The organism is Streptomyces beigongshangae (genome assembly GCF_019710745.1).
In the GTDB taxonomy this organism is placed as follows: Bacteria; Actinomycetota; Actinomycetes; order Streptomycetales; family Streptomycetaceae; genus Streptomyces; species Streptomyces beigongshangae.
In genome coordinates, this window is record NZ_JAHKJW010000062.1 from 1 (window position 1) to 43,861 (window position 43,861).

37 protein-coding genes and 2 pseudogenes are annotated in these 43,861 nt (G+C 73.1%); 22 read left to right on the top strand and 17 right to left on the bottom strand.

The genetic code is table 11. The features are described 5' to 3' along the window. Together KM933_RS32470 and rho are read right to left on the bottom strand one after the other, a co-directional pair. A partial coding sequence (locus KM933_RS32470) for a D-alanyl-D-alanine carboxypeptidase family protein (protein ID WP_221359044.1) occupies positions 1–1,138 on the bottom strand: 1,138 nt, incomplete at its 3' end. Positions 1,139–1,349: 211 nt separating this feature from the next. Beyond that, complete coding sequence (rho, locus tag KM933_RS32475) at positions 1,350–2,492, bottom strand: transcription termination factor Rho (protein ID WP_221359046.1); 1,143 nt, start codon at positions 2,490–2,492, stop codon at positions 1,350–1,352. A 387-nt stretch (positions 2,493–2,879) separates the two neighbouring features. Here rho and KM933_RS32480 point away from each other — a divergent pair, with 387 nt between their 5' ends. Continuing rightward, complete coding sequence (locus KM933_RS32480; protein ID WP_221359048.1) at positions 2,880–4,091, top strand: flavin-dependent monooxygenase; 1,212 nt, start codon at positions 2,880–2,882, stop codon at positions 4,089–4,091. Between the two features lie 22 nt (positions 4,092–4,113). Here KM933_RS32480 and KM933_RS32485 read toward each other — a convergent pair whose 3' ends face one another. Next, a complete protein-coding gene (locus KM933_RS32485) occupies positions 4,114–5,697 on the bottom strand; it encodes an alpha-amylase family glycosyl hydrolase (protein WP_221359050.1) in 1,584 nt (527 codons plus the stop codon). 140 nt (positions 5,698–5,837) lie between these two features. On the opposite strand from KM933_RS32485, the gene KM933_RS32490 reads away from it, so the two are divergent. Both KM933_RS32490 and KM933_RS32495 read left to right on the top strand, forming a co-directional pair. Continuing rightward, positions 5,838–6,572, top strand: coding sequence for a class I SAM-dependent methyltransferase (locus tag KM933_RS32490; RefSeq protein WP_221359052.1), 735 nt, complete (start codon positions 5,838–5,840; stop codon positions 6,570–6,572). A 227-nt stretch (positions 6,573–6,799) separates the two neighbouring features. Then, complete coding sequence (locus KM933_RS32495; RefSeq protein ID WP_221359053.1) at positions 6,800–7,891, top strand: magnesium and cobalt transport protein CorA; 1,092 nt, start codon at positions 6,800–6,802, stop codon at positions 7,889–7,891. Positions 7,892–7,960: 69 nt separating this feature from the next. Here the strand turns inward: KM933_RS32495 and KM933_RS32500 are convergent, their stop codons facing one another. Beyond that, complete coding sequence (locus KM933_RS32500; RefSeq protein ID WP_221359071.1) at positions 7,961–10,036, bottom strand: ATP-binding protein; 2,076 nt, start codon at positions 10,034–10,036, stop codon at positions 7,961–7,963. Positions 10,037–10,207: 171 nt separating this feature from the next. On the opposite strand from KM933_RS32500, the gene KM933_RS32505 reads away from it, so the two are divergent. Then, positions 10,208–11,113, top strand: coding sequence for an MEDS domain-containing protein (locus KM933_RS32505; RefSeq protein WP_221359073.1), 906 nt, complete (start codon positions 10,208–10,210; stop codon positions 11,111–11,113). Positions 11,114–11,217: 104 nt separating this feature from the next. Here the strand turns inward: KM933_RS32505 and KM933_RS32510 are convergent, their stop codons facing one another. Continuing rightward, the gene (locus tag KM933_RS32510; RefSeq protein WP_221359075.1) at positions 11,218–11,796 is read right to left on the bottom strand and encodes a TetR/AcrR family transcriptional regulator; all 579 of its coding nucleotides are present in this window, start codon (positions 11,794–11,796) and stop codon (positions 11,218–11,220) included. A gap of 110 nt (positions 11,797–11,906) precedes the next feature. On the opposite strand from KM933_RS32510, the gene KM933_RS39905 reads away from it, so the two are divergent. Then, complete coding sequence (locus KM933_RS39905; RefSeq protein ID WP_260334491.1) at positions 11,907–14,105, top strand: MMPL family transporter; 2,199 nt, start codon at positions 11,907–11,909, stop codon at positions 14,103–14,105. A gap of 42 nt (positions 14,106–14,147) precedes the next feature. Here the strand turns inward: KM933_RS39905 and KM933_RS39910 are convergent. The 3 genes and pseudogenes from KM933_RS39910 to KM933_RS32525 form a co-directional block, all read right to left on the bottom strand. Then, positions 14,148–14,802: pseudogene (locus KM933_RS39910) on the bottom strand (winged helix-turn-helix domain-containing protein); the annotation flags it as partial. Positions 14,803–14,838: 36 nt separating this feature from the next. After that, complete coding sequence (locus tag KM933_RS32520; RefSeq protein ID WP_221359077.1) at positions 14,839–15,807, bottom strand: acetylxylan esterase; 969 nt, start codon at positions 15,805–15,807, stop codon at positions 14,839–14,841. 198 nt (positions 15,808–16,005) lie between these two features. After that, positions 16,006–16,605 (bottom strand): Rv1733c family protein, encoded by a 600-nt coding sequence (locus KM933_RS32525; protein WP_260334492.1) that lies wholly within the window; start codon positions 16,603–16,605, stop codon positions 16,006–16,008. Positions 16,606–16,918: 313 nt separating this feature from the next. On the opposite strand from KM933_RS32525, the gene KM933_RS32530 reads away from it, so the two are divergent. Beyond that, on the top strand, positions 16,919–19,285 hold the full coding sequence (locus tag KM933_RS32530) for a phosphoketolase family protein (RefSeq protein WP_221359079.1): 2,367 nt from the start codon (positions 16,919–16,921) through the stop codon (positions 19,283–19,285). Positions 19,286–19,381: 96 nt separating this feature from the next. Here KM933_RS32530 and KM933_RS32535 read toward each other — a convergent pair whose 3' ends face one another. Both KM933_RS32535 and KM933_RS32540 read right to left on the bottom strand, forming a co-directional pair. Further along, complete coding sequence (locus KM933_RS32535) at positions 19,382–20,170, bottom strand: ferredoxin reductase (protein ID WP_221359080.1); 789 nt, start codon at positions 20,168–20,170, stop codon at positions 19,382–19,384. Continuing rightward, positions 20,163–20,768 carry a sulfite oxidase-like oxidoreductase gene (locus tag KM933_RS32540; RefSeq protein ID WP_221359082.1) on the bottom strand — a complete coding sequence of 202 codons (606 nt, stop codon included), beginning with the start codon at positions 20,766–20,768 and terminating at the stop codon, positions 20,163–20,165. The genes KM933_RS32535 and KM933_RS32540 overlap by 8 nt, the downstream gene beginning before the upstream one ends. 268 nt (positions 20,769–21,036) lie before the next feature. Between KM933_RS32540 and KM933_RS32545 the strand changes: the two genes are divergently transcribed. From KM933_RS32545 to KM933_RS32560, 4 genes and pseudogenes are all read left to right on the top strand, one after another. Beyond that, complete coding sequence (locus KM933_RS32545; RefSeq protein ID WP_221359084.1) at positions 21,037–21,957, top strand: quinone oxidoreductase family protein; 921 nt, start codon at positions 21,037–21,039, stop codon at positions 21,955–21,957. Further along, positions 21,954–22,673, top strand: coding sequence for a GNAT family N-acetyltransferase (locus tag KM933_RS32550; RefSeq protein ID WP_221359086.1), 720 nt, complete (start codon positions 21,954–21,956; stop codon positions 22,671–22,673). The genes KM933_RS32545 and KM933_RS32550 overlap by 4 nt, the downstream gene beginning before the upstream one ends. Before the next feature lie 556 nt (positions 22,674–23,229). Continuing rightward, positions 23,230–24,000 carry a putative protein N(5)-glutamine methyltransferase gene (locus KM933_RS32555; RefSeq protein WP_221359088.1) on the top strand — a complete coding sequence of 257 codons (771 nt, stop codon included), beginning with the start codon at positions 23,230–23,232 and terminating at the stop codon, positions 23,998–24,000. Positions 24,001–24,017: 17 nt separating this feature from the next. Then, positions 24,018–24,355, top strand: a pseudogene (locus tag KM933_RS32560) (virulence activator alpha C-terminal domain-containing protein); the annotation flags it as partial. Between the two features lie 23 nt (positions 24,356–24,378). On the opposite strand, the gene KM933_RS32565 reads toward KM933_RS32560, so the two are convergent. Both KM933_RS32565 and KM933_RS32570 read right to left on the bottom strand, forming a co-directional pair. Continuing rightward, on the bottom strand, positions 24,379–24,963 hold the full coding sequence (locus KM933_RS32565) for a hypothetical protein (protein WP_221359090.1): 585 nt from the start codon (positions 24,961–24,963) through the stop codon (positions 24,379–24,381). Positions 24,964–25,114: 151 nt separating this feature from the next. Beyond that, a complete protein-coding gene (locus tag KM933_RS32570) occupies positions 25,115–26,128 on the bottom strand; it encodes a fibronectin type III domain-containing protein (protein WP_430727399.1) in 1,014 nt (337 codons plus the stop codon). 338 nt (positions 26,129–26,466) lie between these two features. Here KM933_RS32570 and KM933_RS40410 point away from each other — a divergent pair, with 338 nt between their 5' ends. Then, positions 26,467–27,417, top strand: a complete 951-nt coding sequence (locus tag KM933_RS40410) for a glycoside hydrolase family 75 protein (protein WP_308013614.1) — start codon at positions 26,467–26,469, stop codon at positions 27,415–27,417. A 25-nt stretch (positions 27,418–27,442) separates the two neighbouring features. On the opposite strand, the gene KM933_RS32580 is transcribed toward KM933_RS40410, so the two are convergent. The 4 genes from KM933_RS32580 to KM933_RS32595 all read right to left on the bottom strand — a co-directional run bounded on the left by KM933_RS32580 (position 27,443) and on the right by KM933_RS32595 (position 30,882). Beyond that, complete coding sequence (locus KM933_RS32580; RefSeq protein WP_488269388.1) at positions 27,443–27,883, bottom strand: PTS sugar transporter subunit IIA domain-containing protein; 441 nt, start codon at positions 27,881–27,883, stop codon at positions 27,443–27,445. Position 27,884: 1 nt separating this feature from the next. Beyond that, entirely contained in the window at positions 27,885–28,484 is a 600-nt protein-coding gene (dhaL, locus tag KM933_RS32585) for a dihydroxyacetone kinase subunit DhaL (protein WP_221359093.1), read from the bottom strand. A 93-nt stretch (positions 28,485–28,577) separates the two neighbouring features. Beyond that, on the bottom strand, positions 28,578–29,570 hold the full coding sequence (gene dhaK, locus KM933_RS32590) for a dihydroxyacetone kinase subunit DhaK (protein ID WP_221359095.1): 993 nt from the start codon (positions 29,568–29,570) through the stop codon (positions 28,578–28,580). Positions 29,571–29,928: 358 nt separating this feature from the next. Then, entirely contained in the window at positions 29,929–30,882 is a 954-nt protein-coding gene (locus tag KM933_RS32595; protein WP_221359097.1) for a ScbA/BarX family gamma-butyrolactone biosynthesis protein, read from the bottom strand. 109 nt (positions 30,883–30,991) lie between these two features. Here KM933_RS32595 and KM933_RS32600 point away from each other — a divergent pair, with 109 nt between their 5' ends. Continuing rightward, on the top strand, positions 30,992–31,645 hold the full coding sequence (locus KM933_RS32600; RefSeq protein ID WP_221359098.1) for a ScbR family autoregulator-binding transcription factor: 654 nt from the start codon (positions 30,992–30,994) through the stop codon (positions 31,643–31,645). Positions 31,646–31,827: 182 nt separating this feature from the next. Next, entirely contained in the window at positions 31,828–32,580 is a 753-nt protein-coding gene (locus KM933_RS32605) for an SDR family NAD(P)-dependent oxidoreductase (RefSeq protein WP_308013616.1), read from the top strand. Positions 32,581–32,660: 80 nt separating this feature from the next. Here the strand turns inward: KM933_RS32605 and KM933_RS32610 are convergent, their stop codons facing one another. After that, entirely contained in the window at positions 32,661–33,839 is a 1,179-nt protein-coding gene (locus KM933_RS32610; protein ID WP_221359102.1) for an IS701 family transposase, read from the bottom strand. 381 nt (positions 33,840–34,220) lie between these two features. Here KM933_RS32610 and KM933_RS32615 point away from each other — a divergent pair, with 381 nt between their 5' ends. The 9 genes from KM933_RS32615 (at position 34,221) to KM933_RS32655 (ending at position 43,722) form a co-directional block, all read left to right on the top strand. Continuing rightward, a complete protein-coding gene (locus KM933_RS32615; RefSeq protein ID WP_221359104.1) occupies positions 34,221–34,799 on the top strand; it encodes a TetR/AcrR family transcriptional regulator in 579 nt (192 codons plus the stop codon). Positions 34,800–35,165: 366 nt separating this feature from the next. Then, entirely contained in the window at positions 35,166–36,410 is a 1,245-nt protein-coding gene (locus KM933_RS32620; protein ID WP_221359106.1) for an FAD-dependent oxidoreductase, read from the top strand. An 81-nt stretch (positions 36,411–36,491) separates the two neighbouring features. Then, on the top strand, positions 36,492–36,830 hold the full coding sequence (locus KM933_RS32625; protein WP_221359108.1) for a cupin domain-containing protein: 339 nt from the start codon (positions 36,492–36,494) through the stop codon (positions 36,828–36,830). Positions 36,831–36,844: 14 nt separating this feature from the next. After that, a complete protein-coding gene (locus KM933_RS32630; protein ID WP_221359110.1) occupies positions 36,845–38,431 on the top strand; it encodes a class I tRNA ligase family protein in 1,587 nt (528 codons plus the stop codon). Positions 38,432–38,554: 123 nt separating this feature from the next. Further along, on the top strand, positions 38,555–38,932 hold the full coding sequence (panD, locus tag KM933_RS32635; protein ID WP_221359123.1) for an aspartate 1-decarboxylase: 378 nt from the start codon (positions 38,555–38,557) through the stop codon (positions 38,930–38,932). Between the two features lie 205 nt (positions 38,933–39,137). Then, positions 39,138–40,469 carry a SidA/IucD/PvdA family monooxygenase gene (locus KM933_RS32640; protein WP_221359124.1) on the top strand — a complete coding sequence of 444 codons (1,332 nt, stop codon included), beginning with the start codon at positions 39,138–39,140 and terminating at the stop codon, positions 40,467–40,469. Continuing rightward, on the top strand, positions 40,466–41,542 hold the full coding sequence (locus KM933_RS32645; RefSeq protein ID WP_221359126.1) for an NAD(P)/FAD-dependent oxidoreductase: 1,077 nt from the start codon (positions 40,466–40,468) through the stop codon (positions 41,540–41,542). The genes KM933_RS32640 and KM933_RS32645 overlap by 4 nt, the downstream gene beginning before the upstream one ends. Next, on the top strand, positions 41,539–42,864 hold the full coding sequence (locus tag KM933_RS32650) for a condensation domain-containing protein (RefSeq protein ID WP_221359128.1): 1,326 nt from the start codon (positions 41,539–41,541) through the stop codon (positions 42,862–42,864). The genes KM933_RS32645 and KM933_RS32650 overlap by 4 nt, the downstream gene beginning before the upstream one ends. Positions 42,865–42,867: 3 nt before the next feature. Then, positions 42,868–43,722, top strand: coding sequence for a VOC family protein (locus KM933_RS32655; protein ID WP_221359137.1), 855 nt, complete (start codon positions 42,868–42,870; stop codon positions 43,720–43,722). Positions 43,723–43,861 lie beyond the last annotated feature (139 nt).

The window sequence follows — 43,861 nt, forward strand, 5'->3', positions numbered from 1 at the left end:
CGGCCCGCGGAGCGGCCGTCCCACCGGGCCCGGCCTGCGGACCGGCCGGCGGAGCGGCGTCGGGCCGGGCGGCCGTCGGGCCGGGGGCCGGCCGGGACACGGGACGCGGCAGGAGCGAGCCGACCGGTTCGACCCGCCCCGCCGCCCCGAAGCCCCAGTCGAGCAGCGAGCGCGCCTCCTCGTACACGGCCAGCCCGCCGCCCCGCCGGGGGTTCATCACCGTGACGACGAGGGTGTGCCCGCCCCGGCGCGCGGCGGCGACCAGGGTGCTGCCGGCCCCGGAGGTGTAGCCGTTCTTGATGCCGATGAGCCCCGGATAGGGCGCGACCCCGTCGGCACCGGTCAGCAGCCGGTTGGTGTTCTGGATCTCGTACTCCTGTCCGCCGGAGGGGAACTTCGCGTGGACGGTGGCGCTGTAGCGGACGAAGTCCGTGTTGCGGAGCCCCGCGCGCCCGAAGACGGCCAGGTCGTACGCGGACGACACCTGGCCCGGCATGTCGTAGCCGTCGGGCGAGACGACCCGGGTGTCGCGGGCGCCCAGTGCCTGCGCCTTGGCCTGCATCTGGGTGATCGTGCTGTGCCAGCCGCCGTTCATCCCGGCCAGTACGCGCACGGCGTCGTTGCCGGAGTTGAGGAAGACGCCGCGCCACAGGTCGGAGACCTGGTAGGTGTGGCCCGGGCGGACGCCGACCAGGCTGCTGCCGGAGCCGATGCCCGCCAGGTCCGCCTCGGTGACGGTGTGCCGGGCGGCCGGGGGCAGTGCCGGGAGGACGGTCAGCGCGAAGAGGGTCTTCAGGGTGCTGGCGGGCGGCAGGCCGAGGTGCGCGTTGTGTGCCGCGAGCACTTCGCCGCTGTCGGCGTCGGCCACCAGCCACGACCGCGCGGAGAGGTGGGGCGGTACCGCGGGCGCCCCCGGACGGGGCCGGACCTGGATCCCGGGACGGTGGAGCGTCGAAGGGGGCGGCTCGGCGGGGTCCGCGGCGGGGGCGGTGGGTGCGCTGACCGTCCCGACGCGGGAGCCACCGGCCGTGTCCGCCCCGCCGAGGGCCGCGGCCGGTCCCGGCGCGAGGGCGAGCGCCCCGGCGGCGCAGAGCGCGGAGCAGGAGACGACCGTACGGGCAGAGAATCGGATGGTCATCCGGCAAACGTAGGAACGCCCAGGTCGTGAGGCGTGCTGCCCCCGCCGGGCGGAGCCGGTGAACACCCGGATGCCGCAGCGGTCCTTCGCCGGCCGGCCGGTCGGCCGACCGGCCGGTCCGGGGGCGCGGCGCTCGCGGGAGCGCCTCGGCCGGCACGCCGCGAAGACCGGGTGCCGCGGCTCCGCGGGCTTCGCGGAGCCGTGCCGCGCGTCACCGGCTGCCCGGCACGGTCTGCCGGACCTGCCGCAGGAACGTCGCGTTGTCCGGGGTCCGCCGCAGCTGCTCCAGCACGGCCTCCAGGCCCGCCTGGCCGTCGCCGCGGGTGTGCAGCGCGCGCCGCAGACCTCGTACGGCCGTCAATTCGGCCGCCGGGACCAGGAGTTCCTCCCGCCGGGTGCCCGAGGGGGTGATGTCCACGGCGGGGAAGACACGGTGGGACGCGAGGGTGCGGTCCAGCCGCAGCTCCATGTTGCCGGTGCTCTTGAGTTCCTCGAAGTAGTGGTCGTCGGCGCGGGAGCCGGTCTCCACGAGGGCCGTCGCGAGGATGGTGAGCGAACCGCCCTCCTCGGCGAGGCGCGCGGCGCCGAAGAGCCGCTTGGGCCCCTGGAGCGAGGCCGCGTCCACACCGCCGCTGAGGGTGCGCCCGCCCGTGGCGGCCGCGTTGTTGTGGGCCCGGCACAGCCGGGTGAGCGAGTCGAGGAGGATCACCACGTCCTGGCCCTCCTCGACGAACCGCTTGGCGCGCTCCACGGCCAGTTCGGCGAGCGCGATGTGCTGCTTCGGGCTCTGGTCGAAGGTGGAGGCGAGCACCTCGCCGCGTACGGAACGGCGCATGTCGGTGACCTCCTCGGGACGTTCGTCGAGGAGCACCACCATGAGACGGCACTCGGGGTGGTTGCCGGCGACGGCGGCGGCGAGCTGCTGCAGCAGCACGGTCTTGCCGGTCCTGGGCGGGGCGACGATCAGGCCGCGCTGGCCCTTGCCGATCGGCGCGACCAGGTCGACGAGGCGGGTGGCCGCCCCGCCCGCGGGGTGTTCGAGGCGCAGCCGCTCGCGCGGGTGCAGCGGGGTCAGGTCGCGGAAGTGCGGGCGGCGCCGCGCCTCCTCGGCGGGGCGGCCGTTGACCAGCCCGACCTCGGTGAGGGCGCGCCGGCGGTCGCGTACGCCCTCGACGAGGTCGCCCGCGCGCAGGCCGTACCGGCGGATCAGCGCGGCGGGGACCTGGAGGTCGGCCGGTCCGGGGAGCAGGTTCCCGGCGCGCAGGTGGCCCTGCCCGCCGGAGCTGATGTCGAGTACGCCGCCGGCCGGCTCCCGCACGAGGGGGACGGGCGGACGTTCGAGTGTGGTGGTCATGAGGGTGTCCTTTCACGGACGGTCGCCCGGTCACGGGCTCCCGGGTCATGAGGGAAGGGAAGGGGAGGGGAGGGGAGGGAAGGTGCCGGGAAGGGGCGGTGTTCGCACGCCCCGCACGGCGGGATGCCGCACCTCCCACACCGCGCGGGAACGACGGGGCCACGGCTGTGACGCGGTGAGCGGTGCACGGGGAGAGGTGCTGCGGAGGAGCTGCGCGCCGGTCGGGAAGCGACGGGCGGATCAGCCGGAGGAGGTGGATCGGCACCGGCGCCCGAATCGGGCGTACACAAGTGCTGACGGCACTGTAGCACGATCCGGTACGGCGGTGGCGGACCGGTGTGGCGCGCAGCGTTGACAGCGGTGGCGCCCCGCGCCACGGTGGTCGGCATGGTGGCCGATGCGGGGACCGTCGAAACCGGTGCGGGGATCGTCGAACGCGTACGGGAACTGCGGCCGCTGATCCGGCGCAACGCGCTGCGCGCCGAACAGGAGCGGCGGGTGCCGGACGAGGTCGTCGCCGCGCTGACCGGTACCGGGGTCAACCGGATGAACGTCCCCCGCAGGTACGGCGGTCACCAGACCCCGCTGCACACCCAGGTCGACGCCTTCGCCGAGATCGCCGCCGAATGCGGCTCCACGGCCTGGGTGACACTGGGCCACTCGGGAGTCTCGTACATCGCGTCCCTCTTCCCCGACGAGGCGCAGGACGACTTCTTCACCGGACCGTGCGGCCCGGACGTCAGGATCGGCGGCACCCTCGTCCCCGGCGCCACGGCGGTGCCGTACGACGGGGGGTACCGGGTGGACGGCGCCTCGGCCTTCGCGACCGGCTGCCACCACGCGGACTGGCACCTGCTGACGGCCGCGCTCGTCCCGCCGGACGGGCGGGCCGGGGAGGGGCCGCCCGAACTGCTGTGGGCCGCGGTGCCGATGTCCGAGCTGGAGATCCTGGACGACTGGGACACCACGGGCCTCGCCGGTACCGGCAGCAACACCGTCGTGGCCCGGGACCTTCCCGTACCCGCGCACCGGGTGCTGCCGGTCGCGCAGATGCTCGCCGGGCGGATCCCGTCGAAGGCCAACGCGGACGACCCCTTCTACCGGATGCCGCTGCTGCTGGTGTTCTGCGCCTGGGCGGCGTCGGCGGCGCTGGGCCTGGGACGGGCGGCGATGGCGGAGTTCGGCGAACGCATCCACCGGCGCGGCATCACGTACACCTCCTACCGGCGGCAGGACGAGGCGACCGTCACCCATCTGCAGGCAGCCGAGGCGCAGATGAGGATCTCCGCCGCCGAACTGGTGACCGCCCGGCTGGTCGACGAGATCGAGACGAAGGCCCGCGACGGCGGCTCGTACACCCCGCGGGAGCGGGCCAGGATCCGCGCCGAGAGCGGCTACCTCACCCGGCTCTGCAAGGAGGCCGTCGACCAGGTCGCCTCGGCCGCCGGCGCATCCTCCCTCCAGCGGGACGTGCCCATGCAGCGCATCGCCCGTGACATCAACGCCCTGTGCCTGCACTCCTTCGTGAACCCCGTCACCAACCTGGAGATCTACGGCCGCGTGCTCTCGGGCGTCGACCCGGGCACCCCTTTCCTGTGACGCCTCCTGTGACGGCCCGCGACTACCGGAGCAGCTCGAAGATCCCGTACCCGAAGGCGTCGGCGCTGACCGTGCCGCCGTCGACGGTGACGCCCGACACCTCCAGGGCCCGGCCGGGCCGGAGGTCCCCGGCGGGACAACCGGCCCGCTCCTGCCGGGGGTTGACGACGACGAGGTACCGTCCGCCGCGTACGTGCACGAAGGGGTAGCCCGCGTGCACGACCTCCACCGAGCCGTGCGCCCCGAGCTCGGGCGCCGAGGCGCGCAGCGCGATCAGACGGCGTACCAGGTGCAGGAGGGACGTCTCGTCGGCGCGCTGGGCGGCGACGGTGGGGCGGTCGGGGGCCGGGTCGACCGGGAGGTAGGGGTGCTCGGACGTCGAGAAGCCGGCGTTCGGGCCGTCGTCCCACTGCATGGGCGTACGGGAGCCGGCGCGGTTGTACGAAGGGCTCAGCACGCTGCCCTCGGTGTCGGGGAGGTCCGGGACGTACCGCATGCCGATCTCGTCGCCGTAGTAGACGGCGGGCAGGGTGGGCCAGGTGAGCTGGAAGGCGAAGGCGACCGGGAGCTGTTCGGCCGAGCGGGGACCGCAGTTGAGGCGGGAGAAGTCGTGGTTGGCGGTGGGCAGGGAGATGAAACCGCTGTCGCCGAGAGCCGTCGACGCCCGCTCCCATGCCTCGACGAAGGGGCGCGGCGAGCCCTTGCCGCCCGGGTCGAAGAAGCAGTCGAGCGGGTCCCAGTCGGGATTGACGGTGCCGGAGCCGTTGCTCCACAGCGAGCGCAGCGCGAGGCCGTCCGTGGGGCCGCCGAACTGGAGGAAGAAGTCCGTGTGGAACCCCGCCGGGACGGACACCTCCGGGTCGCCCCACTCCGAGAGCAGCACGGCCTCCGGGTGCGTACGGTCCAGCCAGTGGCGCAGCTCCGTCCAGATCCTGCTCGTCTGCGCCTTGTCCGGGTCGTCCTTGACGAGCGACGCGGCCATGTCGACGCGGAAGCCCGACAGGCCGAGCCTCAGCCAGTGGTCCATGATCGTGCGCAGTGCCTCCCGGTTGGCGCGCGGGCCCTCCGCGTCCACCGGCTGGCGCCACGGCTCGGCCGGGTCGGAGCGCGCGTAACCGAAGTTGAGGGCGGGCTGGAAGGCGAAGAAGTTGGGCAGGTACGAGCCCGGCCGGCTGCCGGGGGAGGGTACGAAGCCGTCCGGGCGGCCCTCCGCCGCCCAGATGTACCGGTGGTCCGCCGGGTCGTCCGCCGCGGCCCTGAACCACGGGTGCCGGTCGGAGGTGTGCCCGGCGACCAGGTCGAGCAGTACGCGGATGCCGAGGCTGCCCGCCCGGTCGACGAGCCTCGCCAGGTCCTCGTCGGAGCCGTAGCGGGGCGCCACGTTCAGGTAGTCGGCGACGTCGTACCCGGCGTCCCCGAAGGGCGAGACGAAGCACGGGTTCAGCCAGACCGTGTTCACCCCGAGCCAGGCCAGGTGGTCCAGCCGCTCGGTGATGCCGGCGAAGTCACCGATCCCGTCGCCGTTCGAGTCGGCGAAGGACTGCGGGTAGATCTGGTAGAAGACGGCGTCGGCGAGCCAGGCGGGGGCGGGACGGAAGGAGCTCATGGGGCGGGTACGGCCTTTCCCTGGGCGGAGCGTCGGACACCTCGGTCCTGTCGGGTCGGTCCTGTCGAGGGTGACAGCGCCGGGGCGCCTTCGGAAGACCGACCCGTGGGCAGGACCCGGAAGCCCTATGCTGAGCGGCGATGTTCACCCCGCAAGGTCCCACGGTCCGCGAACTCGCCGTGCAGGCGCTGTCGTCCGTCGAGCACGGCTACGACCTGCTCGCACCCAAGTTCGACCACACGCCGTTCCGTACGCCGGAGCCGTTCCTCCGGTCGGTCACGCGTGCCCTCGAAGGCATCGGGCCGTTCGGGAGCGGGCTCGACCTGTGTTGCGGCACCGGCGCGGGCATGGACGTGCTGCGGACGGTGTGCCGGGAGCGCGTCACCGGCCTCGACGTCAGCACGGGCATGCTCGACGTGGCGAGGCGGCGGGAGGGCCCCGGCGGGCCGCCCGCCGGCTGGGTGCGAGGTGACGCCCGTGCCCTGCCGTTCGGCCCGGCCTTCGACCTGGTGGTGAGCTTCGGGGCGTTCGGGCACTTCCTGCCCCGCGAGCTGCCGGGACTGTTCGCGCAGGTCCACTCCGTGCTGCGGCCCGGCGGGCGGTTCGCCTTCCCGATGGTGGCCCCCGCCCGGCCCGGCTCGCGCGGCTACTGGGCCATGCTCGGCTTCGACGCGGCGATGCGGGTGCGGAACGCGGTGTGGCGTCCTCCGTTCGTCATGTACTACCGCGACTTCCGGCTCGGTGACGTCCGGCGGGAACTGGCCCGCGCCGGCTTCACGGTCGAGCTGTACGCCCTGCCCGAGTTCGGCCGCAGGCACGACGGCAGTCCGCGCTGCCGGATGGTGGTCGCCACCAGGACCGGGTCGCCGGCCTAGTCTCGGCTGCTCGGCTGCTCGACTGCTCGACTGCTCGACTGCTCGACTGCTCGACTGCTCGACTGCTCGACTGCTCGACTGCTCGACGGCTCCCGGCGTACGGAAGCCGGAANGGCTCCCGGCGTACGGAAGCCGGAAGAGGGCGGGGCGGGTTCACGGGTGGACGGGTGGACGGGGCACACGGAGACCGGTGGCACACTGGCCCGGTCACCGAAGGAGTCCAGCCAGTGCCCGTGATCCGTAACCTGAGCAGAGCGGTCCGCCGCGCCTACCGCCACACCGTGGACCTCAGCCATCCCGCGCGTTCCCCGCTCGGCAGCGCGGTGGAGAACTGCCTCGTCTACCAGGAGGGCGGACGGCAGCCCGGCGACTGGGCGCCGGCCGAGGCGGTCCGCCGGGCCCGCGGGGCCGGCCGGGACGGTTTCGTGTGGATCGGCCTCCACGAGCCCACCGCGGAGGAGCTCGCGGACCTCGCCGGGCTGTTCGGACTGCACCCGCTGGCCGTCGAGGACGCCGTCCACGCGCACCAGCGACCGAAGGTGGAGCGGTACGGCGACACGCTGTTCGCCGTCTTCAAGACCGTCCGGTACGTCGAGCACGAGCAGCTCACCGCGACCAGCGAGGTCGTGGACACCGGCGAGGTGATGGTCTTCGTCGGCCGGGACTTCGTGATCACCATCCGGCACGGCAGCCACGGCTCCCTCGGTCCGCTCCGCGAGGCCCTGGAGAAACTGCCCGACCAGTTGCAGAAGGGCCCCTCGGCGGTCCTGCACGCCATCGCCGACCAGGTGGTCGACGACTACCTCGTGGTCATGGACGCCGTGCAGAACGACATGGAGACCGTCGAGACCGCGGTCTTCGCCGAGCGCACCGCCCGCGGCGACGCCGGCCAGATCTACCAGCTCAAGCGGGAACTCCTGGAACTCAAGAGGGCCGTGGTCCCCCTGCACCGGCCGCTGTGGACACTCGCCCACGAGCCGCCGGCCGCCGTCTCCCCGAAGATCCAGCCGTACTTCCGCGACGTGGCCGACCACCTGGCCCGCGCCACGGAGCAGATCAACGCCCTGGACGGGCTGATCGACTCGGTCCTGCAGGCCCATGTGGCCCAGGTGACGGTCGCCCAGAACGAGGACATGCGCAAGATCACCGCCTGGGCCGCCATCGTGGCCGTACCCACCATGGTCTGCGGTGTCTACGGCATGAACTTCGACCACATGCCCGAACTGCGCTGGACGTACGGCTATCCCCTCGTCCTCGGTGTCATCGCCACGCTCTGCGTCGTCATACACCGGGGGTTCCGCCGCAACGGCTGGCTCTGAGGCCCCGCCCGGGCCGGCCGCTCACGGGTCCGGCCGCTCACGGGTCCGGCCGGTCACAGGTCCGGCCGCTCACAGGTCCGGCCCGTCCGGCGGGCCGTCCAGCGCGAGGTGTACCGCCGCCTCCGGGCTCAGCGCCCGGCCCTCGCGCACCGCTTCGGCGAACGCGGCGTCACCGAGGGCGGCCCGCAGCCGGCGTGCGTACTCCCTGCGGAAGACGGTCGTCTCCACGTCGCTGAGCTGGGGGAGCCCGGCGGAGTACCACAGGCGGGTGCCCGCGCCGAGCAGGCGGGCGGCGCGTACGGGCTCGCCGCCCGCCTCCTCCGCGGCGATCAGGAGGTCGGCGACGGCCGCCGCGCCGAAGCGGTCGTGCACGCGCCACTTGGCCGCCAGCGCCTCGCGCGCGGAGCGCAGCGTGTCCCGCGCCGGCCGTCCGAGCCCGATCCCGGCGAGGGCCACGAAGAAGTCGCCCCAGGCCCGCATCCACAGCTCCCCGCGCTTCGCGCAGTCGACGCGCAGCCGCTCCGCCACCACCGCGCACCGCTCGAACGCGCCCTGGCCGGCCAGCAGGTACGCCTGCACGGCCAGGGTCAGCAGCTGGAAGAACTCCGCCCCGCCCCCGCCCCCGGGCCCTCCGGTACTGCTGCCGTACAGCAGGGCGGACCGTGCCGACTCGCCGCGCACCGCGAGGCTCGCCCCCGTCAGCGGCAGCGCGGGAACCGGGAGACCGCGCTCCTGCGCCAGCCACACGTACGCCGCGCTCACCGACTCGGCCGCGTCCACGTCGTCCGGCGCGACCGTCACCAGGCGGTGCGCCCAGGTGGCCAGGGTGTGCCCGGGGACGTCGTCGGGCACCCGGCGCAGGGCCCGCTCCAGGTAGCCCCGCCCTTCCTCGGCGAAGCCGCACGCGAACCAGAAGTACCAGAGGGTCCCGGTGAGTTCGAGCGCCGTCCTAGGGTCGGGTGCCGCCAGCGACTCCTCCAGCGCGACCCGCAGGTTGGCGTGTTCCACACTCAGCCGCTCCGCCCACATCCGCTGGCCGGGGCCCAGCCACTCGGCCTCCCCCTGGCGGGCGATCCAGCGGTGGTAGTCGAGGTGGCGGACGCGCACGGCGTCCTGCTCGCCGAGGCCCTCCAGCCAGTCGGCGCCGAAGGTGCGGAGGGTGTCGAGCATGCGGTAGCGGCCTGTGCCGCCGTCGTTCTCGCGGGTGATGATCGACTTCTCGGTCAGCGACGCGAGCATCGCGAGGATCTCCTCGGCGTCCAGCGGGCCGCCGTGGCACACGAACTCGGCGGCCTCCACGTCCCAGCCGCCCGCGAACACGGACAGCCGGGCCCACAGCAGCCGCTCCAGCGGGGTGCACAGCTCATGGCTCCAGCCGATCGCCGTCCGCAGTGTCTGATGCCGGGCGAGCCGCGGCCGGGAGGGCGAGACGAGCAGGTCGAAGCGGGAGTCCAGGCCCCGCAGCAGGCGGTCGAGGGGGAATCCCCGCAGCCGCACGGCCGCGAGTTCCAGGGCGAGCGGGATCCCGTCGAGGCGGGCGCAGACGGCCGCGACGTCGGCCCGGTTGGCGTCCGTCAGCGTGAACGACGGCACGGCGGCCGCGGCGCGGGCCGTGAAGAGCGCCACCGCGTCGGAGTGCTCGCCGACCGGCAGCGGCGTCACCGGCAGGAGGTGCTCACCGGGCACGCCGAGCGGCTGACGGCTGGTCGCCAGGACGCGCAACCGCGGGACCTGCGCCAGCAGTTCCTGTACGACACGGGCGCATTCGTCGAGCACGTGCTCGCAGGTGTCCAGGACGAGCAGCAGGGGCCCGTCGTCGAGATGCTCGCAGACCGCCACCAGGAGCGGCCGCAGTGTCTGCTCGGCCAGCCGTGTCGCCTCGGCCACGGCGTTCGTGAGGAGGTCCGGGTTCTGCAGGTCGGAGAGTTCGACCAGCCACACGCCGCCGGGGAACGCCGTCCGCGCGGTGTGGGCGGCCCGCAGCGCCAGCCGGGACTTGCCGACCCCGCCGGGGCCGGTGAGGGTCAGGAGCCGTGTGGTGTCCAGCAGGGCGGAGATGCGCGCCAGTTCGGGTTTTCGGCCGACGAACGTGTTGGACTCGGTGGGCAGGTTGCCACTGTTGCCGTTGCGTACCGAGGCGCTCATCGCTCCCCCTCACCCGGCCGGTGGCCGCCACCCTAACGCCCGTCGGCGCCCGTGTCCGAGCCCTCGTCCGGGTGACCGGTAATCGAACTCGCACCGTCCCGCCGGGGCTGCGGAAGGCGTAGCGTGGAAGCGTTCCGGCATGCCGGGCGGGAGACTGGGGAGGTGCGGGAGATGGCGTCCGTGCCCGCGCCCACGAGGGTCGGCGAGATGCGCCCCGGGGACCATCTGCTGCTCGGTTACGAGGCGGACGAGGAGCGCGAGACCGTGGTGGCCGCCTTCCTCCTCGACGGGCTGGCCAGCGGCCACCGGGCTCTGGTGCTGGGCCCCTCCGACCTGCCCGCCGAACTCGCCCTCACCTTCCTGGAGTCCCGCGGCTGCCCGGTCGGCGGCGAACTCGCCGCCGGACGGCTGACGGTGGACCCGCACCTGTCGACGGCCGAAGGGCTGTGGGACCTCGACGAGGTGATCCGCCGCGAGACGCGCCGCGCGGTCGGGGACGGCTACCTGGGACTGCGCGTCAGCATGGAGATCATGCGCGAGCAGGCGGGCAGGGGGCTCAAGACCCTGCACGACAGCGAGCTCCTCCTGGAACCCGTCTTCGCGTCCCTGCCGGTCCTCGGCATCTGCCAGTACGACCGCCGGGTCTTCGGCGACCTCGAACTGGCCCCGCTCGACGCGCTGCACCGGGGGCGGGTCGCCGCGGACCTCGTCTGGCACGACGGACTGCTCTCCATCACCCGCACCTTCGCCCCGCCCGGTCTGGCGCTCGCGGGCGAGGTCGACGACTCGAACGTGACCGCCCTGGCCCGCGCCCTGCGGGACGAGACCGCCCGCGTACGGGCTCGCGGGACCACCGGCCCCGACACCCGGCTCGATCTGCGGGAGCTGGCGTTCATCGACGTCGGCGCGCTGCGCCTGCTGGTCTACACGGCGCTGTCCCTGCACGCGTCCGGCAGCGCCCTGGCCCTGCACGGCGTCGCTCCGCACATCCGCCGGCTGATGCGGGTCACCGGCTGGGACCGCATCCCCGGTCTGCGGCTCGACGAGGGGAACGTGCGGCAGAACGCCCTTCCCTGACCCGTACGGGACGCGGCCGCCGGGGGAGGGGCTGTGCCGGGTTTCCGGGCGGCGGGCGGCGGGCCTTTCGGCGGCCCCGGGAGGCCGCGGGCCTTCCGGGGCCTTCAGGAGGCCGGCCGCGACGGGAGGGTCGCGAGTCCGGCCCGCAGGAAGGCGATCGCCGTGTCGATGTCGGCCTCCTGGGCCCGGCGGCACACCTCGCCGATCACCGCCGCCGCGGCGGCGGCCGCCATGCGCGGCCCGAAGTCGTCGGGGGCGCTGCCCTGCTCCTCCGCGAGGATCTCCGCGCCGTCCTGGATGACCTCCGCCAGCCGCGCCCCGGCCGCCGCGCGCAGCGGCGGATTGAGGTCCAGCGCGCGGTCGGCGAGATCGTCCAGGTCGCTGCGGTGGGCCATCTCCTCGCGCAGCCAGCGCTCCAGCGCGTCCAGGGTCGTCAGGCCCGCCTCCCGGCTGCGCACCGCACCGCGCAGCCGGTCCGCGAAGGAGTCGAACTCCGACAGGGCCAGCTCGAGTTTGGAGGGGAAATACAGGGTGACCGTACGGGGGGAGACCTCCGCCGCCGTGGCGATGTCGGCGATCGTCGTCGCCTCGAACCCGCGGTCGGCGAAGAGCTCGTACGCCGCCCGGAGGATCGCCTCCCGGCGCCGCGCCTTGCTGCGTTCCCGAAGGCCGTCGCTCGTCATGACCGCACTTTACCACCCATAGCTAATTTACATTCAGATGTAAAAATGCTTTAGGGTGTAGAGATGTCGCGGTCCGACCGGGGCCCGCGGGAAGAGGGAGGAAGTCGGGCATGGCGTCACGCTTGTACACCTGGGGGCGGTGGGCGGTCCGCCGCCGGGGCAGGGTCCTGGCGGTCTGGCTGCTGCTGCTCGCGGTGGTCGGAGGGCTGGGCATCACCCTGCACGGCAGGACGAGCACCGAGTTCTCGGTGCCGGGCATCGAGTCCCAGAAGGCCCAGGACCTGCTGGAGCAGAAGTTCCCGACCGCCGCCGGCGGGGTGGCCCGGGTCGTGTTCGCCGCTCCCGAGGGCGGCGGACTCGGTGAGCCGGGGGCGGAAGAGGCCCTCGCCGCGAGTCTGAAGAAGGCCGCCGGGGTGCCCGGGGTCGTGAACGTCTCCGATCCGGCCAGGGCCGGGACGGTGTCGAAGACGGGCCGCACGGGCTACGCGGACGTCCTGTTCCGCCAGTCGGCCGACAACGTGCCCGAGACGTCCAAGGACGCCCTGTCGAAGGCGATGGAGCCGGCCCGGGACGCCGGTCTCGAAGTCGAGTTCGGCGGCTCCGCGATGCAGCCGAAGACCGAGGTCGGCGGCCCGGCGGAGATCGTGGGCGTCGTGGTCGCCTTCGCCGTGCTGGCCCTCGCCCTGGGCTCCCTGGTCGCCGCCGGCCTCCCGCTGCTGACCGCCGTCGTGGGTGTGGCGATCGGTGTGCTCGGCGTCCAGTTCGTCTCCCGCTTCGTGGAGATGACCAGCACCGCCACCGTCCTCGCCCTCATGATCGGCCTGGCGGTGGGCATCGACTACGCCCTGTTCATCCTCTCCCGCCACCGCGAACAGCTCGCCGATCCCGAGGCGGACGTCGAGGACTCGATCGCGCGGGCCGTCGCCACCGCGGGCGGCGCGGTCGTCTTCGCCGGCGCGACCGTGATCATCGCGCTGGCCGCGCTGGCGGTCACCGGCATCCCGTTCCTCACGGTCATGGGTCTTGCCGCGGCCGTGACCGTCCTGCTCGCCGTGCTCATCGCCATCAGCCTGCTCCCCGCGGTGCTGGGGCTGTTCGGCGAGAGGCTGCGCCCGCGCCCCCGCCGCGCCGGGCGCGCTCCCGCCTCCTGGGCCCTCGGCTGGGCCCGGGTCGTCACCGGCAAGCCCCTGATCGTCCTCCTGGTGGGCGTGGTCGGCCTGGTAGCCCTCGCGCTGCCCGCCCGCGACCTGCGCCTGGGACTGCCCGGTTACGCGTCCCAGCCCGCCGACAGCACCCAGCACAAGAGCTACGACCTGCTGAGCGAGGGCTTCGGCCCGGGCTTCAACGCGACCGTCACCGCCGTCGTCGACACCGGCGGGATACCGGCGGCCGAACAGACCGGGGCGCTCACCCGCCTGCGCACGTCCCTGTCCCGCGACCCCGGTGTGGCGGCCGTCGCCGAGCCCGTGTCCAACCCGGACTCCAGCCTGGCCGTCATCTCGGTCGTCCCGAGGACCGGCCCGGACGCCCCGGCCACCACGGACCTGGTGCACCGGCTGCGGGACAACGCGCCCGCCGTGGACAGGGCGGGCGGCACCCTCTACATAGCCGGTGCCACCGCCGCGGCCATCGACGTCGCGGGCAAACTGGCCGACGCCCTGCCGCTGTTCATCGCCATCATCGTGATCCTCGCGCTGATCCTGCTGACCATCGCGTTCCGCTCCCTGCTGGTCCCGGTCAAGGCCGCCCTCGGCTTCCTGCTGTCGGTCGCCGCGTCCCTCGGCGCCACCGTGTGGGTCTTCCAGGACGGCCACCTGAACGGCCTCCTCGGCATCCCCTCCGCCGGACCCGTCACCAGTTTCCTCCCCGTTCTCCTCATCGGGGTCCTCTTCGGGCTGGCCATGGACTACGAGGTCTTCCTCGTCAGCCGGATGCGCGAGCACCACGAGCACACGGGCAGCGCGTCCGAGGCCGTCGTCCAGGGCGTGGCGCGCAGCGGCCGGGTGGTCAGCGCCGCCGCGCTCATCATGGTCGCCGTCTTCGGCGGCTTCGTCTTCAACCACGACCCGATCATCAAGTCCATCGGCTTCGCGCTGGCCTTCGGTGTCTTCATCGACGCCTTCGTGGTCCGCATGACCCTCGTCCCGGCCGCCATGGCCCTCATCGGCCGCCGTGCCTGGGGGCTGCCCGGCTGGCTGGACCGTGTCACCCCCGACGTCGACATCGAGGGCGCCAAGCTCCCGCCGCGCGCCGCGGCGGGACAGGGCGACGAGCACCGGGAGGCGGTCGGGGTCCACGGCTCCCGCTAGCGGCTCGAACCGCTGGGAGTCCTGCTGGAGGCCGGCGGTCGCGCCGACCGCCGGCAGGGCGAACCCGCAGACCGGTGCGTCCTGTCCGGCGTCCACCACCAGGTCGGTGATCTCCAGCGGGCGGGCGTACTGGTCGTGCACCCGCCGGGTCACCCGGGCCGAGGCCGCGTCGCCCGGCCCGCCGACGGAGTCGCGGTGGTGCAGGGTCAGCCCCGCCCGGCGCATCCAGCCGTACACGCGCCGGAGCTGGGCCGCCGACGTGCCGTCCGCCCGGTCGCGGTAGCGGCCGAGTTCCGCCACCTCGGCGAGGGCGACGGCCGAGAAGGAGGTCAGGGCCGTCCGGCGCCCGTGCCCGCCCGGCCCGGCGCACTCGTAGCGGTGCGCCAGCGTCGGCCGCCGCGGGGCGAGTCCGAGCGCCGCCGCGTGCTCCGGCGGGGGAGCCTCCCAGACCGTGGTGGCGCGGCCGGCGGCGCAGGGACGGTCCGGGTGGGCGCCGAGCGGGAAACCCAGCGACGCCGGCCGGCGGTCCGGGCGGCCTCGCGTGGGTGCCGCGCCGGTCGGTGGGGACCAGCCCGTCCCGGCGCAGGGTGTCCAGCGCCTGCCGCACCGTCTCACGGCTGGCCCCGAACCGGGCCGCCAGCCGGCGCTCGCCCGGCAGCCGTTCGCCGGGCGCGATGGTTCCGTCGTGCAACGCCCCGCGGCCCGCCCCGGCCCGTACCGGCCCGCCCCGGCCTCAGAGGCGGGCCGGCAGCCAGGCCAGCTTGACCGCTTCCTGGTACGGCCCCCCGCCCTCGTGGTCGTTGAAGTCGTACACCTCGATCTCCTTGTCCGGGTGGCCCCAGGCGTTGAAGGCCGCGAAGACCGTCGACGGCGGGCACGTCTGGTCCTCCAGCGCCGTGGAGAACAGGGCGGGCGCCCGCCCGCGCGCGGCGAAGTGCACCCCGTCGAAGTACGACAGCGTGCGCAGCACCCGCTCGGTGCGCCCGCGGTGCGTCTTGAGGTAGTTGCCGATCTCCCGGTACGGATCGCGGTCCGTGAGCCTGGTCGCGCGCGGGTAGTCGCACAGGAACGGCACGTCCGGCGCGACCGCCGCCAGGTCCGGCACCAGGGCGCCCACCGCGATCGAGATCCCGCCGCCCTGGCTGCCGCCGACGACCGCCGTGCGCGAGGCGTCGACGAGCGGATGGGAACGGGCGGCCTCCACGGCCCGCACCCCGTCGGTGAACACCCGGCGGTAGTAGTAGTTCCCGGGGGCGTCGATGCCCCGCGTCATGAACCCGGGATAGGCCGGCACGCTCCCCACCGGGTCGGGCGTGTCACCGCCGCCGCCCCACGCCCCGCCCTGGCCCCGGGTGTCCATCACGAAGTGCGCGAAGCCGGCGGAGGCCCACAGCAGGTGCGTGTGCGCGAGGCCGCGCCCGCCGCCGTACCCGACGAACTCCACCACCGCGGGCAGCGGTGCGTCCGTCCCGGCGGGCAGGGTCAGCCAGCCCTTCACCGGGTGGCCGCCGAAACCGGCGAACGTGACGTCGTGCACGGTGACGTTCCGCAGGTTCGCCGCGACCGGCTCGAAACGGGCGTCCAGACCGTGCTCGCGCGCCTCCTCCAGGGTCTTCGCCCAGAAGGCGTCGAAGTCCTCGGGCTCGACGGACGCGCTGCGATAGTCCCGGAGCTGATCGAGGGGCAGGTCGAACAGGGCCATGGGGGGCCGCCTTCGCTACGGGGGAGGGTGCGGGCGATCACACGGTACGGGTGCGGTCCGGGAGCCGCCAGAGCCGTCTCCCGGCCCTTCCCGCCTGCCCGCTCCCGCCGGCCCGCGCGACGGAGGGCCGACTCCGCGCCGCCGCAGGCGGGTTCGTCTCCCGATGCGGCGCGCGCGGTTGCGCCGGCGGTCCGGTCGTCAGGCCCGGTGCCGGGTCCATTCCGGTCCCGTGCGGGCCCAGGCCCGTTCCCATTCGGCCAGCCGCCGGCGTGCGGCCACCCGGCGCACCAGGGTGTGCAGGGCCAGTACGCCGACCGCGGCCAGTACGGCACCGCAGGCGCCCACCACCAGCGCGTGCTGCCACACCACCGTGCCGCTCGTCGGGGCGGGCACGATCCTGTCCCGCCCGTCCAGCCAGACGTGGGTGTGGTCGCCGACCCGGGTTCCGGCGGCGACCCGGGTCGTACCGGTGTGCTCCCGCCCGTCCGGCCCGCTCCAGCGGACGACCACCCGCTGGACCGGCCGCCGGTCCCCCTCGGCGCCCGGCGCGGAGCCGGGTCCGCGTTCGACGACCTCGGCGCGCACCTGGTGGCGTTCGGCCCGCTGCACGGCCGCCGTCCCGCGCGCCCCGTCGTACGCCCACCAGCCCACGGCGAGCCCGGCCAGCGGCGCGCCCGCGCACAGCACCACGGCGACGACCAGGGCGGTCCACGCCTCCACCACGTCCGAGCGGCGGCGCAGCGGATTGTGCCGCTGCCTCAGCACCATCTCCCGCGTCCGCTTCTCCCTCGTGCGCATTGTCCTGCCTCCTCGCCCCTCACGGCCGCCCCGCCGGCCGTCCCGGCCCCTCTTCCGCCCGCGTCCTCGCGGTCGTACGCCGTCCGTGTGCCCCGCGGAGGCCGAACGGACCCCTTCGGGGGCCGGTTCGCCGCCTCCGTCCGAAAGGCTTGCGGTGCGAGCGCCGTCACGACCCCGCACGACCCCGCACGGGCCGCCCGTACGACCCCGTACGACGGGCGTGCGCGTGCCGCGACGACTGATCGGCGCCCCGTGTGGAACCCGTGTCCTCACCCCCTCGGAATCCCCCGGAACCGGAACAGGAGTCCTCCTCATGGCCAAGGACCGCACGGCAGCGCTCGACGCACACTGGCGCGCCGCGAACTACCTGGCCGTCGGTCAGATCTACCTCCTCGGCAACCCGCTGCTGACCGAGCCCCTGCGGCCCGAGCACATCAAGCCCCGGCTGCTCGGCCACTGGGGCACCTCGCCCGGCCTCAACCTGGTGCACACCCACCTCAACCGTGTCATCGCCGAGCGCGACCTCGACGCGATCTGCGTGTGGGGACCCGGCCACGGCGGCCCCGCCGTCCTCGCCAACTCCTGGCTGGAGGGCAGCTACACGCAGACCTACCCGGACATCACCCGGGACGCCGCCGGCATGGAGCGCCTCTTCCGGCAGTTCTCCTTCCCCGGCGGGGTCCCCAGCCACGTCGCCCCCGAGACCCCGGGCTCCCTCCACGAGGGCGGCGAGCTGGGCTACTCGCTCGCCCACGCGTACGGTGCGGCCTTCGACAACCCGGACCTGCTGGTCACCTGCGTGATCGGGGACGGCGAGGCCGAGACGGGACCGCTCGCCGGCTCCTGGCACTCCAACAAGTTCCTCGACCCGGTCCACGACGGCGCCGTCCTGCCGGTCCTGCACCTCAACGGCTACAAGATCGCCAACCCCACCGTGCTCGCCCGGCTGCCGCGCGCCGAACTCGACGACCTCCTGCGCGGCTACGGCCACGAGCCCCTCCACGTGTCCGGCGACGACCCCCGCCGCGTGCACCGGGAACTGGCCCGGGCGATGGACCTGGCGCTGGACCGCATCGCCCGTATCCAGCGGGAGGCCCGCACCGGCGGGAAGGGCCGGACCGGGACGTACGAACGCCCCCGCTGGCCCGTCGTCGTCCTGCGCACGCCCAAGGGCTGGACCGGCCCCGCCGAGGTGGACGGCGACCCGGTCGAGGGGACGTGGCGCTCCCACCAGGTCCCGCTGTCCGGTGTCCGGGACAACCCCGAGCACCTGCGGCAACTGGAGGACTGGCTGCGCTCGTACCGCCCCGAGGAACTCTTCGACGCCGAGGGCCGCCCCACCGATCTGGTCCTCGACTGCGTGCCCGAAGGCCCCCGCCGGCTCGGCGCGAACCCGCACACCAACGGCGGTCTGCTGCTGAACGCCCTGCCGATGCCCCGCCTGGAGGACTTCGCCGTCCCCGTGGACAAGCCCGGCGCGAGCATGCACGAGCCCACCCGGATCCTCGGCGACCTGCTGGCCCGGATCATGGCCGACACGGCGGAGCGGCGCAACTTCCGGGTCGTGGGCCCGGACGAGACCGAGTCGAACCGGCTCGGCGCGCTGTACGGGGCCACGGGCAAGGCATGGCAGGCCGAGATCAAGGACACCGACGAGCACCTCGTCCGCGACGGCCGCGTACTGGAGGTCCTGTCCGAACACCTCTGCCAGGGCTGGCTGGAGGGCTACCTCCTCACCGGACGGCACGGGCTGTTCTCGTCGTACGAGGCGTTCGTGCACATCGTCGACTCCATGGTCAACCAGCACATCAAGTGGCTCAAAACCGCGCGGGAACTGCCGTGGCGGGCACCGCTGGCCTCCCTCAACTACCTGCTCACCTCGCACGTCTGGCGCCAGGACCACAACGGCTTCTCGCACCAGGACCCGGGCTTCGTCGACCACGTCCTCAACAAGAGCCCGCAGGTCGTACGGGTCTACCTGCCGCCGGACGCCAACACGCTGCTGGCGGTCGCGGACCGGGCCCTGCGCAGCCGCGACCACGTGAACGTGATCGTCGCCGGCAAGCAGCCCTGCTTCGACTGGCTGTCCATGGAGCAGGCCCGCGCCCACTGCGCCCGGGGCGCGGGCATCTGGGAGTGGGCCGGGACGGAGGACGGGGAACGCGAACCGGACGTGGTCCTGGCCTGCGCCGGCGACGTGCCCACCCAGGAGGTCCTCGCCGCGGCCGCACTGCTGCGCACCCACCTGCCCGACCTGGCCGTACGGGTCGTCAACGTCGTCGACATCGCCCGGCTGATGCCGCGGGGCGAACACCCGGACGGCATGGCCGACTCCGAGTACGACGCCCTCTTCACCGTGGACAAGCCGGTGGTCTTCGCCTACCACGGCTACCCCTGGCTGATCCACCGGCTGGCCTACCGGCGCACCGGCCACGGCAACCTCCATGTGCGCGGCTACCGGGAGTCGGGCACCACCACCACCCCGTTCGACATGGTCGTGCGCAACGACCTCGACCGGTACCGCCTCGTCATGGACGTCATCGACCGCGTCCCCGGTCTCGCCGTGCGCGCCGCCGCCGTACGGCAGCGGATGGCCGACGTGCGGACCCGCCACGAGACCTGGATCCGCGAACACGGCACCGACCTGCCCGAGGTCGCCGACTGGACCTGGTCCGGCTGACGGCGGCGCCCCTCCGGTCCGGAACCCGCGGGGTTCCGGACCGGTCACCGTCACCGGTCACCGTCACCGGTCACAGCCATCGGTCACCGTCACCGGTCAGCCGAAGCGTTCGATCCGGATGCGGTCCACCGGCTGGCCCGCGCCCACCAGCAGCCGTGACGCGTGCTCGGCGAACCCGTTCGAGCCGCACACGTACGCCTCCCAGCCGCCGTCCGGCCCGTCGGCCAGGAGCCGCTCCACCTGCGCGGCCGACAGACGGCCCACGGGCACTCCCGGCGGGGCGTCACGGGTGAACACCGCGGTGGTCTCGGCGCCGTACTCGGACGCGTAGACCAGCTCCTCGGGACCGCGCGCGGACACGAGCAGCCGCAGCGGCACCGCCAGGTTCCGCGCACGGTGGTGGCGGACCATCGACATCAGCGGTACGACACCGGACCCGGCGCCGAGGAGCAGGGCGGGCCGGTCGCCGGGCCAGGCGAAGAAGCCGCTGAGCGGTCCGCGCAGCTCGACCTCGTCACCGGGTTTCGCGACCGTGTGGAACCAGCCGGACACCTCGCCGCCGTCGACGTGGTCGAGGGTCAGCTCGACGTGTCCGAGGTCGTCGGGGGGCGACGCGATCGAATAGTGCCGCTGGGCGACGTAGCCGTCCGGCGCGCGCAGCCGGAGCATCAGGTGCTGGCCGGGCAGATGGCCCGCCCAGCGCGGCACGGCGAACCGGAAGGTCGCCGCGCGCGGTGTCTCCCGGCGGATGTCGGTGAGGACGGCGCGCTGCCAGGTGGCTGCGGCACGGTTGCTCACGGCGATCCGGCCGGGCACGGCGAACCGCGTCGGAGGCGTCCAGGCCGCGGGGCCTGCGCCCGCCGGGGGCGTCGGGGTGTCAGTCACCGGAGTACCGCTGCTCCTCCCAGGGGTTGCCGCGGTGGTGGTAGCCGTTCTGCTCCCAGAAGCCCGGCTCGTCGTGGTCGAGGAGGCGGATGCCCGCGATCCACTTGGCGCTCTTCCAGAAGTACAGGTGCGGCACGAGCAGCCGCGCCGGACCGCCGTGCTCGGCGGGCAGCGGCCCGTCCCCGTACTCCCAGACGATCCAGGCGCGCCCGCCCGTCAGATCCGCGAGCGGCAGGTTCGTGGTGTAGCCCGTGTGCGAGTAGGCGACCGCGTGGGTGGCCTCCGGGGCCGGGCGGACGAGCTCCAGGAACGCGTCGAGCGACACGCCGCCGAAGCGCACCCCGAACTTCGACCAGCTCGTCACACAGTGGATGTCGCCCTCGTAGGCCGACGGCGGCAGCGCGTGCGCCTCGTCCCAGGTCCAGGTGCGGGGTTCGGCGACCAGGCCGTCGACGGTCAGCGTCCACTGCGCCGGCGCCAGTTCCGGCGTGACCTCCGCGGACAGGACGGGCCAGTCGTCGCCGGCGTCGTACTGCCCGGGCGGCAGCCCGTCGTTGCGGACGCGCGGACGCCCCGCGAAGCCTCGGGTCACGCTCATCGGGTCACGCTCATCGGGTCACGTTCACGTTCATGCGGGCGGTGCCTCCGGGCCGGCCGGGTGGCGGCCCTTGATCGTCGGGTACGCCCTCCACGGTACCGGGCCGGCCGCCGGCCCCCCTCCGGGGAGCATTGCCGCCGTATGAAAACTCGGCGGTCCGGGACGGTTCCGGGAATAGCGGCACCCGCGATCTTCCTTGGCGAGAGTAGCCGCCGGACGGTGCCCCGTCGGCGTGCGGAGACCCGGCGCGAAGGAGAGTGACGCAGCGATGCCCAAGGCGTACGTCTTCACCCAGTACGGCGGCCCGGAGACCGAGGCGCTGGTCGAACGGGACCGGCCGTCCCCCGGCCCGGGCCAGTTGCTGGTCGCCGTCCGGGCGGCGGGTGTCAACCCCGTCGACTGGAAGCAGCGCGCCGGCTACCGGCGGCCCGGCCAGGCGCCGCACGAGCTGCCCGCCGTCCTCGGCAGCGAGGCCGCCGGCGTCGTCGAGGAGATCGGCGAGGGCGTCACGGGGTTCGAGGTCGGGGACGAGGTCTTCGGCAGCCCCGTGTCCGGCGGCTACGCCCAGTACACGCTGTTCCCCGTGGCGGTGACCGCGCACAAGCCCGCCGCGATCTCCTTCACCGACGCGGCCGCCCTGCCCGTCGCGGCGGCCACCGCCTACGACGGGGTGCGTCAGCTGGACCTGCCGGCCGGCGCGACGCTGCTGGTCACGGGCGCGGGCGGTGGCGTGGGTGTCGCGGTCCTGCAGATCGCCCGTGCGGACGGCCTGAACGTCGTCGGCGTAGCGAGCGCCGGGAAGAAGGACCTGGTCGAGTCGCTCGGCGCCGTGCACGTGCCCTCCGGCCGGGACTTCGCCGCGGGCGTCCGGGCGGTGGCGCGGGGCGGTGTGGACGCGGTGTACGACCTGGTCGGGGGCGAGGTGCTGGAGGCCGCGGCCGGGCTGGTGGCGGACCGCACGAAGCTGATCACCGCGGGCGGCAAGGACATCGTGACCGGCCTCGGCGGCTCGCCCGTCGTACGGGCCCGTACCGCCGCGGTGCTCGACGAGGTGGCCCGGCTCGTCGTCGACGGCCGGCTGGACCCCCTGGTCACACGGACCTTCCCCCTCGAACAGGCCGCGCAGGCACTGCGTGCCGTCGAGGAGGGCCATGCCCGCGGCAAGATCGTCATCGAGGTCGCCGCATGAGCGCCGCCCGCCACCCCCTGGACAACCCGGGGTTGACCTCGCTGACCGGCCCGCACGCCCGTTTCGCCGAACGCCGCGGACGTGTGCTGCGCTACCCCGTCGACGTGTCGCCCTGGCTGGCCCTGCCCGACGAGCCGGACGCCGGTGACTGGGCGGACGCCGCGGTGCTCGCGGGACCGGGCGCCGAGGTGGCGGTGCCCGCCTTCCGCGGCGAGGTCCCGGAGGGCTGGGAGGTGGCGTGGCGGGTGGACGGTGTGCAGTTCGTGGACGGCGGCGACGGCGGCGACGGCGGCCTGGCCACCGCGCCGGACCCGGAGGCGGTACCGCTCGGTCCCGCCGACGTGCCGGAGATGCTCGATCTGGTCGGGCGCACCAGGCCGGGACCGTTCCTGCCGCGCACGGTCGAGCTCGGCACGTATCTGGGGATACGCCGGGACGGTGTCCTGGTCGCCATGGCGGGGGAGCGGCTCCACCCGCCGGGCTGGACCGAGATCAGCGCGGTCTGCACCGATCCCGCGTTCCGGGGCGAGGGCCTGGCCACCCGGCTGACGCTGGCGGTCGCCGACGGCATCCGTGCCCGGGGCGAGACCCCGTTCCTGCACACCGGAGCCGACAACGCCACGGCCGTGCGGCTCTACGAGTCGCTGGGGTTCCGGCTGCGGCGCAGGACGACGTTCCTGTCGGTGCGGGTACCGGAGCGGCTGGCCGTCGGCTGAGGGACACCGGTCCGGGACTGACGGGCGGCGGACACGCCCGCCGTCTGCCGACCGCAGTCGTCTGCCGCCTGCAGTCCGCCGTCCGCAACTGCCGTCCGTCGCCGTCGCCCGTAGTCCTCGCCGACCGTGGCCGACTGCCGACTGCCGACTGCCGACCGAGGCCGTCGGCCCGCCGCTGCCGTCCGCCGGCCGCGGTCGGCAGCCGGTGGGAGGGCGGCCACGGCCGGCCGGGCACGCCCCCGGGCCCGCCCTCCCGCGTGCCGTTCGTCGCACGGTGCGGCCACCGGTGGGCCCGCACCGTCCCGGGGCCGGCGCGGGCGTGGTGCCCGCGGTGCGCGGACGGCGCGCGGGAGGCGGGAGGGCGGCCCGCGCCCGCGGCCGTGTACTGTTGCCGTCCGGCTGAGGACCGCCCAGCCGCGACGGACCGAGGAGGTGAGCCCCATCACCGCTGTGTCAGCTCGGGTGCTCCCGCCTCAGGCCCTCACGGGCATCAGGTGACCTAGGCCCTGCCGGCCTGGAGGGCGCCCTTCGGCTTCCCGAAAGGCTCTCGGCTTCCATGCCACCTTCTTACTCCCAGGTCGTCACCACGCTCCGGTCCGCGGGCTGCGTCTTCGCCGAGGACGAGGCGCGGCTGCTCCTGTCCACGGCCCGCACCCCGGCCGAACTCGCCGCCATGGTGGACCGCCGTGCCGCGGGCCGGCCCCTTGAGCACGTGCTGGGCTGGGCCGGTTTCAGCGGTCTGCGGATCGCGGTGGAACCCGGTGTCTTCGTGCCGCGCCGGCGCACCGAGTTCCTGGTCCGGCGGGCCCTCGCCCTCGCTCCCGCGGCCCCGGTCGTCGTGGACCTGTGCTGCGGGTCCGGTGCGGTGGGGGCCGCGCTGGCCGCCTCCCTGCCCGGCGCGGAACTGCACGCCGCCGACATCGACCCCGTCGCCGTGCGGTGCGCCCGGCGGAACCTCGGCGTGCGGGGCCGGGTCCACCGGGGGGACCTCTTCGAGGCGCTGCCGGGCGGGCTGCGGGGACGTGTCGGGGTGCTGGCCGCGAACGTGCCGTACGTCCCCACCGGGGAGGTGGGACTGCTGCCCCCGGAGGCGCGCGACCACGAACCGCTCGTCGCCCTCGACGGGGGAGGGGACGGACTGGACGTGCTGCGCCGCGTGGCGGCCGAGGCGCCGCGGTGGCTGGCCCCCGGCGGGGGACTGCTCGTCGAGACGAGCGAGCGGCAGGCGGACCTCGCCGTCGGGATCTTCGCGGACGCCGGACTGACGCCTCGCCACGAGGTGTCGGAGGAGCTGTGCGCGAACGTCGTCACAGGAGTGCGGCGGTAGCCCGGCGAGGAGTCCGACTGGCCCGCTGGACCGCCGCGCCCCGGGACACCCCAGGCCGCCGCGCGACACGCGGCGGCTGCGGGCGGCGGCGGTGGTCGGCACCGCGGGGACCGAGGAGGACCTGCGCCGCCATCCCGGCCTGCACCGGAGGCGGCTGGCGGAGTACGAGGCGACCCGGGAGCGGGACTTCCCGCCGGGCAAGGAGGCCCCCGCGGACCGGCTCCAGCACCTCGTCCTGCGGACCGGGATCGACCTGGAGACCTTCTGGACGGGCTGGCTCACGCATGCGCTGGCGGAGTTCGAGGGGCTCGCGGCCGAGGACGGTGCCGACCGGGGCGTCGGACCGCCGCCGTGATCACAACCGGATCGCCGCCGTGATCACAGCCGGTCCGGCCTGGAGCGCCGGCGCAGGACCCAGACCGTGGCCCCGACACCGGCGGCCACCAGGAACCCGCCCGCCGCGTAGGTGACACCGCCGTAGTCCTTCGTGGTGCTGCCCATGCCGCCCATCACCCCGCGCGACGGCGACGACGACGGCGACGCGGTCGCGGTCGCCGTGCTCGGGGCCGTGGTCGCGGAGATCGTGGGGGTCGTGACGGGGGAGACCGTGACGGACTGGGTGCCCGCCGTCGAACCGTCGGCGCAGACCACGACGACGGTGTAGGTGCCGGAGGCGACGTTCGACCAGGCGGCGGACTGGCTGCCGCCGTTCCCTGACAGGGCCGCCTGGCGCCCCTGGGCGAAGTTCGTCTGTCCGGCGGAGAGCAGGGAGGCGTCGCCCATCGATCCGCCGGCCCGGGTGACGCACGCGGTGGTGGTCACCTGGACGGTCGTGCCGCTGGTGGTCACGTCGATCCCCGTGGCCGCCGCGGCCACGCCGGGCGCACCGGCGGCGAGGGCCAGCGGCAGCGCGGCGGCCGCCACGGCCGGGCCGGAGCGGACGAGTGTCTGAGTGATACGCATACGCATAGGACTGCCCTCCGACGGCACGGTGGCGGTACATCCCATGAACCGCCGAGGGTCGGGAACGCCCGTGCTGCCTTCGCACCGAGCCAAGACGACGGCCGCCGTTTCCGCACGCGGACCGGGACCGTGCAGGTGAACATCCCCGTCCTCAGCCGGTTTTCCCCGCGGTCGTCACCGTCCGCTCCGCCGAGAAGGCGCCCCAGGTCCCGTCCGGCAGCTTCGCCCGTATCCGTACCCGCTGGGTGAGCCCGGACTCCCGTCCCACGTAGAAGCTGTACTCCGCCCTGCCGCGGGGCGGCGGCGCCCCCCAGACCAGCGAGGTGACCGGTTCGCGGTCGAGCTGGATCTGGTACTCCGTGATCACGCCGTCCACCGGGGGCGGCGTCCAGGACAGGTCGAGGTAGTGGGCCCCGTCCTCGCGGTGGGTCGCGGCACGGAACGCGGTGGGCGCCATGCCCGGCCCGGCGGCCGTGCCCTTCCCGTCGCCGGAGCCGCCCGGGGTGGTGATCCGGACGGTCCCGCTCGCGGGCGAGACGTTGTCCGCCGCGTCACGTGCCCGGACCGTGAAGGTGTAGCGCGTGCCCGGCCGCAACCCGGTGACCACGGTCGCCGTCTGCGCCCCGCCCACACTGTGGATCTTCGTGGCGCCCTGGTGGACGTCGTACGAGGCCACGCCCCGGTCGTCCGTGGACCGGACCCAGGACAGCTGCGCGGCCCGGTTTCCGGCCGCCTTCCCGCTCGGGCGCCCCGGACGGCTCGGGGCCTCCACGTCGGCGGCGGCCGCGGCGGGCGTGGTGGCCCGTACCGGCTCGCTGGGCGGACCGAGCCGGCCGTCGGTGCCCCGTGCCCGTACGGAGAAGGCGTAACCGGTCGACGGCCTGAGCCGGGTCACGTCGACCATGTGCTGCGAGCCGGGCACTTCTTTCACCTTCGTGGCGCCGCGGTACACCTCGTAGCGGGCGACCCCGGGTCTTCCGGAAGCCCGGTTCCACATGACGTGCACGCTGGTCGCGCTGCCCGCCGCCGCGGTGACACCGGCCGGGGCCCCGGGCGGGCGGCCGTCCCCGTCCGCGCCCTGTCCGCCGGAGCCGCAGGACACGCAGGACACCAGGGCGAGCAGCGCACTCCCGGCCACGGCGGTTCGCAGGAAAACGGGTCGCACGGTCCTGCCCTCCCTCGACGGGATTGGTCCGGACCAATAGTGACGCCGCGGGTGCGGTCGCTTCAAGAGGGCCGCCGTTCGCGGTGTCGACCGCGCGTTACGTATGCTGATCCTCGGAACGGCTGAACTCGCCTGTGTCGCAGTGGAGTTCATGCCGACGGCGCGGAACGCTGTCGTCGCCGATCCCGCGCCGCCGACGGCGCACCACCGGGCGTGCACCGGACGGCCCCCCAGCGGTGGACGCGCGGACGGACCCCCGTCAGATTGGGCTGAGTGTTCGTCGGTACCCGCCGCTCGTCGGTGTCCGTCCGTCAGTTCCCGCTCAGAAGGGGCCCATCGTGCGAGTCCGGTCGCTGATGCTGGTCGCGGTCGGCGCCGCGCTGATCGCTCCCGCCGCGCTCCACGGCGCGGCCCCGCCGGAGGCCGCGCACGAGCGCCCCGCCTCCGGCCCCGACGCCGGCCCGCGGGACGCTCCGGACGCGGACGCGGCAGACCTCCCGGGGCAGGTGGACCTCTCCCGCACGGAAGCCGTCCCGGTCACACGGCACGGACGGGCCCCGGGGAACACCCTGACCGTGTCCTCCGGACTCGGCCCGCGGCACACCCCGCTCACCCGGCCCGGCCGGAAGCCGGGGACCGTACCGGGCCCGTGGCGCGGGCGGGACCCGCGGAACGCCCCGGACGCCCGGCGCGGACAGGCCGCGGGGGCCGTCCGGGCCGCGGACCTCCTGGCCGCGGTGCGCGACTGCGCCCCCGTCTCCCGGGCGCCCTTCCGCAGCGACGTCGGGAAGCCCGCGGACATCGACGTCTGCGGCAGGCGGAACGCCGTCTACTGGAAGGCCGACCTGGACGTCGACTGCGACGGCAGGCCGGGCCGGTGGTGCAACGCGCAGACCGACCCGCTCTTCCACGACACCACCGCCTACCAGCAGTCCGACGGACGCCAGCTGAGCGCCGAGCGGCTGCCGTACGTCGTCGTGCCCGCACCGAGCCACCGCTGGAACCACCGCGAGCACGGCGTCCGCCGCGGCACGGTCGCCGCCGTCGTCCACCGCGACCGCGTCCGGTACGCGGTCGTCGGCGACGTCGGCCCCGAGGACATCATCGGGGAGGCGTCGTACGCCCTGGCCCGCGACCTCGGTGTCCACCCCGACCCGCGGGGCGGCGGGACGGCGTCGGGGGTCACCTACATCCTGTTCAAGGGGTCCGCCGCCGCACCCGTCGAGAGCCGCCGGGCCGCCGCCGCGCAGGGGGAACGGCTCGCCCGCGCGTTCGTCGGGCGCGGCTGAGCCCACGGCTCGCCGGCGGCCCGCCTCACACCTTCCGGTACGTGTACGCGTCGGCGGCGGCCGCCTCCACCGCCGCCAGGTCCGCCCCCGCGGACGCCGTGACGACCGCGGCCACCGCGCCCTCGACGAACGGCGCGTCCACCAGACGGGTGTCCGGCGGAAGCTCGTCACCCTCCGCCAGCAGGGCTTTCACGGTGAGGACCGCGCTGCCGAGGTCGGTGAGCACGGCGACACCGGCGCCGCGGTCCACGGCGGCGGCCGCGGCGGAGACCAGCTCGGAGCTGGTGCCGAGACCGCCGTCCCCGTCGCCGCCCGCCGGGGCCACCGGGACGGTCGCACCGCCGCCCGCGAGGCCCGTCGCCAGCTCGGCGACCGAGGCGGCCACCGCCGCGCTGTGCGACACGAGCACGATGCCCACGAGCTTCGCGCCGTCCTCCGCGCCCGCCCCCGGCACGCCCTCCGCCACGTCACTCACCGGCCGCCTCCGTGAGCGCCGCGATCAGGAGCGCCGAGGACGCCGCCCCCGGATCCTGGTGTCCGACGCTGCGCTCGCCCAGATAACTCGCCCTGCCCTTGCGCGCCCGCAGCGGCGTGGTCGCCAGAGCACCCTCCTCGGCGGCGGCGCGTGCCGCGGCGAAGGAGTCACCGAGCGCGGCGACGGCCGGCACGAGCGCGTCGATCATCGTCTTGTCGCCGGGCGCCGCCCCGCCGAGCTGCATCACCGCGTCCACGCCGGTGCGCAGCGCCTCGGCGAGGTCCTGCTCGCCGACCTCGGCCGCGTCGCCGAGCGCCTTGCCGGTGCGGCGCAGCAGAGTCCCGTACAGAGGTCCGGACGCGCCGCCCACCGTCGAGATCAGCTGACGTCCGGCGAGCGTCAGGACGGCTCCCGGGGTGCCCGGTGCCTCCTTCTCCAGGACGGCCACCACGGCCCGGAAGCCGCGCTGCAGATTGCTGCCGTGGTCGGCGTCGCCGATCGGCGAGTCGAGGGCGGTGAGCCGTTCCGCCCCGCGTTCCACGGAGACGGCGGTCGCCGCCATCCAGCGGCGGAAGAAGTCGGCGTCGAGCACTGGATCTCCTTGCGTGTCGGGGGGTACTGACCAGTTACCCGACCGATCAGGCAGACGTGGGCCGGCCCGTCGATCAGGGGAGGGGAGCGGCCCTCACATGCCCCAGCGCAGGCCCGCCGTACGCACCGGCGCGTCCCACAGCCGCAGCAGCTCCTCGTCGATCCGGCACAGGGTCACCGAGGCGCCCGCCATGTCGAGCGAGGTGACGTAGTTCCCGACGAGGGTGCGGGCCACCGGGACGCCGCGGTCGGCCAGCACCCGCTGCACCTCGGCGCTGAACCCGTACAGTTCGAGCAGCGGGGTGGCTCCCATGCCGTTCACCAGGAGCAGGACGGGGCCGCGTGGGTCCATGTCCTCCAGGATCGCGTTCACCGAGAAGTCGGCGATCTCGCGCGAGGTCATCATCGCGCGCCGTTCCCGGCCCGGCTCGCCGTGGATCCCGACGCCCAGCTCCAGCTCCCCGGGCGGCAGGTCGAAGGTGGGACTGCCCTTGGCGGGCGTGCTGCAGGCACCCAGTGCGACCCCGAAACTGCGCGAGCTCCCGTTGACCTGGCGGGCCAGTGCCTCGACCCGTTCCAGCGGGCGGCCCTCCTCGGCCGCGGCGCCCGCGATCTTCTCCACGAACAGCGTGGCGCCGGTGCCGCGGCGGCCCGCGGTGTAGAGGCTGTCGGTGACGGCCACGTCGTCGTCGACGAGCACCTTGGCGATCTGGATGCCCTCGTCCTCGGCGAGCTCCGCCGCCATGTCGAAGTTGAGCACGTCACCGGTGTAGTTCTTCACGACGAACAGCACACCGGCGCCGCTGTCCACGGCCGCGGCGGCCCGCACCATCTGGTCCGGCACCGGGCTGGTGAACACCTCGCCGGGACAGGCCGCGGACAGCATCCCGGGGCCCACGAACCCGCCGTGCAGCGGCTCGTGCCCCGATCCGCCACCGGAGACGAGCCCCACTTTCCCGGCCACCGGTGCGTCCCGCCGTGCGATCACCCGGTTCTCGACATCCACGGTCAGCTCGGGGTGAGCGGCGGCCATGCCCCGCAGCGCGTCCGCGACGACCGTCTCCGCCACGTTGATGAGCATCTTCACGGGTGTCTCCTGACTGGTACTGACTTCGCCGGCGGAACGCCGGCTCTTCCGTGCGACCGGATGAGGGGGGCGGAAACGGTGCTGCCGTCAGCAGTATCGGTCTTGCGGCGGCGAAGGTCACGTGCCCGGCCGCGCGAACAGGGCCGATCCGGTGGGTGACCGGCGCCGGCGGGGCAGAGCCCGGCGGGGCAGGGCTTCGCCGACGGGTTCCGCGTCCACCGGTGGCGCAGCGCTTGCGAACCCCGGGACCGTACTCCTGGTGTGAGGAAGACCTCCGTGCGGTGGGCTCCTGGACGGCTCCCACCGCACGGAGGTCTTCGCCGTGATCGACACGCCCGGGTGCCGGCGGTGCTCGTGATCAGTGCAGTTGGGCCGGTGCGGGCTCCGGCCGGAGCCGGGTGGGAAAGGGCTGGGTCATGACGCTGGAGGTGAACACCGTCCGGTCGTTCTGCACGCCGACGACCTCGACGGTGTGCCGGCCGCAGGCGCTGGCCTCACGGCTGGTCGCGACGATGCGACACGGCTGGTCGAACTCCACGTAGCGCAGGAACCTGACGCTGAAGCCGGTGGGCAGGGCGGGTGACGGATGGACGGTGGCTCTGGCGGCCTGGCCGCATGCCTCCAGCAGCACCATGCCGGGCACGTGATCGTGCGGATGGTCGAAGAGCACCGGGTGACCGGTGTCGGTCCGGAGCAGCCAGGTGCGGGGGGTCTCCGCCGCGGCGAGGACGACGTCCTGGGGCCGGCGGCACCCGGTCGGGGCGGCCGCGACGGGCGGCGGAGGGGGGAGCAGACGCGACATCGCCGCGTGCGGGTCGGCGTAGGGGCCTCGCAGGCGGTCGTAGATGGCGGGTGGGTGCGCACTGTAGGTCACCTGGGCCGATCCGAGACGGAGCTCGCCGCGGGTCGCCTCGACGGAGGCGCTGAGCCGGACGGATCCCAGCTTGCGCCGTGTGACCCCGGAGTGGGTGATGGCGAGGCGCACCCGCGCGTCCTGCGCTTCGGTGCGCAGGGAACCGGGTACCACGGACAGTTCGAACGCCTCCCAGCCCATGCGGCTGGACGCGGGGATGTCAAAGGCCGTTCTGGACAACAGGGCCAGGGACTGTCTGATGCTTTCGGTGAGGATGTGAGGCGAGTACATATCCGGGTCAGGGGTGTAGAAGCGGTGGACCCCTGGCCAGCGCGCGGTCACGACATGCGTGTCGTCGGCCTTCGCGACCAGTCCGTCGACGAGCACCTCGCCCAGATCCGTCTTGCCGACGTATCGGTGGAGGTCGGAGGGGAGTGGAGCCACACTACCGAGGGACATGTGATCCTTTCTGAAAGATCATTGCTCGTGCCGTGTCTCCTCTGTGAAACATTCGAGGATAAAAATAAATACGATTATGTTTCTTGTCGAGAGGTCAACTGGGGTGCATATGAGGCAGGTCGGCGGCAAGAGGTCGGCTCCGCAGCAGGCGAGGGCGCAGCGCACGCGTGCTGAACTCCTGCGTGCGGCCGCCGAGGTCTTTGCCGAGCAGGGCTTCTTCGCGACGACCCTGACGGCGATCACGGATCGGGCCGGGGTGACGCTGGGGGCGGTGTACTTCCACTTCAGGAACAAGGAGGAACTCGCACGGGAGATCGTCCAGCAGCAGCCCGAGCGGGTGCGTCCCGTGCTGGAGGAACTCAGGTCGGACGGACTCCAGTTCGCGGTGGACGTCACCCTCGGCTGGGCCCACCTGGTCGTGGACGACGTCTTCCTGCTGGCGGGGGCGCGTTTGGTGATGGACCAGGAGTTCTTCATGAACGGGGAGCAGAACTCGCACCAGCAGTGGACCGAGGTGCTGCTGGAAAGCCTCTTCGAGGCCCGGCGCCGGCGTGAGATGCGTACGGCCGTGGACGCCGAGGCGCTGGCGCGGCTGATCGTCAACGCCTGCACCGGGGCGCAGATGCACGCGCACCTGGAGACGGAGCGGCGGGACCTGCCCCAGCGTGTGCGGGACATGTGGCTGTGCCTGCTTCCGGCTGTCGCCACCCCGGCCGCCCTGAGCAAGATCGAAATGGATGAGAGTCGTTACACTTCGCGGTGAACGGCGCGGTTTTGACGCAAGAGTCGTGCCGTTGGGCGACGCGGTCTGCCTTGTCCCCGAAATGGCCGAAAAGATGGACATCGGTCGGAGCCGGCCGGGCCGGGAAGCACCGATCTCGTGTCACTGTGTGCGAAGCGATGTCTCCGCTGCTCGCTCCGACATTCATTTCACGGGGGGCTGCCGTGCTCACAGGCAAGACGATCATGATTTCGGGTGCTTCCAGCGGTATCGGGGCCGCTGCCGCCCGCCTCTTCGCGAGGAGGGGCGCCCAGGTCGTGCTGATGGCGCGCAAACAGGAGCCGTTGCGAAGACTCGTCGACGAACTCACCGCCGACGGGGCACGGGCTCTCGCGGTGGCCGGGGACGTGACGTCGAGCGCGGACGTGAGGCATGCCGTCGCCGAGACCGTGCGGTGTTTCGGCGGTCTCGACGCGGCGTTCAACAACGCGGGGTGGGGCACGGCGGGGTTCGCCGTCCACGAGGTGCCCGACGCGATGTACGACCACATCATGGACGTCAACGTCCGCGGTGTCTGGAACTGCCTGCGCCAGCAGATACCGGTCATGCTGGAGCAGGGGCGGGGCGGGGCGATCGTGAACACATCCAGTACCGCCGGGCAGTTCGCCACCGGTGCGGTGGCGCCGTACGTCGCGGCCAAGCACGCGGTGCTCGGCCTGACCAAGGCCGCGGCGGCGGACTACGGCAGCAAGGGGATCCGCGTCAACGCCCTGGTGGTGGGAAGTACCAGAACGCCTTTGATGAAGGCCGCGATGCAGTTCATGCCGTCGGAGGACGCGGCCCACGCGCGGGCCGTCCAGCGGCGGCTCGCCCTGCCGGAGGAGGTGGCCGAGGCCGCCGCCTGGCTGTGCAGCGACCTGGCTTCGTTCGTGACGGGGGCCGCTGTGGCCGTCGACGGCGGGGTGGGCGCGATCTGACGGACCGCGTGCGGTGAGCGGAGCGGGGCCGTGCGCCGCAGGCGCGCGGCCACCGGTACGGGGCAGCGGGGGGCGAGCTCTCAGGCCGGCATGGAGTGCAGCACCCGGTGGGAGGAGAGGGGTCTGCCGCCGAGTCTGCGGTAGGCGTGGGCCGCGGACACCAAGGTCATGTAATGGTGCCAGCCCGGGTAGGAGCGGCCCTCGAAGTCCAGCAGTCCGAGATCCTGCTCCAGTTCGTGAACGGCTGCCGTGGCACTGCTGAGGTGCTCGGTCATGAGGGAGAGTTCACCGACCCGGTGGTGCACCATGTTGGTGAGCCAGAACCGGTGAGGGCGGCGCTGGTCGATGAACAGGCGGTGGACACCCTGCCCCCGCGTGCCGGCCGCGGACAGGCGGACCAGGCAGTCGAGTCCGCCGCCTTCCCGCTGCCGCTGCCGGAGGGCGCCGCGGGCGTCCAGCTCCGCCCGCGCCGGGGGTGGGAGCACGAGCGTACGGTCGCCGTTCGTGGCCGGTGGCCGCACCGGTTTCCGGCCGGGCGGGCCGACAGTCGTGACGGGCAGCGCGGACGGCACCGCGACGACGAACTCGTTCCGCTGACGTGACAGCACACGCGCCAGGTCCATGGTCGATCCGCTGTCGCTCATGTCCGCCACGAGGGGGGCCGGCGCCACGCCGGGACACCGCCGCAGCCGGTCCGCCATCTCGAAGGCGTCGGCCCAGGCCGGCAGCGCCCGGGCGTCATGGGGGATCCGGGTCCGCCGGCGCAGGTGGGGGTCCATCCAGCGGTCGGGAAGATGAAGACGCCAGTCCACCGGCACCGCTGTCGAACCGTTCGACAGGAACAGCCCGACCGCCATCTGGCAGTTGACGTGCTGTCCCAGCCGGGGCACGAAGCGCCGGTGCACCCCGCACGAGTGTTCCCCCCGCTTCGGCGTGACCGTCGAGGCGACGGTCCACACGGTCGGGGACAGCCGCGCCCCGGTCCAGCGTGCCAGTTCCTGGCGGACCGGCTGCCACTCCCAGGGGCTGGAGTTGACGAACTGCTGCAGCGACTGGAACGCCGTCGGGGACGCCGTGACGGCCGAGGCCAGGCGCTGGACGCTCTTCTTGCCCGGGACCGTCAGAAGCCCGAGAAGGTAGGCGTACCCCCAGCGCCGCTGATCGGCGCGTTGCAAGTGAGCGAAGACGGTGTTCGTGAAGTCGAACAGGCGCTTGGCGTCAGTGGTCGTGCCGACGAGGGACGGATGGGGCGAGGACATGCTGCTCCCTTCTCTCAGGGTGAGCAAGAATAATTGACTCAACTATGTTTTTGACGAGTCGGGAATCGGACATTGCGGTGCGGGACAAACTCCTGGAAGCGGGGACCAGAGTGGCGAACGCGAACCGGAACAGGCCAACTCGGCTTTGCCCGAGGGAAGGTTGGACTTGAAGAAACAGCCGTGTGGCGGCGACGCTGGGGTGTCCTACGACAAGATCCTTCAAGGAGCCGTGCCGACACCGAACCGCTGACCGCGCCACCGTGACGGCGAGTCTCCGTGTCGGCAGGGCCACCCTTGCGCAGGTCGAGGTGGGCCCTCGCGTGCGACGGGCCCCCTCGGCGCGGCGGTCGCCAGGCAACCACACAGCGCCCCGGAGCACACATGCAGGAAAGAGCAACGCGAACACGGCAGGCCCTGGTGCTGGCAGCCGCCTCGGAGTTCGACCGGCACGGGTACGCCGGCACGTCCCTGGTGCAGGTGTGCAAAGTGGCGGGCGCCACCACCGGTGCGCTCACCTTCCATTTCCGGGGGAAGAGCGAACTGGCCGACGCCGTCCAGGCGGACGGGTGTGCGGCCGTCCGGCGCGCGGTCGAGCCCTTCACCGGACCCCAGGGTCCCGCCCTCGAACGGATAGTCGAGCTGACCCTCTCGCTGACCCGTCTCCTGCAGGACGACCCGATCGTGCGATCGTCCGCACGCCTGAACAGGGAGCGTCCGGACAGTGGCTTCAGCTGGGCGGCCTGCTGGCTGCCGACCGTGGGGGAGCTGGCGCGCCGGGCCCAGCGCACGGGCCAGTTGCGCGCCGGCACCCGGATCGACGCGGTGACCTACCTCGCTGCCTGCCTCCTGCTCGCAGCCGAGATGCGCGTACGCGCCTCCCTCCAGGCCGCTCGCGACCCTGACGCGGTGCAGCAGCTCGAAAGGATGTGGGACCTCGCCCTGCACGGCCTTCTGCCGTGAGGTGAGGACGCCGGCGCCGCACCCGTTGTCCTGCCCGCGCCACTTGAGCAAGTCGGCGTTGTCGGCGGCGTACGGCGGAGGCCAGACTGACATCATGGCCGCCGCCGGCCCTGCGACACGACCGGCGGGCAATGCGCGACGCCTTTACCGTAAATTCTTTTGCACTTCCGAACGAAACCGCATGCGGTGGCACTTCCCCAAGGGTGCGTCTCCTGACCCAAAGTGGACGGGAAATGTCACATACGCCTCTCGTGCAAGTCGGCGGCAATGGCGAAGATCTAATCCGTCACCACCCGGACAGCCCTCTGGCTGAAGTTCCTGTCAGCCCTGTCAGGCATGCCCTCATTAAGGTGTACAGGAGGATTGATGGCGGAGACCGAACGCTTCGACGTGGTCGTGGTCGGCGGTGGGATAGCCGGATCCGCGTTGGCGGCAGCCCTGGCCGGTGACGGATATGAAGTGATGCTCCTCGAACGGCAGACCACCTACCGTGACAAGGTTCGCGGCGAGGTCATCAACTGCTGGGGAGTGGAAGAGGTCATCGCGCTGGATCTCGAAGAATGCATCCTGAAAGCCGGCGGGACGTATGTCGACCGGTTCATCGGATTCGATGAGATAGTGGATCCGGAAACCGCGATATCCAGGGCATTGCGACTGGACGAGATGCTCCCCGGAATTCGGGGAGTACTCGACGTCGGGCACCCCGCGGCCTGCGAGGCGCTTTCCGCCGCCGCCGAGGAGAAGGGCGTCAGGGTCGTGCGCGGCATCGGCGACGTCCTGGTGACCGCGGGGCCCGGTCCGACGGTCCGGTACGAGCACAACGACATGGAACACGAGGTGGCCTGCCGGCTGATCGCCGGGGCGGACGGCAGGATGTCCACGGTGCGCCGTCAGCTGGGCATCGGCCTGACGCAGACCCCGCCGAACTCCCTCGGCGGAGGAATGCTGGTCGAGGACCTGCACGACTGGCCGGTCAACGTCACCTCCATCGGTACCGAGAACGACCTGCTCTACTTCGTCTTCCCGAGGGAGGGCGGCCGCGCCCGCCTGTACCTCCTGCACGACGTCTCGCAGAAGGGCCGCTTCGCCGGACCGAACCGCCACGCCGAGTTCCTGCAGGCATTCCGGCTCGACTGCATCCCTGGCAGCGAGATGTTCGCGACGGCCACCCCCGCTGCCACCTGCGCGTTCTATCCCATGAACGACGCATGGGCCGACAGGCCCGCCGTGCCCGGCGCGGTGCTGCTCGGAGACGCCGCAGGCTGGTCCGACCCGGTGATCGGACAGGGCCTGTCCATCGCCCTCCGCGACGCGCGCATGGTCCGGGACTGCCTGCGCTCCGCCGGCACATGGGACGAAAAGATCTTCGCCCCCTACGCCGAGGAGCGCAAGGAGCGCATGCGCCGCCTGGAGATCTCCGGGTCGGTACGCACCACGATGAACATGACCTTCACCGCTCGGGGCCGGGCCCGCCGCAAGGCGTACGCCGAAGTGTGGCCCACCGACCCGGTGCTGGCCGGGTCACGGCTCGCCACCTTCCAGGGCCCGTTCCACGTGCCCGCCGAATCGTTCGAGCCCGACACCGTCGAGCGCCTGTTCGCCCTGGGGTGACCGGAACGGCACAGGCACCGCACTCCCGCGACCAGGCACGAATCCCTCCCCCTTCCGGAAACACCGGGTGAAAGGATCCGCATGTACGTCAAGACCACCGCCGGCGACGAACTGATCCGCAAGAACGGCTGCGACATCCGACAGCTCTATCCCTGGGAAGGCGTCGTCACCCCGCCGTGGAACAGCACCCTGTGCTCCATCCGGCCCGACGAGTCCAGCACCCCGCACGGCCACGACACCGACGAGACGTTCATCTTCGTCAGCGGCCGGGGACGCGCCCGGGTGGGGGACGAGGAACGGCAGGTCGCCCCCGGTGACGTGATCTACATCCCGCACGGGACCGACCACATCGTCACCAACACCAGCCCGAGCGAACCACTGACGTTCGTCTCCATCTACTGGCTCCAGCCGACCGGGTGACGAGGAGCGCTTCCATGACCGACGCCCCGCACGGCGCCCGCTCCGGCCGACGACGCATCGACGTCACCTTCTCTCCCCCCACCCCCAACGGGGACCTCCACCTGGGCCACCTCGCCGGCCCCGTACTCGCCAGCGACGTCTGCGCCCGGTCCCAGAAGGTCCTCGGCCACGACGTCGCCTTCGGCACCAGCACCGACGACAACCAGACCTACGTCGTCACCACGGCCGAGCGCATCGGCACCGAACCCGAAGCGCTGATCCGGCACGCCTTCGGCAGCATCACCCGCACCCTCGGCCTCGCGGCCGTCGACGTCGACCTCTTCGAACGCCCGGACCCCGATTACACCGCCTTCGTGCACTCCTTCTTCACCCGCCTGTGGCAGAACGGCGCCTTCGACCGGCGCGAGGTGGAACTGCCCTACGACGCCGCATCCGGCACCTACCAGGCCGAGGCGTTCGTCACCGGACGGTGCCCGACCTGCCTGGCCCACGCCAGGGCGGGTGTCTGCGAGGCATGCGGACTGTACAACCTGCCGGGTGCCCTGCTGTCCGCGGGCGGACCGGCCCGCGACCTGCCGCGCAAGCCCGTCTCCATCTGGGTCCTGGACCTGGAGCGCTACCGCGACATGCTCACCGACTGGTACGACAACTCCGACGTGCAACTGCGTCCCGACCTGGCCCGAGTGGTCGCCCAGACACTGGCCGGCCCCCTCCCGTACATCCCGATCACCTACCCCCTGACCTGGGGCATCACCGTGGACTGGGACGGTCCCGACCAGCCCGGCCAGACCGTCAACGCCTGGCCCGAGATCTATGTGGGCCATGTGTACTGGCTGCGGAAGGCCCGCGGCGGCGAGCGCCACAGCCCCGACGAACTGGTCCAGTTCATCGGCATCGACAACGGCTTCTACAACGCGTTCGTCTACGTGGCGCTGTCGCTGCTCGCCACCCGCCACGGTCTGCCCGTCGAACTGTCCAGAACCCGCACCCTCACCAACCAGTACTACCTGCTGGAGGGGCGCAAGTTCTCCACCAGCAAGGGAGACGTGCGCTGGGCGGGGGAGTACCTGGAGAGCGTCGGCCGTGACCGCACCCGGTTCGTGCTGTCGCTGACGAGTCCCGAACTGCAGCAGTCCGAGTTCAGCGAGCCGGTGGCCGCCTCCACCCTCGCCGCCCGGTTCGACACCCCCCTGGCGAGGATCGGCAGAGGTCTCGCCGGGGCCGCGATCGGCCGGTGTGTCGACACCGACCCCTCCGCGTGGTGGAAGACCGCCCTGAGTGCCTCACGGCAGCGCTTCGAGGACGCCTACCGGCTGGAGACGTTCTCGATCCGTAAGGCCGCCGAGGCGCTGGCACTGCACCTGGAGGTCCTCTCCCTGCGCTGCGAGGACCTCGACACCGACGACCCGGCCGACGTCAGCGGCGCCCTGCAGTTCCTGTGGAGTCTGCGCACGCTCGCCTGGCCGCTCACGCCGGACCTGTGCGAGCAGATCACCGGGGCCTTCGGCGCCCCCACCGGCGAGTCCGCCCCGCCGCTGCTCGCCGACCTGGACAACCGTCCCCCCGGCGGCTTCGCCGGCCTGGCGGTACCCGCCCCGTAGTACCCCCGGCGGCACCTCGGCGGCACCTCCCGGCCGTCCGCCAGAGCTGTCACCGCACCGGTGACCCCTCACCGACCACCGTCACCCTCCACGCACCATCACCCTCCACGAAGGAGCCATGCCATGCTGCGCACGTTCATGCACTCGAAGATCCACCGTGCGACCGTCACCGACAGCAACCTCAACTACGTCGGCTCCATCACCGTCTCGCCGGAACTGCTGGAGGCCGCCGGCATAGGCGTCCACGAACTGGTGCACGTCGTCAACATCAACAACGGCGCGCGCTTCGAGACGTACACCATCCTGGACGACTCGCCCGAGGCGCCCCGCGGGCACATCGTCATCAACGGGGCCGCCGCCCGTCTCGTGCAGCCCGGCGACAAGGTCATCATCATCAGCTACGCGCAGCTGAACGACGAGGAGCGGACGGGTTTCAAGTCCCAGGTCGTCCACGTCAACGACAGCAACGAGATCGTCGAGACGGCGCTCCTGAGCTCCTGAGCGGACACCGGCCTTCCGCCGGCCGCGACGATTCCCCACCGCCGGTGGCGCCCCGGGCGACACCGTGCCCCGGGCGGTGGGGCCGGTCCTGCTGCTCCGCGCGTCGACACGCGCGGGCGCCGCAGGGACGTTCCAGGCACCTGCGGCGGACCGCCGCAGGTGCCTGCCACCTCCGCACGCATGACAAGCCGAGGGACGACCAGCCATGAAACAGAAAGTCCACCCCATTCTGGGCATCGGATTCGGACCGGCGAATCTCTCCCTGGCCGTGATTCTCGAAGAGCTCGGGCACCTGGACGACGCCCACTTCATCGAACGGTCGAGCGTCTTCCAATGGCAGGACGAGCAGCTCCTGTCGGGCGCGGACATCCAGAACAACCCCTTCCGCGACCTCGCCATGCAGCGCAACCAGGACAGCCCCCACACCTTCATCAAGTACCTGGCGTCCCGCGGAGCACTGACCGACTACCTCCATCTCAACGCCAAGTTCCCCCTGCGCCGTGAGTACGGTGACTACCTGGCCTGGGTCGCCCGGGCGTTCTCCGCCCTGGTCGACTACGGACAGGGCGCCGCGCAGCTCACGCTCCAGGACGACGAGGACGGCAACGAGCTGTTCTGCGTCGAGACCCACGACAACCAACGCCACCTCGGCCGGACGGTCGTCCTCGGTACCGGACGCTCGCCGCGCGTGCCGCCCCCCTTCCCGGCCAGCCTGGGGCACACCGTCTTCCACTCCACCCGTTATCTGTCGTCCATCAACGCCTTCAACGACCAGAACATCGACGTGGCCGTCATCGGCGCCAGCCAGAGCGCCATCGAGATCGTGCTCAACCTGCTGGAACGGCCGAACGTACGCCAGGTGACCTCCATCCACCGCAGCATCGGCTTCCGCCTCAAGGACACCAGCCCCTACAGCCGCCAGGTCTTCCTGCCCGAATTCGTCGACTACTTCCACCCGCTGCCCGCAGCGGTCAAACGCCGCCTGCGCGCCGACCTGCGGTCCATCAACTACGCAGCCTGCGACCAGGACGTGATCGACCGTCTGACCACCGTGCAGCGCGAGTACAGCCTCATCGGCTCCGAGCGTCTGCGGCTGCGTCCCTTCACCGAGGTCACGGAGATCGACACCCCCTCCGACGGCGGCCCCCACCGCCTGGTCACGCGCGAGACCAACCACCACACCCGGGAAACCCTCGACGCGGACGTCGTCGTCCTCGCCACCGGATTCAAGGACTTCGGCATCGGCGCCGACGACGAGCGCTACCACCCCCTGCTCGAAGGCGTGGCCTCCCGTCTCCCCCTCGACGAGGAAGGCGTCCCCGAAGTGGGCCGCGACTACGCGATCGAACTCAAGGCGCCCGCCTCGGCGCCGCGCCCGTTGAGGATCTACCTCAACGGCCTGTGCGAAGCCAGCCACGGAATGGGCGACGCCGGCGCCCTGGCCATGCTCTCCGCACGCGCCTCCGACATCGCCGCCTCCCTGCTGGCACCCCCCGCCCCGGCATCCCGCCGCCCGGCGTACGAAGCCATGCGATGACGGCGGCGCTGACGGCGGACGTGGCGATCGTGGGCGGCGGAATCATCGGCCTGGCCAGCGCCGAACGGCTCACCGCCCACGGCGCCCGCGTGATCGTCATCGACGACACGGCCGCCGCCGGAGGAGCCACCGGCGTCTCGGGCGGACTGGTCCGCGCCTTCGACCCGAGCGGTACCCACACCGCCTGGGCCGCCGAGAGCAGCATCCGCTACCGGTCGCGCGGATGGCACGGCTCCTGGCCCGCCGTCCGCCGGCACGGCAGCCTGACACTGATCGACCGGCGGGAACTCGCTGCGCTCACCCCGCACATCGAGGCCGTGCGCGACGCCGGACTCGAGATCGACGTCCTCGACGCCGGCGACATCGAACGGCGCCACCCCCAGCTCACCGTCCCTGACCACCTCCTGGCCGTGGCCGAGCCGCAGGCCGGATGGCTGCCGGCCGCGGACGTCGCCCTGGCCCTGCGCCGCGACGCCGGCGCCGGTCTGCACCTCCACCACACCCGGGCCCTCGGTCTGAAGCACTCCTCCTCCCGCGTCCGGGGCGTGCACACCTCCGGTGGCGACGTTCACGCCGACGCGGTCCTGCTCGCCGCCGGCACCGGCAGCACGGACCTGGCGGCGTCGGTGGGCGTGCGACTCCCGCTGCGCACGAGAGCGGTGAGCTACTGCCTGTTCCACAGCGACGACATCGCCGGCCTGCCCACGACGGTCGACCGCACCACCGGCGCCTGGCTGCGCCGGTGGGAGAACGGCCACGCGGTCCTGGCCGGTGTCGCCTCGGCCCGCGCCGACGTACCCGCACGCATACGCGACGGTGTCGGCAGGGCCGAGGAGGACCGCATCCGCACCGTCGTCGCCGAGCGCTTCCCGCACCTCGCCCACGCCCCCGCCGTCGGCGGTGTCACCGCGTACGACGCCATGACGGCGACAGGCGGTCCGGGAACGGTGACCAGCTGGCCGGACCCGCACGGACTGGTGACCGCGGTCGGCTGGAACGGAGGCGGTTTCAAGCTCGCCCCCGCCATCGGCCGCCAGGCCGCCGACCACCTCATGGAGGCGCTGAAACGATGACGCGTGCGACACGGTGGCGTCTGAACCCCACCGACGAGATGCTGCACCGGGCCGCGATCGAACTGGGCTCCTCCCGGATCGTCCAGGTCCTGTGGCGCCTTCCCGGCCCGGTACCCGTCACCGAGCTGCGTGCCGAATGGCGCCGCCTCGACCGCGGCCTGCTCAGCCGCACCGCGGTGCCGGGCACGGTCCCCGCGGCCCGCAGCAGATGGGTCATGGCGTCCAACACCCATGCCCTGGCGATCGACCGCACGCCCCTGACGCCGGACACGGCCCTCGCGTGGGCCGACACACAGGTCCTCACGCCCCTGCCGGCCGGTTCCACCCGACTGTGGCGGCTGGCGGCCGCCCCCTGCGCCGACGGATGCCTCGTCTCCCTGACGGTCCCGCACTTCCGCAGCGACGGCCTGGGCATTCTCCGCGCGATCGCGGCACGCACTCCGGCGCGCCCGCCCCACGACAGCGACCTCACCGACGCGCTCGGCCAGACGGTCCGGGCCCTGACCCGGACGGCACCCTGGCTGCTGCGCCTGCCGCACCGGCGCAGGCTGGACATCCTGCGGACCCTCGCCCAGCCGTCCCCGCCCGCCCGCACGCCCGGTCCGGCCTCCCGGCCCCGCTACTTCAGCACAGCCGTCGTCACGGTGCAGGCCGACGCGTGGCGGGCCGCCGCCCGTCACCGGCACGGCACCGACAACACCCTGCTCCTGGAGATCGCCGCCAACCTCGTGCGGACCCACGTCCCCCGCACGGCCCGGCAGGACGTCCAGGTCGGCGTCCCCATGAGCCTGCGCGACTCGCCCCGTGACGAGCAGGCGAACGCACTCGTCGTCGTACCCCTGAGCCTTCCCGGAGGCGCCGCGAACCACGAGGACCTGCAACCGACCCGGCAGGCCACCAAGGCACTGCTGCGCCGTTCCGGGGCGCACAGTGCCACCCTCGTCCCCGAGGCGCTGTGGCACCTGCTGCCAGCACGGGCCGCCGCGGCACTGAAGGCACCCGGAGCACAGCAGACCGACGTCGTGGCCTCCAACTTCGGCCACCCGGACGACGGCGTGACCACCTTCGCCGGGCGCACGGCCGACTCCCTCGCGCTGCGCACCATGAACGTGCCCGGCCTGCTGCCGGACAGGGCCCGCCTACGAGCCTCCTTGTGCCTGGTGCAGAGCGGCGGGCGGATGACGGTGACGGTGACCGGGATGCCCGACCACTTCGGGGACTCCGCCCGCCTGAACCGCTGTGTGAGCGAGGAGTTCGCAGCCTGGGGCATACCGGTGCAGTCCTGGTGGTCCCCGGCTCCCCACCCCGTGCAGAAAGGCTGACCGATGACCGTGCCCCAGCGGCCCGCCGACCCCGAACGCTGGTTCCGGACCCGCCCCGACTCCTCCACGCTGGCCAGGCCGCGCCTGCTGGCCCGCTCGCTGATCGCCCTGCCCGACCTCGACGAGCACATCGGCCACTACGAGAACCTCCTGGGCGTTCCCGCCGACCTGCGCATGCCCATCCCCGACTTCGGTGGCCTGGAGCTGGCCGCCGTCGGGAACCTGCTGCTCATCGCCAGCAGCCGCCCCTTCACCCCGATCCAGCGACGAACACGCTATTCCCTGATCGTGCCCCACCTCCAGCGGCAACTGGACCTGCTCGACGGCACCGGCACCACCGTCCTGGAACCGCCCGAACCCATCCTCCCCGGCGCCAGGGCCCGGGTCCGCTACCCCGACGGAACCCTGGCGGAACTCGTCGAGCACCGGCCCTGGCCCGGTGAACGGCCCCGGACCGCCGTGCCCGGCACCGTACGGACGGGGCCGCGGGCGACGGGGATACGGCTGCTGGCGCGGCACGCCGTCGCCGACGAAGACTTCCCCGCGACCGTCCGGCTCTACGAGAACCTCCTGCAGACCCCCGCCCACACCCCCACCCGTCTGACGGGACCCGGAGCGGTACGCACCGCCACGGTGGGAAACCTCCTCGTCGTCGGCCTGCCGACGACCCCCGCCGACGTCGCGCAGCCCCGCACGGCACTGATCATGCCCGCGCACACCCTCGCCCCGCCTACCACCGCGGACACCCCCGTCCTCGCCGGGAACGTGGCGGCGGAGCTGTGGAGCGAGAGCGTCCAGGACACCTTCGCCCCGCCCCGCCCCGTCGTGGGCCCGCGCCCGGGAGCGGGTCATGCCTGAGACCGCACCCGCACCCGCACCCGCGTCCGTACCGGCATCCACACCCGCGTCCGTACCTGCCGTCGCGTACCGCACCAAGCCGGTACGCCGGTTGGATCGGGTGGTCATCCGGTTCGCGGGGGACTCGGGTGACGGGATG

Excerpts from the sequence above, each read along its gene's own strand:
- rho (WP_221359046.1), bottom strand. The coding sequence starts at position 2,492 with ATGACCACCACACTCGAACGTCCGCCCGTCCCCCTCGTGCGGGAGCCG.
- KM933_RS32480 (WP_221359048.1), top strand. The coding sequence starts at position 2,880 with ATGGTGGCCGATGCGGGGACCGTCGAAACCGGTGCGGGGATCGTCGAA.
- KM933_RS32485 (WP_221359050.1), bottom strand. The coding sequence starts at position 5,697 with ATGAGCTCCTTCCGTCCCGCCCCCGCCTGGCTCGCCGACGCCGTCTTC.
- KM933_RS32490 (WP_221359052.1), top strand. The coding sequence starts at position 5,838 with ATGTTCACCCCGCAAGGTCCCACGGTCCGCGAACTCGCCGTGCAGGCG.
- KM933_RS32500 (WP_221359071.1), bottom strand. The coding sequence starts at position 10,036 with ATGAGCGCCTCGGTACGCAACGGCAACAGTGGCAACCTGCCCACCGAG.
- KM933_RS32505 (WP_221359073.1), top strand. The coding sequence starts at position 10,208 with ATGGCGTCCGTGCCCGCGCCCACGAGGGTCGGCGAGATGCGCCCCGGG.
- KM933_RS32510 (WP_221359075.1), bottom strand. The coding sequence starts at position 11,796 with ATGACGAGCGACGGCCTTCGGGAACGCAGCAAGGCGCGGCGCCGGGAG.
- KM933_RS39905 (WP_260334491.1), top strand. The coding sequence starts at position 11,907 with ATGGCGTCACGCTTGTACACCTGGGGGCGGTGGGCGGTCCGCCGCCGG.
- KM933_RS32520 (WP_221359077.1), bottom strand. The coding sequence starts at position 15,807 with ATGGCCCTGTTCGACCTGCCCCTCGATCAGCTCCGGGACTATCGCAGC.
- KM933_RS32525 (WP_260334492.1), bottom strand. The coding sequence starts at position 16,605 with ATGCGCACGAGGGAGAAGCGGACGCGGGAGATGGTGCTGAGGCAGCGG.
- KM933_RS32530 (WP_221359079.1), top strand. The coding sequence starts at position 16,919 with ATGGCCAAGGACCGCACGGCAGCGCTCGACGCACACTGGCGCGCCGCG.
- KM933_RS32540 (WP_221359082.1), bottom strand. The coding sequence starts at position 20,768 with ATGAGCGTGACCCGAGGCTTCGCGGGGCGTCCGCGCGTCCGCAACGAC.
- KM933_RS32545 (WP_221359084.1), top strand. The coding sequence starts at position 21,037 with ATGCCCAAGGCGTACGTCTTCACCCAGTACGGCGGCCCGGAGACCGAG.
- KM933_RS32550 (WP_221359086.1), top strand. The coding sequence starts at position 21,954 with ATGAGCGCCGCCCGCCACCCCCTGGACAACCCGGGGTTGACCTCGCTG.
- KM933_RS32555 (WP_221359088.1), top strand. The coding sequence starts at position 23,230 with ATGCCACCTTCTTACTCCCAGGTCGTCACCACGCTCCGGTCCGCGGGC.
- KM933_RS32565 (WP_221359090.1), bottom strand. The coding sequence starts at position 24,963 with ATGCGTATCACTCAGACACTCGTCCGCTCCGGCCCGGCCGTGGCGGCC.
- KM933_RS32595 (WP_221359097.1), bottom strand. The coding sequence starts at position 30,882 with ATGTCCCTCGGTAGTGTGGCTCCACTCCCCTCCGACCTCCACCGATAC.
- KM933_RS32600 (WP_221359098.1), top strand. The coding sequence starts at position 30,992 with ATGAGGCAGGTCGGCGGCAAGAGGTCGGCTCCGCAGCAGGCGAGGGCG.
- KM933_RS32610 (WP_221359102.1), bottom strand. The coding sequence starts at position 33,839 with ATGTCCTCGCCCCATCCGTCCCTCGTCGGCACGACCACTGACGCCAAG.
- KM933_RS32615 (WP_221359104.1), top strand. The coding sequence starts at position 34,221 with ATGCAGGAAAGAGCAACGCGAACACGGCAGGCCCTGGTGCTGGCAGCC.
- KM933_RS32620 (WP_221359106.1), top strand. The coding sequence starts at position 35,166 with ATGGCGGAGACCGAACGCTTCGACGTGGTCGTGGTCGGCGGTGGGATA.
- KM933_RS32625 (WP_221359108.1), top strand. The coding sequence starts at position 36,492 with ATGTACGTCAAGACCACCGCCGGCGACGAACTGATCCGCAAGAACGGC.
- KM933_RS32630 (WP_221359110.1), top strand. The coding sequence starts at position 36,845 with ATGACCGACGCCCCGCACGGCGCCCGCTCCGGCCGACGACGCATCGAC.
- panD (WP_221359123.1), top strand. The coding sequence starts at position 38,555 with ATGCTGCGCACGTTCATGCACTCGAAGATCCACCGTGCGACCGTCACC.
- KM933_RS32640 (WP_221359124.1), top strand. The coding sequence starts at position 39,138 with ATGAAACAGAAAGTCCACCCCATTCTGGGCATCGGATTCGGACCGGCG.
- KM933_RS32645 (WP_221359126.1), top strand. The coding sequence starts at position 40,466 with ATGACGGCGGCGCTGACGGCGGACGTGGCGATCGTGGGCGGCGGAATC.
- KM933_RS32650 (WP_221359128.1), top strand. The coding sequence starts at position 41,539 with ATGACGCGTGCGACACGGTGGCGTCTGAACCCCACCGACGAGATGCTG.
- KM933_RS32655 (WP_221359137.1), top strand. The coding sequence starts at position 42,868 with ATGACCGTGCCCCAGCGGCCCGCCGACCCCGAACGCTGGTTCCGGACC.